Origin of the sequence: Lentibacillus salinarum (assembly GCF_042679865.1) — a bacterium.
Lineage (GTDB): Bacteria > Bacillota > Bacilli > Bacillales > Amphibacillaceae > Lentibacillus > Lentibacillus salinarum.
In genome coordinates, this window is the sequence record NZ_JBHTNH010000007.1 from 1 (window position 1) to 56078 (window position 56078).

The 56078-nt window shown below is 45.2% G+C and carries 62 protein-coding genes, 2 tRNA genes and 2 other annotated features (1 of these 66 running past the window's edge); of the genes, 31 read left to right on the forward strand and 33 right to left on the reverse strand.

Features of this window, described 5'->3' with window-relative positions; genetic code table 11:
* The first annotated feature begins 259 nt into the window (after nucleotides 1-259).
* The 5 genes from ACFQ4A_RS05440 to ACFQ4A_RS05460 all read left to right on the forward strand — a co-directional run bounded on the left by ACFQ4A_RS05440 (nucleotide 260) and on the right by ACFQ4A_RS05460 (nucleotide 4576).
* On the forward strand, nucleotides 260-493 hold the full coding sequence (locus ACFQ4A_RS05440; protein WP_382398387.1) for a hypothetical protein: 234 nt from the start codon (nucleotides 260-262) through the stop codon (nucleotides 491-493).
* Between the two features lie 5 nt (nucleotides 494-498).
* Entirely contained in the window at nucleotides 499-1851 is a 1353-nt protein-coding gene (locus tag ACFQ4A_RS05445; protein ID WP_382398389.1) for a tripartite tricarboxylate transporter permease, read from the forward strand.
* Between the two features lie 72 nt (nucleotides 1852-1923).
* Nucleotides 1924-3216 (forward strand): alpha/beta hydrolase, encoded by a 1293-nt coding sequence (locus ACFQ4A_RS05450; RefSeq protein ID WP_382398391.1) that lies wholly within the window; start codon nucleotides 1924-1926, stop codon nucleotides 3214-3216.
* Between the two features lie 169 nt (nucleotides 3217-3385).
* Entirely contained in the window at nucleotides 3386-3601 is a 216-nt protein-coding gene (locus ACFQ4A_RS05455; protein ID WP_382398393.1) for a hypothetical protein, read from the forward strand.
* Between the two features lie 27 nt (nucleotides 3602-3628).
* The gene (locus ACFQ4A_RS05460) at nucleotides 3629-4576 is read left to right on the forward strand and encodes an MBL fold metallo-hydrolase (protein WP_382398395.1); all 948 of its coding nucleotides are present in this window, start codon (nucleotides 3629-3631) and stop codon (nucleotides 4574-4576) included.
* A 31-nt stretch (nucleotides 4577-4607) separates the two neighbouring features.
* Here ACFQ4A_RS05460 and ACFQ4A_RS05465 read toward each other — a convergent pair whose 3' ends face one another.
* The 6 genes from ACFQ4A_RS05465 to selD all read right to left on the reverse strand — a co-directional run bounded on the left by ACFQ4A_RS05465 (nucleotide 4608) and on the right by selD (nucleotide 8165).
* On the reverse strand, nucleotides 4608-4850 hold the full coding sequence (locus ACFQ4A_RS05465; RefSeq protein ID WP_382398397.1) for a hypothetical protein: 243 nt from the start codon (nucleotides 4848-4850) through the stop codon (nucleotides 4608-4610).
* 150 nt (nucleotides 4851-5000) lie between these two features.
* On the reverse strand, nucleotides 5001-5141 hold the full coding sequence (locus ACFQ4A_RS05470) for a hypothetical protein (RefSeq protein ID WP_382398399.1): 141 nt from the start codon (nucleotides 5139-5141) through the stop codon (nucleotides 5001-5003).
* Nucleotides 5125-5364, reverse strand: a complete 240-nt coding sequence (locus ACFQ4A_RS05475; protein WP_382398401.1) for a hypothetical protein — start codon at nucleotides 5362-5364, stop codon at nucleotides 5125-5127. The genes ACFQ4A_RS05470 and ACFQ4A_RS05475 overlap by 17 nt, the downstream gene beginning before the upstream one ends.
* Nucleotides 5365-5544: 180 nt before the next feature.
* Complete coding sequence (locus ACFQ4A_RS05480) at nucleotides 5545-5937, reverse strand: hypothetical protein (protein ID WP_382398403.1); 393 nt, start codon at nucleotides 5935-5937, stop codon at nucleotides 5545-5547.
* 107 nt (nucleotides 5938-6044) lie between these two features.
* Nucleotides 6045-7100 (reverse strand): tRNA 2-selenouridine(34) synthase MnmH, encoded by a 1056-nt coding sequence (mnmH, locus tag ACFQ4A_RS05485; RefSeq protein WP_382398405.1) that lies wholly within the window; start codon nucleotides 7098-7100, stop codon nucleotides 6045-6047.
* Nucleotides 7101-7118: 18 nt separating this feature from the next.
* Nucleotides 7119-8165: a selenide, water dikinase SelD gene (gene selD, locus ACFQ4A_RS05490; protein ID WP_382398407.1), complete on the reverse strand. Its 1047-nt coding sequence runs from the start codon at nucleotides 8163-8165 to the stop codon at nucleotides 7119-7121.
* 221 nt (nucleotides 8166-8386) lie between these two features.
* Here selD and ACFQ4A_RS05495 point away from each other — a divergent pair, with 221 nt between their 5' ends.
* The 5 genes from ACFQ4A_RS05495 to ACFQ4A_RS05515 all read left to right on the forward strand — a co-directional run bounded on the left by ACFQ4A_RS05495 (nucleotide 8387) and on the right by ACFQ4A_RS05515 (nucleotide 13198).
* Nucleotides 8387-8776, forward strand: a complete 390-nt coding sequence (locus tag ACFQ4A_RS05495; RefSeq protein ID WP_382398409.1) for a GntR family transcriptional regulator — start codon at nucleotides 8387-8389, stop codon at nucleotides 8774-8776.
* Nucleotides 8773-9462 carry an ABC transporter ATP-binding protein gene (locus tag ACFQ4A_RS05500; RefSeq protein ID WP_382398411.1) on the forward strand — a complete coding sequence of 230 codons (690 nt, stop codon included), beginning with the start codon at nucleotides 8773-8775 and terminating at the stop codon, nucleotides 9460-9462. Before ACFQ4A_RS05495 ends, ACFQ4A_RS05500 begins: the two co-directional genes overlap by 4 nt.
* On the forward strand, nucleotides 9459-10295 hold the full coding sequence (locus ACFQ4A_RS05505; RefSeq protein ID WP_382398413.1) for a hypothetical protein: 837 nt from the start codon (nucleotides 9459-9461) through the stop codon (nucleotides 10293-10295). The genes ACFQ4A_RS05500 and ACFQ4A_RS05505 overlap by 4 nt, the downstream gene beginning before the upstream one ends.
* A gap of 13 nt (nucleotides 10296-10308) precedes the next feature.
* On the forward strand, nucleotides 10309-11505 hold the full coding sequence (locus ACFQ4A_RS05510) for a hypothetical protein (protein ID WP_382398415.1): 1197 nt from the start codon (nucleotides 10309-10311) through the stop codon (nucleotides 11503-11505).
* 412 nt (nucleotides 11506-11917) lie between these two features.
* Nucleotides 11918-13198: a glycosyltransferase family 2 protein gene (locus tag ACFQ4A_RS05515; protein ID WP_382398417.1), complete on the forward strand. Its 1281-nt coding sequence runs from the start codon at nucleotides 11918-11920 to the stop codon at nucleotides 13196-13198.
* A gap of 19 nt (nucleotides 13199-13217) precedes the next feature.
* Here the strand turns inward: ACFQ4A_RS05515 and ACFQ4A_RS05520 are convergent, their stop codons facing one another.
* The 3 genes from ACFQ4A_RS05520 to ACFQ4A_RS05530 form a co-directional block, all read right to left on the reverse strand.
* A complete protein-coding gene (locus ACFQ4A_RS05520) occupies nucleotides 13218-14342 on the reverse strand; it encodes a DegT/DnrJ/EryC1/StrS family aminotransferase (RefSeq protein WP_382398419.1) in 1125 nt (374 codons plus the stop codon).
* Nucleotides 14329-15657 (reverse strand): nucleotide sugar dehydrogenase, encoded by a 1329-nt coding sequence (locus ACFQ4A_RS05525; RefSeq protein ID WP_382398421.1) that lies wholly within the window; start codon nucleotides 15655-15657, stop codon nucleotides 14329-14331. The genes ACFQ4A_RS05520 and ACFQ4A_RS05525 overlap by 14 nt, the downstream gene beginning before the upstream one ends.
* 110 nt (nucleotides 15658-15767) lie before the next feature.
* Complete coding sequence (locus ACFQ4A_RS05530; RefSeq protein ID WP_382398423.1) at nucleotides 15768-16997, reverse strand: glycosyltransferase; 1230 nt, start codon at nucleotides 16995-16997, stop codon at nucleotides 15768-15770.
* 149 nt (nucleotides 16998-17146) lie between these two features.
* Here ACFQ4A_RS05530 and wecB point away from each other — a divergent pair, with 149 nt between their 5' ends.
* Entirely contained in the window at nucleotides 17147-18226 is a 1080-nt protein-coding gene (wecB, locus tag ACFQ4A_RS05535; RefSeq protein WP_382398425.1) for a non-hydrolyzing UDP-N-acetylglucosamine 2-epimerase, read from the forward strand.
* A 77-nt stretch (nucleotides 18227-18303) separates the two neighbouring features.
* Here wecB and ACFQ4A_RS05540 read toward each other — a convergent pair whose 3' ends face one another.
* The 4 genes from ACFQ4A_RS05540 to ACFQ4A_RS05555 form a co-directional block, all read right to left on the reverse strand.
* Nucleotides 18304-19317 carry a glycosyltransferase family 4 protein gene (locus tag ACFQ4A_RS05540; protein ID WP_382398427.1) on the reverse strand — a complete coding sequence of 338 codons (1014 nt, stop codon included), beginning with the start codon at nucleotides 19315-19317 and terminating at the stop codon, nucleotides 18304-18306.
* 28 nt (nucleotides 19318-19345) lie between these two features.
* The gene (locus ACFQ4A_RS05545) at nucleotides 19346-20569 is read right to left on the reverse strand and encodes a glycosyltransferase (protein ID WP_382398429.1); all 1224 of its coding nucleotides are present in this window, start codon (nucleotides 20567-20569) and stop codon (nucleotides 19346-19348) included.
* 99 nt (nucleotides 20570-20668) lie between these two features.
* A complete protein-coding gene (locus tag ACFQ4A_RS05550) occupies nucleotides 20669-21349 on the reverse strand; it encodes a DapH/DapD/GlmU-related protein (protein WP_382398431.1) in 681 nt (226 codons plus the stop codon).
* A 12-nt stretch (nucleotides 21350-21361) separates the two neighbouring features.
* Nucleotides 21362-22285: a glycosyltransferase gene (locus ACFQ4A_RS05555; protein WP_382398433.1), complete on the reverse strand. Its 924-nt coding sequence runs from the start codon at nucleotides 22283-22285 to the stop codon at nucleotides 21362-21364.
* Between the two features lie 286 nt (nucleotides 22286-22571).
* Between ACFQ4A_RS05555 and ACFQ4A_RS05560 the strand changes: the two genes are divergently transcribed.
* A complete protein-coding gene (locus ACFQ4A_RS05560) occupies nucleotides 22572-23522 on the forward strand; it encodes a Gfo/Idh/MocA family protein (RefSeq protein WP_382398435.1) in 951 nt (316 codons plus the stop codon).
* 258 nt (nucleotides 23523-23780) lie between these two features.
* On the opposite strand, the gene ACFQ4A_RS05565 is transcribed toward ACFQ4A_RS05560, so the two are convergent.
* The 8 genes from ACFQ4A_RS05565 to ACFQ4A_RS05600 all read right to left on the reverse strand — a co-directional run bounded on the left by ACFQ4A_RS05565 (nucleotide 23781) and on the right by ACFQ4A_RS05600 (nucleotide 27012).
* Entirely contained in the window at nucleotides 23781-23993 is a 213-nt protein-coding gene (locus ACFQ4A_RS05565; RefSeq protein WP_382398437.1) for a hypothetical protein, read from the reverse strand.
* A 12-nt stretch (nucleotides 23994-24005) separates the two neighbouring features.
* Nucleotides 24006-24392, reverse strand: a complete 387-nt coding sequence (locus tag ACFQ4A_RS05570; RefSeq protein ID WP_382398439.1) for a DUF2642 domain-containing protein — start codon at nucleotides 24390-24392, stop codon at nucleotides 24006-24008.
* Nucleotides 24393-24525: 133 nt separating this feature from the next.
* Nucleotides 24526-24969 (reverse strand): spore coat protein, encoded by a 444-nt coding sequence (locus ACFQ4A_RS05575; protein WP_382398441.1) that lies wholly within the window; start codon nucleotides 24967-24969, stop codon nucleotides 24526-24528.
* Nucleotides 24970-24994: 25 nt separating this feature from the next.
* Nucleotides 24995-25693, reverse strand: coding sequence for a spore coat protein (locus ACFQ4A_RS05580; RefSeq protein ID WP_382398443.1), 699 nt, complete (start codon nucleotides 25691-25693; stop codon nucleotides 24995-24997).
* A 137-nt stretch (nucleotides 25694-25830) separates the two neighbouring features.
* On the reverse strand, nucleotides 25831-26049 hold the full coding sequence (locus ACFQ4A_RS05585; protein WP_382398445.1) for a spore coat protein: 219 nt from the start codon (nucleotides 26047-26049) through the stop codon (nucleotides 25831-25833).
* 373 nt (nucleotides 26050-26422) lie between these two features.
* Nucleotides 26423-26758: a thioredoxin family protein gene (locus ACFQ4A_RS05590; protein WP_382398446.1), complete on the reverse strand. Its 336-nt coding sequence runs from the start codon at nucleotides 26756-26758 to the stop codon at nucleotides 26423-26425.
* Nucleotides 26759-26843: 85 nt separating this feature from the next.
* Nucleotides 26844-26933 (reverse strand) — tRNA-Ser (locus tag ACFQ4A_RS05595).
* Nucleotides 26934-26936: 3 nt separating this feature from the next.
* Nucleotides 26937-27012, reverse strand: a tRNA-Thr gene (locus ACFQ4A_RS05600).
* Nucleotides 27013-27971: 959 nt separating this feature from the next.
* On the opposite strand from ACFQ4A_RS05600, the gene ACFQ4A_RS05605 reads away from it, so the two are divergent.
* Entirely contained in the window at nucleotides 27972-28166 is a 195-nt protein-coding gene (locus ACFQ4A_RS05605) for an SHOCT domain-containing protein (protein ID WP_382398448.1), read from the forward strand.
* Between the two features lie 48 nt (nucleotides 28167-28214).
* Here ACFQ4A_RS05605 and trpA read toward each other — a convergent pair whose 3' ends face one another.
* Genes trpA through trpE form a run of 6 tightly spaced genes read right to left on the reverse strand, consistent with a single transcriptional unit; the run spans nucleotide 28215 to nucleotide 34075 of the window.
* Nucleotides 28215-28988: a tryptophan synthase subunit alpha gene (gene trpA / locus ACFQ4A_RS05610; RefSeq protein ID WP_382398450.1), complete on the reverse strand. Its 774-nt coding sequence runs from the start codon at nucleotides 28986-28988 to the stop codon at nucleotides 28215-28217.
* Nucleotides 28981-30186, reverse strand: coding sequence for a tryptophan synthase subunit beta (gene trpB, locus ACFQ4A_RS05615; protein WP_382398452.1), 1206 nt, complete (start codon nucleotides 30184-30186; stop codon nucleotides 28981-28983). Before trpB ends, trpA begins: the two co-directional genes overlap by 8 nt.
* Before the next feature lie 5 nt (nucleotides 30187-30191).
* Complete coding sequence (locus ACFQ4A_RS05620) at nucleotides 30192-30797, reverse strand: phosphoribosylanthranilate isomerase (protein ID WP_382398454.1); 606 nt, start codon at nucleotides 30795-30797, stop codon at nucleotides 30192-30194.
* On the reverse strand, nucleotides 30787-31587 hold the full coding sequence (gene trpC / locus ACFQ4A_RS05625) for an indole-3-glycerol phosphate synthase TrpC (RefSeq protein WP_382398456.1): 801 nt from the start codon (nucleotides 31585-31587) through the stop codon (nucleotides 30787-30789). Before trpC ends, ACFQ4A_RS05620 begins: the two co-directional genes overlap by 11 nt.
* Before the next feature lies 1 nt (nucleotide 31588).
* Nucleotides 31589-32614, reverse strand: a complete 1026-nt coding sequence (gene trpD / locus ACFQ4A_RS05630) for an anthranilate phosphoribosyltransferase (RefSeq protein WP_382398458.1) — start codon at nucleotides 32612-32614, stop codon at nucleotides 31589-31591.
* 54 nt (nucleotides 32615-32668) lie between these two features.
* Complete coding sequence (gene trpE / locus ACFQ4A_RS05635; RefSeq protein WP_382398460.1) at nucleotides 32669-34075, reverse strand: anthranilate synthase component I; 1407 nt, start codon at nucleotides 34073-34075, stop codon at nucleotides 32669-32671.
* A gap of 67 nt (nucleotides 34076-34142) precedes the next feature.
* Nucleotides 34143-34435 (reverse strand) — a binding site (T-box leader).
* Nucleotides 34436-34602: 167 nt separating this feature from the next.
* Nucleotides 34603-34848, reverse strand: a binding site (T-box leader).
* A 145-nt stretch (nucleotides 34849-34993) separates the two neighbouring features.
* Between trpE and ddlA the strand changes: the two genes are divergently transcribed.
* The 5 genes from ddlA to ACFQ4A_RS05660 all read left to right on the forward strand — a co-directional run bounded on the left by ddlA (nucleotide 34994) and on the right by ACFQ4A_RS05660 (nucleotide 38799).
* Entirely contained in the window at nucleotides 34994-36100 is a 1107-nt protein-coding gene (gene ddlA, locus ACFQ4A_RS05640) for a D-alanine--D-alanine ligase (RefSeq protein ID WP_382398462.1), read from the forward strand.
* 558 nt (nucleotides 36101-36658) lie between these two features.
* Nucleotides 36659-36874: a DUF6366 family protein gene (locus ACFQ4A_RS05645; RefSeq protein WP_382398464.1), complete on the forward strand. Its 216-nt coding sequence runs from the start codon at nucleotides 36659-36661 to the stop codon at nucleotides 36872-36874.
* A gap of 139 nt (nucleotides 36875-37013) precedes the next feature.
* On the forward strand, nucleotides 37014-37706 hold the full coding sequence (locus ACFQ4A_RS05650; RefSeq protein ID WP_382398466.1) for a hypothetical protein: 693 nt from the start codon (nucleotides 37014-37016) through the stop codon (nucleotides 37704-37706).
* Between the two features lie 113 nt (nucleotides 37707-37819).
* Nucleotides 37820-38263 (forward strand): GNAT family N-acetyltransferase, encoded by a 444-nt coding sequence (locus ACFQ4A_RS05655; RefSeq protein ID WP_382398468.1) that lies wholly within the window; start codon nucleotides 37820-37822, stop codon nucleotides 38261-38263.
* A 407-nt stretch (nucleotides 38264-38670) separates the two neighbouring features.
* Nucleotides 38671-38799, forward strand: a complete 129-nt coding sequence (locus tag ACFQ4A_RS05660; RefSeq protein ID WP_382398470.1) for a hypothetical protein — start codon at nucleotides 38671-38673, stop codon at nucleotides 38797-38799.
* Nucleotides 38800-39250: 451 nt separating this feature from the next.
* Here the strand turns inward: ACFQ4A_RS05660 and ACFQ4A_RS05665 are convergent, their stop codons facing one another.
* On the reverse strand, nucleotides 39251-39811 hold the full coding sequence (locus ACFQ4A_RS05665) for a nitroreductase family protein (RefSeq protein WP_382398472.1): 561 nt from the start codon (nucleotides 39809-39811) through the stop codon (nucleotides 39251-39253).
* Between the two features lie 222 nt (nucleotides 39812-40033).
* On the opposite strand from ACFQ4A_RS05665, the gene ACFQ4A_RS05670 reads away from it, so the two are divergent.
* From ACFQ4A_RS05670 to ACFQ4A_RS05685, 4 genes are all read left to right on the forward strand, one after another.
* On the forward strand, nucleotides 40034-41068 hold the full coding sequence (locus ACFQ4A_RS05670) for a PTS transporter subunit IIC (protein WP_382398474.1): 1035 nt from the start codon (nucleotides 40034-40036) through the stop codon (nucleotides 41066-41068).
* A 101-nt stretch (nucleotides 41069-41169) separates the two neighbouring features.
* Nucleotides 41170-41622, forward strand: coding sequence for a nucleoside deaminase (locus ACFQ4A_RS05675; protein WP_382398476.1), 453 nt, complete (start codon nucleotides 41170-41172; stop codon nucleotides 41620-41622).
* A gap of 58 nt (nucleotides 41623-41680) precedes the next feature.
* The gene (locus ACFQ4A_RS05680; protein WP_382398478.1) at nucleotides 41681-42544 is read left to right on the forward strand and encodes a fructosamine kinase family protein; all 864 of its coding nucleotides are present in this window, start codon (nucleotides 41681-41683) and stop codon (nucleotides 42542-42544) included.
* 115 nt (nucleotides 42545-42659) lie between these two features.
* Nucleotides 42660-43112 (forward strand): DUF2269 domain-containing protein, encoded by a 453-nt coding sequence (locus tag ACFQ4A_RS05685; RefSeq protein ID WP_382398480.1) that lies wholly within the window; start codon nucleotides 42660-42662, stop codon nucleotides 43110-43112.
* A 53-nt stretch (nucleotides 43113-43165) separates the two neighbouring features.
* On the opposite strand, the gene ACFQ4A_RS05690 is transcribed toward ACFQ4A_RS05685, so the two are convergent.
* Both ACFQ4A_RS05690 and pepT read right to left on the reverse strand, forming a co-directional pair.
* The gene (locus ACFQ4A_RS05690; RefSeq protein WP_382398482.1) at nucleotides 43166-44173 is read right to left on the reverse strand and encodes a D-alanyl-D-alanine carboxypeptidase family protein; all 1008 of its coding nucleotides are present in this window, start codon (nucleotides 44171-44173) and stop codon (nucleotides 43166-43168) included.
* A 184-nt stretch (nucleotides 44174-44357) separates the two neighbouring features.
* A complete protein-coding gene (pepT, locus tag ACFQ4A_RS05695) occupies nucleotides 44358-45587 on the reverse strand; it encodes a peptidase T (protein WP_382398484.1) in 1230 nt (409 codons plus the stop codon).
* Nucleotides 45588-45789: 202 nt separating this feature from the next.
* Between pepT and ACFQ4A_RS05700 the strand changes: the two genes are divergently transcribed.
* The 3 genes from ACFQ4A_RS05700 to ACFQ4A_RS05710 all read left to right on the forward strand — a co-directional run bounded on the left by ACFQ4A_RS05700 (nucleotide 45790) and on the right by ACFQ4A_RS05710 (nucleotide 47791).
* Nucleotides 45790-46632: a sulfurtransferase gene (locus ACFQ4A_RS05700; RefSeq protein WP_382398486.1), complete on the forward strand. Its 843-nt coding sequence runs from the start codon at nucleotides 45790-45792 to the stop codon at nucleotides 46630-46632.
* An 8-nt stretch (nucleotides 46633-46640) separates the two neighbouring features.
* On the forward strand, nucleotides 46641-47204 hold the full coding sequence (locus ACFQ4A_RS05705; RefSeq protein ID WP_382398556.1) for a DNA-3-methyladenine glycosylase I: 564 nt from the start codon (nucleotides 46641-46643) through the stop codon (nucleotides 47202-47204).
* Between the two features lie 74 nt (nucleotides 47205-47278).
* Nucleotides 47279-47791, forward strand: a complete 513-nt coding sequence (locus ACFQ4A_RS05710) for a hypothetical protein (RefSeq protein ID WP_382398488.1) — start codon at nucleotides 47279-47281, stop codon at nucleotides 47789-47791.
* 120 nt (nucleotides 47792-47911) lie between these two features.
* Here ACFQ4A_RS05710 and ACFQ4A_RS05715 read toward each other — a convergent pair whose 3' ends face one another.
* Together ACFQ4A_RS05715 and ACFQ4A_RS05720 are read right to left on the reverse strand one after the other, a co-directional pair.
* On the reverse strand, nucleotides 47912-48322 hold the full coding sequence (locus ACFQ4A_RS05715; RefSeq protein WP_382398490.1) for a type II toxin-antitoxin system HicB family antitoxin: 411 nt from the start codon (nucleotides 48320-48322) through the stop codon (nucleotides 47912-47914).
* Nucleotides 48323-48347: 25 nt separating this feature from the next.
* Nucleotides 48348-48530 carry a type II toxin-antitoxin system HicA family toxin gene (locus ACFQ4A_RS05720; RefSeq protein WP_382398492.1) on the reverse strand — a complete coding sequence of 61 codons (183 nt, stop codon included), beginning with the start codon at nucleotides 48528-48530 and terminating at the stop codon, nucleotides 48348-48350.
* A 181-nt stretch (nucleotides 48531-48711) separates the two neighbouring features.
* Here ACFQ4A_RS05720 and ACFQ4A_RS05725 point away from each other — a divergent pair, with 181 nt between their 5' ends.
* A complete protein-coding gene (locus ACFQ4A_RS05725) occupies nucleotides 48712-49536 on the forward strand; it encodes an aldo/keto reductase (RefSeq protein ID WP_382398494.1) in 825 nt (274 codons plus the stop codon).
* A gap of 991 nt (nucleotides 49537-50527) precedes the next feature.
* Here the strand turns inward: ACFQ4A_RS05725 and ACFQ4A_RS05730 are convergent.
* Complete coding sequence (locus tag ACFQ4A_RS05730) at nucleotides 50528-51079, reverse strand: HD domain-containing protein (RefSeq protein WP_382398496.1); 552 nt, start codon at nucleotides 51077-51079, stop codon at nucleotides 50528-50530.
* 172 nt (nucleotides 51080-51251) lie between these two features.
* Between ACFQ4A_RS05730 and fni the strand changes: the two genes are divergently transcribed.
* The 5 genes from fni to ACFQ4A_RS05755 all read left to right on the forward strand — a co-directional run.
* A complete protein-coding gene (gene fni, locus ACFQ4A_RS05735) occupies nucleotides 51252-52301 on the forward strand; it encodes a type 2 isopentenyl-diphosphate Delta-isomerase (protein ID WP_382398498.1) in 1050 nt (349 codons plus the stop codon).
* A gap of 277 nt (nucleotides 52302-52578) precedes the next feature.
* On the forward strand, nucleotides 52579-53439 hold the full coding sequence (locus tag ACFQ4A_RS05740; RefSeq protein ID WP_382398500.1) for an MBL fold metallo-hydrolase: 861 nt from the start codon (nucleotides 52579-52581) through the stop codon (nucleotides 53437-53439).
* Nucleotides 53440-53582: 143 nt separating this feature from the next.
* A complete protein-coding gene (locus tag ACFQ4A_RS05745; RefSeq protein WP_382398502.1) occupies nucleotides 53583-54308 on the forward strand; it encodes a DsbA family oxidoreductase in 726 nt (241 codons plus the stop codon).
* A 299-nt stretch (nucleotides 54309-54607) separates the two neighbouring features.
* Nucleotides 54608-55561 (forward strand): ABC transporter permease, encoded by a 954-nt coding sequence (locus tag ACFQ4A_RS05750; protein ID WP_382398504.1) that lies wholly within the window; start codon nucleotides 54608-54610, stop codon nucleotides 55559-55561.
* A protein-coding gene (locus tag ACFQ4A_RS05755) for an iron chelate uptake ABC transporter family permease subunit (RefSeq protein WP_382398506.1) crosses the window boundary here: on the forward strand, nucleotides 55551-56078 show its 5' portion. 423 nt of this gene lie beyond the right edge of the window; the window shows 528 of its 951 coding nt (coding positions 1-528); it begins with the start codon at nucleotides 55551-55553; its stop codon lies off the right edge, out of view. The genes ACFQ4A_RS05750 and ACFQ4A_RS05755 overlap by 11 nt, the downstream gene beginning before the upstream one ends.

A 56078-nucleotide genomic window follows, 5' to 3' on the forward strand; every position in this document is an offset into this window, starting at 1 on the left:
ACCAAAAAAGAGGCGACCTCTGACCTGCATTAACATAATGTACAGGATTCTTTACAATTAAACCGCTAACCCCCATTTTCATTTATTGCGGTGTCTGACAAGACATGGGGGTTTTGAACAACCTCTAGAAGAAATATTAATTTGGCTTCGTATAATTTTTTATAAATGGACTTCCTTAAACAATGTTGAATAGGTATAATTTTAAACCATGGAGGGGCATTTCCATTAGCTATATACGATTCTTAAGGAGTTGTTTAGCGTGTCTACGGAAAGTAAAAAAGAGAATGTTGAAGTATGGGAAGACTTTGTCAATATTAAAGACCTGGTGTGGAGCCTCTTGATTTGTAGTATCACATCACTTGGGGGATATCTGGTAGCGCCGGAGGATCAGCAGCCACTGCTATTCGGACTGGTTGGTGCCGTTTTAGGCTTCATTATCAGCACAATCATCATTAAACCAAAACGGCAATTCAGTTATACAGATGAGGAGTAGGCATTATGGATATCGTTTTAATTTTGCAAATGGTTGTGGTGGCCATACTTGGAGCAGGTTTATATACGATTATTGGCATTGCGCCGGGGACGGATGAAACAGCCGTCCTTGCGCCTGTGACACTGGTTCTGGTCATTTCCGGTATGGAACCGATTCTCATTTTGACATTTTTTATCGCGGCCATTGTCGCGAAAAAATTGACCGACTCTATCCCGGTAGCGGTCGCAGGTATTCCGGGCGGTGTCATGTCAGCACCGATGGTTGATCATGCGATGGTTTTGAAAAAACATGGCAAACCTGATGTCAGTATCCGCAAAATGGCTTCCGGTTCGGTTATTGGGACGATCGTTTCCATTCCGCTTAGCTTGCTGTTGGCAACAGCATTGGTCCCATTGGCCGATGTGATTGAACAGTATTCCAGTCAGGTCTTCTTCTTCGGGGCGATTTTTCTGGCATTGATGGCCAAAAATCGCTGGTTCGCGGTATTGTCGATTGTGCCGTTTGCTTTTATCATTCAAGGTCTTCGCAACTTATACTGGGAGCTTGAGATTGTACCAGAGGACACGACTGTTTTTACATCATTTTTCCTCGGGATCACAATCGGACCGGTCATCTTAAAATTATTTGAATTGCTGAATGGCCGAATCAGAAGAAACCTACCGCGTTACGGCACTAAAAAGATTGTCATGCGCAAAGCAAAGGCGGAAAAAGGATTTCCGAATCCATTTAAAATTTTGGATAAAAATGAAACCATATCAAGTGCTGTCAGTTCAGTTTTTGGCGTGTTCACTTTTTTCATGAGTCCGGTCGGCATGACGATCTTTCTGGGTGAAACGATCGCCAGCCGCATCAAGGATCCAGTGAAGCGGGCATCCCGGGCGATTTCCAGCATGGACGGGCTGACAAATGCAGGTTATCTCGCTGGTACACTGGTTCCGCTGATTGCAATTGGCTATCCGCTCTCGCCGACGGCACTGGGACCGGGACACGCCTTGTTTAATGCGCCGCCAGTTTTCACATATGACCACAATCTGCATCATATTCTGTCGATGAATGATTTTGTCATTGCCACATTGATCGGAGCGGTTATTGCAATCAGTATCACCTTTTTTATAACCATCAAATATGCTCAGCCGATATGTGCCTTTGTATTCAAGCGCATCCCGCATGAGGCGATGCTTGGCTTGTTCTTCGGTCTTGTTTTGATGCTGGCGTATATGGATGCCGGTGCACTGAATATTGCGGGTGTTCTCATGATTGGTCTGATTGCCGGTTTTCTGCATCGAAAAGGTGTCAATTATGGTGTGCAATTCATGACATTGTATGCAGCTCCATGGCTGGTGGGCTTGATGTTTTAAAAGCTTTGTCATCAATGTGTTTGAAACCTTTGCACAGGATCATCGTATTACTGGCAGACAAGGAGGATATCCGTGCAAAAATTAGTCATTGGTTTTTGTCTGCTGGTTACGTGTTTAATGGCTGCCGGTTGTAGTGATGACGGTGTAGAAAACAAGGATGATGCTGATGTCAATGGTAAATGGACAGGGACCATTGAAATCCCGAATCAGCCGCTTGACATCATCGTAAACTTCAGCAAAAACGACGACTGGATCGGAACCATCAGTATTCCGGCTCAGGGCGTCAAGGAGTATCCGCTTTCCTCGGTGACGGTCGATGGAAGTGATGTTGCTTTTTTCATGGAAATACAGGGGCAGCAGATTGCGTTTGACGGTGAATTCAGCAACGCTGCCATTAAAGGCGACTTCAGCCAGCACGGACAGACCTTTCCATTTAATTTAACAAAAGGTGACCCAAAGGAAGAAAATGACGGGAATTTTCTTAGTGTGGAAACAGATGATGGAACACTTTATGGTGAACTGGAAAAACCTGATGGCGAAGATCCAACTCCGATTATGCTTATAATTCCTGGATCAGGGCAGACTGATCGCAATGGTAATTCGAGTGGCGTCCAGGGAGAGAACAATAGCCTTAAGCTTCTGGCTGAAGGATTGGCCGAACAGGGGATAGCCAGTGTGCGCTATGATAAGCGCGGTGTCGGAAAAAATTTGGAGGCGGCTATTCCGGAAAATGAGCTGGATTTCGATCAGTTTGTTGATGATGCGGCCAAATGGACTAAACTGTTGGCACAGGATGAAGGCTTTTCCAAAGTTGGTATCGTCGGCCATAGTCAAGGCTCATTGGTTGGTATGCTGGCTGCGCAAGGTAATCATGTGGATGCTTATATCTCACTTGCCGGAGCCGGTCGTTCGATTGATCACGTGCTCTATGAACAGCTGGAAGCCCAATTGTCCGGGGATTTGCTACAGGAAGCCGAAAGTATTCTGGAAAAACTGAAGCAGGGTGAAGAGGTGCAAGACGTGAGCCAGGAACTGCAAAGCGTCTTCCGGCCATCTGTTCAGGCGTTTACGTCCTCGTGGATGGCGTATGATCCCAGTGACGAAATCGCCAAATTGGATGTGCCTGTCTTGTTAGTCAATGGTGGCCATGATTTGCAGGTTCCGGTCAGCGAGGCGGAACTGCTGCATGAGGCTCGTCCAATAGCTGATCTGCTGATTCTTAAGGAAATGAATCATGTGTTAAAAGACGAACCGGCAGATGAACAGGGAAACATGGCGGCTTACAGCAATCCGGATCTTCCATTGGCAGAAGGGCTGTTGAAGGGGATAATGGAATTCCTAAGGGGAAAAGATTTTTTGGAATAAATGATAAATTATCGTTTCGGGTGTGTTATGGGGTACTAAATCAATGTTTTCACCTTAAGGAAATCAGGTTTTAGCTGCCTTAAATGAATAAATAATTTACTTTTGTTTATTCGTATTACCACTGGATTTCAGGTATAATTTATGAAAATACAAATGGTGGTGATGAAAAATGGGCTTTGTCGGTTATTATGGGGAAGATGGACCTTGGGACGAAGAAAAATTCGAATGGGAAATGAAAGAACTTGAGAAAGAAGAAGAACGATTAGCCAGGATAAGAAAATCTGAAGAGTTGCAGGAAATATACTTCCCGTTATTCAAAAAATGCGTTGATTATTTTTTCGAGCGAATGGAAAAATCAGATCGTATAGAGTTGGAGCGGGAATAAATTTTAAGGCAGAGGGGAGTGCAGACAATGGAGGATAAAAAGCCGATTCAACTGGATGATCGCATTCATTTAATCGATGGGTTTGATTTAGGTGTCGCAGAACGTACTGGCACATATGTGATTAATGAAAACGAATTAACATTAGTTGAAACCGGCCCCAGCCCGTCAGTGAAGTATATCAAAAAAGGGCTGGATGAATTGGGCCTTTCCCTTGATCAGGTGAAATACATCATTGTGACACACGTTCATCTTGATCATGCAGGTGGGGCGGGACTGTTATTGCAGGACTGTCCTAACGCGACAGTGGTTGTACATCCGCGCGGGGCCAGACATTTGGTGAACCCGGAAAAATTAGCAGCAGGAGCACGCGGTGTTTATGGTGACAGTTTCAGCGACCTGTTTGATCCGATTGTTCCGGTTCCTGAAGACCGCCTGATGGTTAAGGATGAGGGTGAAACGCTTAAGATTGGTAAGGGTTGCACATTGGAATTTTTGGATACACCTGGGCACGCTCGGCATCATTTCAGCATTTATGACCCAATCAGCAATGGCCTGTTCACCGGTGACACAGTAGGGGTCCGATATCAGCAGCTGATTGATGAAGGGATTGACTTCTTTCTGCCGTCCACATCACCAAACCACTTCGATCCGAATGCTATGTATGCGTCTATTAATCGCATTCGCCAAATGAATCTGGACAAAATTTATTACGGGCATTTTGGTATGACCGAGAATGTTAATCAAGCGCTTGATCAAGTATCGGAATGGCTGGATATTTTCGTTAGCATCGGGGAAGAAGCTGTGTCGGAAGGTAAAGGCTATGATGTGCTGGCTTCACGCATGCTGGAGCAAATCAAAGGTGATTTATCGATTAAAGGGCTGCGGACCAACCATGATGTCTACATCGTGCTGAATCTCGATATGCAAGTATGCGCCCTTGGTATGATTGATTACTTTAAAAAATTGAAGCAATAATAAAATGCCTGTCATGTGAAGTGGCAGGCATTTATGGTTTCAGCCAATTTTTGATGATGTCATTAACTTGTGCTTTATTGGCTGCGTTCAACAGGTAATCCAAATCCATTATTTCGGGATCATTTTGATGAATTTGAAACATTCGCTGTGCCCAGTGGTAATCGTCCGTCCAATCCGGATTTTTGGGGTGCGATACAACGGCGGACTCAAGTCTGTGAATAATCAGGTCTTCTACACCTATGACATTGATGTGGAGCCCGTTATCCAAATTCACGTCAATAACTTTTTCCCTATTCCCTTCCAAGTCGTTATCCGGTATTTTAATGGAAATCTCTAATTCCTGGTGATACCAGTTTCGTCCTTCCTTGATAAATCCAAGTTCATTGGTGAGTAGTTTATCGAATTTATCCCGCCCATCACTTATTTAGCCGCCAACGATTATCGGCTGAATGTTATCTTGCTGGAAGTACGCTGTTAATAAACCGCAAACTTGCACCATTCTTTCATGTTTGGAAAGATGTTTGAGATCCTGAAATGATGCTTTAAGATCACTCAGACGGATCATAGTACACCCTCCGATTACCAATTATTTTCATTTTCCCTTCCCGTTTTGCCCGCTTGACACTAGCCTTTGTGATTTCGGTTAAAGCTTTTTGTTCATCTTCTGATCGTGGTCTTGACCGTCTGATTCTTGGTTTTGCAGCTCGTTTTTCGTTTAGTCGAGCGTTAACTTTTTTGCGATTTTCAGCGATGTTTTTGTTAATTTGCGTTATGTTGACTGACCGCATTGGAGGTACCACCTCTTCGTTTATTATAAACATTATAACCAAAATTTTGGTATAATGTTCGATATAAAATGAAAATCGTGCAAATAAAAAAGTCAGGTCTTGCCTGACTTATCTGCTTCTTGTGTTTAACTCATGAAGCGTTACTTTAATGGTAGCCCGCACTTGTAATGAGTTGAATGTCTATTTCCGGTCTTCTGTCTTCATAAACGTCAGCACGGCAAAAAATACAAAACTCAGCAGCAAAATCGTGCCGCCGACGATAAAGAAGACGGTCACAAACCCATCAGCAAGGTCAAACGGACGGACATAATAAAGCCACATGCCGGTAGTCAAGCCGATAGCCCCGATAATCGCTGTCCAGACGTGCAGTGTGGCAATGATTGTTTTGGCGGGGGTGAAGATTTTGTAATAAACCGCCCAGGCAAATAAGGTCAGCCAGCCGACAACAAGAATGTGAGCGTGTACTGTCTTGAATGCCAGGCTGCCAGCACCGGCCATGTGTGAGCCTAAAAAGGCGCCGATCAAAGCGAATATGGCAGAAAATCTAAGTAAAACCTTACTATAATTTCTCAATTTAAACTCTCCTTTTGCGAGGATAAAAAGCGTTAATTGAACACCTACCCTTAAGTGTATGGCCTTTATATGAACAGAAGATGAACACCCTATTTCAATTCATGCATCTATAGAGAATTTACGCTTTGCGGATACATTTTCACGAGCTGGTTTTCAATCTTCACCAAAGCACCCTCCATTTCAGCTGCCTTGATTGCTTTGATTTTTTCTTTCGGATATTGACCGGCCATATGCTCATAACGCGGGTCATAGTAGTACTCGAGCAATAGCTGGACTGCTTGAGTGTAGTTTTCCTCCCTCAGATCTTCATCAATTTGTTTGGCAATTGGTGTATGGATCCGTTTTTTGATGCGGTCGAATGCTTCGAAGAATTGGTTGGGATGGTTCCAGGGCTGATAATCATCCAAAATGTTCAGGACTCTCTGTTCCATTGGCAAATCAATAAACAGTTGTGTACTTTGTTCCTTTTTATCATACAAAAACGCGGGTATGGTGACTTTACCGATTCGCCTGCTTTCACCTTCCATCAAAATAAACGGTGCATCGTGAAATTGACGCATTGCTTGTACGAGCTGCGATTCAAATTCTTTTTGGCTATTAGGACCAACACCAATATGACCGAAAATGGATCCTCTGTGCCCGGCCATTCCTTCGAGGTCGATGACCGGGTAGCCCTTTTCAGCCAGTTGATGCAGAAGCTTGGTTTTGCCTGTGCCGGTATTGCCGTTCATGACAACGATATCCGGTGGAAAATCTTCCTTTTCCAGTTCACTGATAACCCACTGCCGGTATGCACGAACCCCGCCCTGCAGTCGGTTCACTTCAATCCCCATCAAGTCGACGACTGTTGCGGCGGTTTTACTGCGCATACCACCGCGCCAGCAGAAGACGGTTATTGGTGTGTTAATCTGCTGAAATTTGCCGACGAATTCTGGCAATTTGGCCGACATAATCGCCAGTCCGCGTTCTTTGGCTGCCTCTTTGCCAACTTGCTTATACAGCGTGCCGACTTCCGCGCGTTCTTCATCGGTGAACACCGGTATGTTGACACTGCCGGGGATGGTCGTTTCGTTATATTCTTTCGGTGAACGCACATCAATGATGGTATGGTTTTCGCTATGCTGTTTTTCCAGCAACACCTGTAACGTTATATCGTGAAACATATTATCATCACTTTCTAATTAGTCAACTGTGATATGGCCATTGTTGCCATCTGCTACGTCGCCTATAATTGCTGCTTCGACACCTTTTTGTTGTAAGTCCGCCAAAAATGCTTCGGCATCACGGCTGTCCACTGATAGGAGCAGTCCGCCCGAGGTGACCGCATCACACAGAATATATTTGTCCAGCTGGCCGAGGTTCTCGGAAAATGTCACGCTATCTTTTACGTGGTCAAAGTTATTTTTGGTGCCCCCTGGTACAGAGCCTGCTTCAGCCAGTTCCTTCACCCTTGGCAGGACAGGGACCGCTTTTGAATCAATCCGAACTTCCACGTGACTGCCCGTAGCCATTTCCGATGCGTGGCCAAGCAGTCCGAATCCGGTCACGTCGGTACTGGCATTCACCTGGTAGTCTTTCATGGTTTCGGCAGCCGTTTTATTCAATGTGGTCATAACGTCTGTCACGCGATCAACTTCATCTTGTTCAAGCAGTCCGTTTTTCAGGGACGTGGTCATGATGCCGACCCCGATCGGTTTGGTCAAAATCAGCTTATCACCCGGTTTAGCGCTCGTATTTGCCCGGATGTTATCAGGATTTACAGTTCCCGTCACGGCTAGTCCGAATTTTGGTTCCTGATCATCGATTGAATGGCCGCCGACAAGCGATACGCCGGCCTCTTCCAGTTTATCACCGGCACCGCGCAGGATGTTTGCGAGAATGCCTTCGTCCAATGTGGAAATCGGAAACGCCACGATATTTAAAGCCGTGATTGGTGTTCCGCCCATGGCATACACATCACTGATGGCATTGGCGGCTGCTACCTGTCCAAATGCATATGGGTCATCGACAATCGGGGTGAAAAAGTCGGTTGTTTGAACAAGGGCCAGGTCATCAGTTAGTTGGTAGACACCCGCATCATCACTTGTATCCAGTCCGACAAGCAAATTCGGGTTTGGAGCGGTTTGTTTTGGAAGTGAGCGGAGGACATTTTCCAGATCGGCCGGGCCGATTTTGCAGCCGCAGCCACCTTTCGAGGAGAAAGACGTCAGTTTAACGGCATTTGCCATATCGATCATCCTTTCAACGAATTTATGATAATGTCCATTTTAGCATATACAAATGAGATATGCTTTTTAACGCGTATATAAATCGGCTGTTGACTTGTTAGTGTATTAATTATATAATACACCACATAGGATGTATTAGACACTTAATACACATTTTTTGCCCTGGGTGTATTAATCGGTTAACACAGATACATTCATCTGAAGAAACGGGAGCTGTGATTATGAATGTAAATTTTAATAAACGAGATCCGGTCTATGTGCAGGTCATTCGCCATTTTAAGGAGCAGATTGCGACTAGTGTATTTGAGCCGGGTCAGGAGATTCCCTCACGGCGTGAGCTGGCCAACCGATTGAAAATAAATCCGAATACCGCACAGCGGGCTTATAAAGAAATGGAGGAAGCGGGTTTGATTTATACGGAGCGGAATTTACCGAGTAAGATTACGAAGGACGAGAATATACTCAAATCGGTGAGGGAGGAATTGATCGTGGAAGCGGTCGATGATTTTGTGCGGTCAGTCCGTTCAATCGATGTTCCGGTTGAGGAAGTGCTGAATCTGGTAAAAGAAAAATATGAAAACGAAGGCGAAGTACAGGGGGATGAGACATGATTGAAGTAAACGATATCCGTAAAAAATTTGGCCGTAAACACGTGTTAAAAGGTGTATCCTTCACCGCGGAAAAGGGTGAAATCACATGCATTATCGGAATAAACGGTGTTGGCAAAACGACGATCATGAATGCGATTATGAACCTGACACCGCTCAATAGCGGTCAAATATTGATTAACGGTGAAACGATCAGTAAACAGGGTTATGAACAAATCACCTTCATTCCAGATGCCATTATTATGCAGCCAAATATGACAATAGCTGAAGCGATGCAGTTCATGGCTGATTTTTATGACAGCTGGAATCAGCAGCGTGCAACCGAATTACTCGATTTTTTTAAGCTGAAGGAACGTGAGAAAATCAATAACTTATCAAAAGGGAATCGGGCGAAAGTGAACCTGCTACTTGGCCTGGCCCTAGATGTTGACTATTTATTAATGGATGAGCCGTTTTCCGGGATCGATATCTTCAGCCGGGAACAGATTGCCGAGGTGTTCACGAGTCATCTGGTGGAAGACCGCGGCGTGATTATTACGACCCACGAATTTAACGATATTGAGCACTTGATAGATCAAGCGGTGATTCTCGATGACGGGAAAGTGTTAAAACAATTCAATAGTGAAGAAGTGAGAGAGACAGAAGGAAAGTCAGTGGTTGATGTGATGCGGGAGGTGTATCAGCAATGAATCGTTTTGTGAAACTCACAAACTTTGAGTTAAGCCGGTTTATGAAACTATATCTTGTGCTGGTTGCACTGACAATTATCGTCCAGATGGCAGGGGTGATTGTGACCGCTAATTCGTACATGGCGGAAGCAAATAAAATGATTTTTGAGGAAGGGTTATTATCACAGGCGCAATTTATCGAGCAATATGGTCCGATGTCCTTCCTGAATGTTGTTCACAGTCTATGGTTCATGGGCCCAATTGCTTTTTGTGCAGCCGCCTTATTATTTTATATTTTCATGATCTGGTATCGTGACTGGTTTGGTAAAAATACGTTTATTTATCGGCTGCTGATGCTGCCGACAGCCCGGCTGAATGTCTATCTGGCCAAAGCCGTATCGATTGTATTGATGGTGCTGGGACTCGTGTCGGTGCAGCTTATCATTCTGCCATTGGAAAATAGTGTCTTAAAGTGGCTGGTGCCGATTGATTTCCGAGCAGATATGACGGTTGGCCAGATTGTTAATTTGGATAATTACTTATCCATCCTTATACCGCAGACCTTTACGGAATTTATTCTGTATTATGGTGCCGGCTTTATGGCGGTATCCGTGCTGTTCACAGCTCTTTTAATCGAGCGCAGTTTTGGGTGGAAAGGGATAGTGCTCGGGATCGGATATACGGCACTTTCGGTTATCATTATGATCTCACCTCTTCTGGCCATTGCTTTTATGGATCATTACTACTTGTATCCGCTGGAAACGCTTGGTATGGAAATTGGACTGGGATTGTTGGTAACAGTCGGGTCCCTTTGGATGGGTCATTATTTACTGACGAGAAAAATAACGGTATGAGAGGAGTGATCGAATGAAACGGTATTGGCGATTAATTGCAGTTATATTGGTTGTTGTGTTGACGATCGGGACATTTTACGTCCAGTCAGCTATCACAGCGAATGGTCTGCCAGATATAACGGTAGAAAAAGTGAGTGGAAATGAAGACGAAATGAAGTCGGTCACGATAAGTGGCAGCTATAACCTGGGACGTCGCATCGGGGATCCCGTCCAAGTTGATAGCGACGGGTCAACATACAGCAGTGAACAGTCCCTTTTCGAACATTTTCGGAACAGATTTTTTAATGAAAGAGTCAATCAGATGCAGGAAGAATACCGTAGCTTCATGCGTGGTAAAGGTGGAAATGATGCTTCTTACCTTGAAACAGAAGATACACTAGCTTATGCGGATGTGATCAATCAGACGGTGCCCGGCCGGGATGAAATGGAATTGGACATTGCTGTTCTGGATAAAGCAAGTGATGAAGAAGCAGCATCATTTACGGTCCCATTGCCGAACAGGGCCAAGTATCGGCAAGTATACGTTGAAGATGTACAAATGACAGATAATGAATTGCGCGTTATAACGCGCAATTACCCAAGGGATGGCGGAGAAGAAGCAGCACACCTTTACCGCATCAATATCCCGGATGGGGAGATAACCGGTGAGGATAGGATAGCGTTGGTTGAAACTGGGGAAAATCAACAAACGTATGTTAACGTGGTATCCGCTTCGGATAGAACAACAGCACATGATACCATCATCTTCAAAAAAATGACCCGGTCGATTAGTGACGATCCTAATCGGGAGGCCGCTTCGGAGCAGCCGGCTGAAGAAAGTGTGGAATATATCGTTTACAAGCCGGAAACAGAAGAGACGAGATCCCTGGACCTTCCGGGAGCGTTAGCGGATCAAGAAATTTTAGACCGCGACAACACAGCGCTTTACTTCATAGACGAACAACAAATCGTGCAGTATGATTTGGAAACAGAACAAATCAGCAGCGAAACAGAGGTGCCGTCGTTTGATAAGGAAGCGGAAAAGCGGGGAGGCGCTATACGCATCTGGGATGATAAGGCCTATATGCTGACACGTAACGAGCAAGCCCCTGAGCGTGTCGTTGTGCTTGATTTAAAATCCGGCGATACCCTGTATGAAGGAAAGATTAAGCTTGATAAGCCTGTCGATGAGAATGCTTCCCTAGATCTTTATGAATTATCGATTGAGTAATATGAGCGCCTGCTTCATCCGGTTGAAGCAGGCGCTCATATTTTTGGTTAGGAGGTTTGCGAAATGACTCTATCAGGAGCTGACATGACAACGAATGTGATGTAAGCCGGTGGTCAGCCGGCTTTCAAAGGGTAAAATTCATGGGTGTGTGCTCTCAACAAGGCCTTGTATCGATTACTATATGTTATGTCGAGCGTATCAAGTTGAATCGGCATTTCTACTAAGAGATTTGCGTATTTTCATAGTATTACGGGCAGATGACATATTTCTTCAGGAAAGGCGATAATGGTACAAATAGTGGGTAAACGCTGAATAAGATTCAGTGCATATTTATGTGTACTGCTTCATACATATGTACATAGTGTTATTGTGCGTTCTCCAGAAATATGTCATATGAATGGAGGGGACCGTGGTGAACGATATAACCGCCATCTTTATCCATTATTCTGATCCAACGGCACTGTCTAAAGCGCTCATGTCGTTAAATTCGATTCGCTCCAGGATGAAAGGAGTTATCGTCTTTCAACAAGGAAAGGGCGGTATTAAACGGGTGCCTGAGGTTGATTGGTCTGATCGGATTCGATTGATACCGATTGAAGATCAGGACGAAGGGGACCTATTGCAGGATACCATCAACATGATCGATACGCCTTATGTGCTATGGCTGAGCGGCACGGATTATCTTTCATCTGCCCTAACACCTGACTTTTTGCAGCTTGCCGGGGATCAGTCTGTTTTAGGTACTGTTAAACATCATCGCAACATCACCATCCAGCAACCTTTACTTGTTTGCACGTCATTTTTAAAACAGCATCCCTTGCTCTCATCTTCCGAGCTGCCATTCAAGGAAGCACGACTCCCTGCCTGGCTTTCCCGGGTGCCAGATTCTGAGAAATTTTTTAAGGATGGTTTGGTCAAGGAGGCGAGGATAAGCAACGCCAAAAGCACAATCGAAAAGCAAATGTTTATCGAAAAGTATCAGCTGAGAAAAGCGGATACTAAACATCCCAGCCTTTCAATTATTATGTCAGCTTACAATATGGAAGCCTATGTCCAAACGGCTGTTAGCTCTTGCCTGATGCAAAACGAACAAGTGGAGCAGTTATTGATCATCGATGATGGCTCAACGGACAATACGTGGCAGCGTCTCAAGCGTTATCGTGATCATCCACGGGTGTACATGTTCAGCAAAGGAAATGGCGGGAAAGCAAGAGCCTTGAACGCTCTGCTGCCGCATGCCACGTCTGATTTCATATTGGAGCTTGATGTGGATGATTGGCTCGATCCCGATGCGGTTTCCACTATCAAACAACAGCTGGCTGGTCTACCGGATGATGTAGCGGTCGTGTACGGCAATTTCAGAAAGTGGAAGCAACTGCAAGATGATGTCCTGTTTAAAGGGATTGCCAAAGGGACGGCTGTCAGGGGACGGAAAGATCTGCTTGCTTACCGTTTTCCGCTCGGACCGCGAATCTACCGCACATCTGTGTTAAAAAAGGACGGTGGCTTCCCGGTTATTGACTTTGCAGAAGGCAGGCTTTATGAAGATATCAGTGTGTTGAACCGGTTAATAAAACATCACCGGTTTCAGTATCGCGATTTCACTGTATACAATATCCGTGAACACACGGAAAGTATTACCAGACAATACCACGCCAGCTGGCAGGACTTTTTAGAAACCCTCGAAGAATAAAGAGAACAATGGCCGTTTCCTAACCATTGTTCGCCAGAAAATTGTTTATCGTGTTAATGATATAGTCCTGTTTTTGGAACGAGAGCATCGGGTAAATCGGCAGCCCCAAAATTCGTTTAGCTGCTCTTTCAGCAATCGGGAAGTCACCTTTCTGATAACCAAGATAATCGAAAGCTGGCTGCAAATGTAGTGGAACGGGATAATAAATCGCTGAGTCAATCCCACTTTGGTCTAATACTGAAGCCAGTTCATCCCGTTCAGCCAGTTCAACACAATATTGATGAAAGGTGTGTTCCTGTTCCTGAGCCACTGCGGGTGTTTTCAGTAGACGGTGCAGGTTTTCGGTATACCTGTTGGCGGATTCCTTTCGTTTATGCAGGAAAATATCCAAATAATATAATTTAACAAGTAAAACAGCTGCCTGCATTTCATCAAGTCTGCTGTTCATACCGATGGCTGAATGATGGTATTTTTTCGTACTACCATGGTTACGGAGCCCGCGAATTTTTTCATAAAGTTCTGGTTGATTGGTTGTTACTAATCCGGCATCTCCAAACGCGCCGAGATTTTTTGACGGAAAGAAGGAGAAACAGCCAATATCACCGATTGATCCGACCCGTTTGCCGTTATATTCCGTTCCGATGGCTTGGCAGGCGTCTTCGATCACCCGTAAATCATAATTGTCGGCAATTCGCATTATTTCCTGCATGTTAGCAGCCTTGCCATACAGATGAACAACCATGATGGCCTTCGTGTTTTGGGTGATGGCTTTCTCAATGCTAGCCGGATCAATATTGTACGTGTCTTTTTCGATATCAGCAAACACCGGCCTGGCACCGACTTGTGCAATCGCCCCGGCCGTAGCAAAAAACGTGAACGGTGTTGTGATGACATCATCGCCCGGCCCAATAGCCAATGCCTTCAGGGAGAGCTCCAAAGCGTCCGTGCCGCTCGCTGTGCCGATTCCGTAGGTGCTTCCGATATAGTCGGCTACTTGTTTTTCCAGTTGTTCACCCTTCTCACCTAATATATATTGGCCGCTGTCAACCACATCAGTCATTTTGTCTAAAATCGGTTCCCTGATGAATGTCAACTCTTCCGTTAAATCAACCATCGGGATTCGGTCCCATTCAATTTGAGTCAAGACGGCCACCTCCTTTATTGCCGATCTCTGCATACTTGATGCCCAGCCGGGAAATGGCGTTTTTATTCAATTGATTCCGTCCGTCCAAAACAAGCTGACAATTGGTAAACTGGCTGAAGTCGAGATCACGATATGCCTCATGAAAAGCCTGCAGAATGACAACATCCATTTCCGAACAGCGCCGATCATTTAATGATAGCGGTGTGGCGTCGTACTGCCTGATGTCACGATCAGAAAATAAGGGATCATTGACAAATGGGTGTGCTCCCTTTTCTTTAAGCTGGTCGATCAGCATCAGGGCCGTTGATTTGGTTGGCTCTTTTACATTTCCCCGATAGGATAACCCCAAAATAAGAATCGTTTTGTCGCTTAATGATCCGATCTGCTGTTCAATTCTGGTAATGGCATAGCCCGCCATGCTGTCATTGATTTTTCTGGATAAAGGGGTCAGGCCCTCACTTAAGCCTTTGTTTATGAAAAAATACGGATAGATTGGAATGCAGTGTCCTCCAACACCAATGCCGGGAGAATGGATGTTGGAATAAGGCTGACTGTTGCTGGCACTTAACACTTCCGCCATATTGACACCTTTTTTTTCTGCAAACATGGCCAATTCATTGGCTAGTGCAATATTGACGTCACGATAGACACACTCGGCTACCTTGGAGAATTCGGCTGTTTGCAGTGAACTCACTTCAATTAATTCGCAGCCAAGGGTCTTTTGATAAAAGGTCGAAGCATGTTTAAGGCTCTTTTCGTTAATTCCGCCGATGACTTTCGGATAATGCTTTAAATCGTGGATAATCCGATTGGAATAGACCCGTTCAGGGCTATAGGCAAGAAAGAAGTCTTGGCCGGGACGCAACCCCGAAATGTCTTCTATCTTTTTACCGAATCGATTTTCAGAATCTCCGGGGGGAAGCGTTGTTTCAAAAATCACCAACGAATCTTCTTTAATGCCTTTAGCTATATCCGCGACGGCATGATCGATCATGTGATAATCTGTCTGGTTTTGGTCATCTGTTAAAACCGGGACAATCACAACGATTGTGTCCGCTTCAGCAACGGCCTCGGCAGTGGCTGTTGTAGCGGACAATGTATTATTTTTATGGGCCGTTGCAATAAGCTCATCTAATCCCGGTTCGTTGTTAATATGCGTTTTTCCCTGATTAACGGATGCGACGACATCGTGGTTGATGTCCGCGCCGACAACATGATAGCCGTTATTGGCAAAAATAGCTGCTAGGGGTAAACCGATTTTTCCGAGTCCTACAACGGCTACAGTTGATGTGGGTGGGTTTTGATCAATGCGCATATGATAACCTCATTTCTTTATAAACTCAAAACGATATACCCAATTTTATGCTGATAAAATGGCTCATGACTGTGCTTGTGCTTGATACGGCCGTATTTTGATTAAACCGCTTATGACCTGTCTTTGGCTAAACGGTCATAAACTGCGTACAGTCGTTTCGCCATGTGCTCCCAGCTGAAATGAGCTTCCATCGCCTGCCGGGCATTGAGGCTCATGGTGCGGATTTTGTCGCGGTTGGCATCAAGAAAATGAAGCGCCTGAACATAATCGTCGGCCGTTGCTTGTTGCTTGGGAACAACATGGCCGCATTGATACGTTTCAACAAATGTTTGCATATCTTTGCTTTGATTGGCTAAAACGGGCACACCATTGTTTAAATAACTGAAAAACTTGTTAGGCATTGCAAACCGCTGATTAAGTGAATGGGCTGTGTCCAGGTCGATCCAGCCCAAATCGGCCCCCTTCATCACGGAAGGAATCGCGTCATAACCTATCCACCCGGTGAAATGGACGTTTTCCTGTAAGTGGGGCGGAATCAGGTGTTTTAGGTCCTGATCGGCAGCTTTTTCACCTCCGATGATGATGAGGTTGAGTCGAAGTGTTTTGTGGCACTGTTCCAGAATGTCAATCAATTTATGAAAGCTGCCTCTGTTTTGATTCATTACCCCTTCGTAGGCGATGGTGAGTCCTTTTTTGTATCCTTGTCCCGGATGGTGGTCAGGTGTTAAAGGCGGCGCGTTATAAATAACTTCAGTTGGCAGATAGGGATTGATTGAACGGTACCATGATTTGATGGATGATGAGACGGTGATCACATAGTCCAACTCGTTCAGCATAAGCTTAAGCATTTGTTTCTTGGTGTTATAAATGTTTTGCGGTTGCTCGATTAGGGGGTCCGGATCCAATTCATGGCTGTCATAGATCAGTTTGGTTTGCTTTCCTTCTACAGCTAGGGCACGTTTGATGCCAATGCCTGAATAAAGGGAAAAAAACTCATGCGCATGGTAGTAATCAGCCTTTTGTTCAATGCCCAATTGTGTCAGCTGGTCGGTAAAACGATGATGGTGACCGGATTGAAGGTTGTGGTTGAGTTCTTTGATCCGTTTCTCAGGATGACGTTGCTCATAGGTTATGACGTTAATGCCTTCATGACCAAATACCGATGACCTGAATTGCTCATAAAAAATGCTGCCATCCACATCAAATAAATACCCCTTTTTCCTCGGGACGATCATGGTGACCTGATAGCCTTGTTGGTGTAAACTTTTCGCTTCCTTTTTAAAAATGCGCGCATCTAAAAACGGGTGCTCAGATACTAAAAAACAGACATTGTGATCCATTATTTTCCTCCTGCTGCAAGTTATCACGGTTTTTTAGTTTTATTCCATGGTATTGAGCATGGTGAGAAAACGTGTGTGTCAACGTCGGATCATCCTTTTGGCATGACGAATAGAATAGATTAATCGCATTGTCAGAAAGGGGAAAGGCTATGAAACTAATAACGATTACCGGTACAAGGCCTCAATTTATAAAAGCTGGCATGTTATCCAAGTTGTTTAGAGCCATGTCAGCGATTGACGAAATCATCGTGAACACCGGCCAGCATTATGATGACAATATGTCCACCGTGTTTATTGATCAATTGCAGCTGCCGGCACCAGACTATGATCTGGGGATAGGCTCCGGTTCTCACGGAAAACAAACGGCCGGCATGCTGACGAAACTGGAGGATGTCATGATGGCTGTGAAACCGGATATGGTGTTGGTGTATGGCGATACAAATTCGACACTCGCCGGAAGTCTGGCAGCATCAAAGCTTCATATTCCGGTTGCGCATGTGGAAGCTGGGCTGCGCAGTTTTAATAAAAAGATGCCTGAAGAAATTAACCGTATCGTGGCGGATCACGTATCTGATTGGCTGTTTTGCCCTTCGGAAACGGCTGTCAGTAATTTAAGACGGGAAGGTATTGAAAAGGGGGTCTATCGAACAGGTGATATCATGTATGATGCTGTCGTCCATTTTAAACCAGTGGCACTCGACTATTCCTCGATACGAAGGGACCTATCACTCCGGGAAAATGATTACTATTTGGCAACCGTTCACCGCGCGGAAAACACAGACGATCCCCAACGCTTACGATCTATTCTGGAAGCCTTAAACCAATTACACAAAAAGGTTGTCATTCCCATGCATCCCAGGACGAGACGCAAAATGGATGAATACCAGCTAATGGGCAATATAGCGCGTTCGTCGATAACCATCGTGAATCCACTCAATTATTTCGACATGCTAGCCCTTACTTCCGGTGCACGTGCGATTTTAACGGACTCCGGCGGGCTGCAGAAGGAGGCTTATATGCTCAGAGTACCTTGTATAACGCTGAGAGATGAAACGGAGTGGCCAGAAACGGTGCATGCCGGTTGGAATCAACTAACGGGTGCTGATACACAAAAGATTGCGGATACGCTTCAAGCGCTCCAGGTTCCCAACGAGCATCCACCACTTTTTGGAGATGGCAAAGCCGCACGAACCATAGCTGAAATTCTGATAAAAGAATGCAGTACTTAATAAGATGCCTATCATGCTAGAATGATGAAATGTACCATGCTGTCAGATTAAAAGAGGTGCCCTGCCTGGCACCTCTTCTATAATTGGTGATAAAGATCAATATACCGGTTCACCACGTTAGCGGTACTATGATGCTGTTTGACATATGCCCTTCCTTTAACCCCCAGCTCCTTCCATTGATCCGGCCGGCTGATTAAATCATGTAAAACAGCCGTGATGGTATGCGGTGTGGCGTTCACAATCGGCATTCCGGCCGGGTATTGATTGACCAGATCCTCTCTTATATAGCAGATAACCGGTTTACCCAAAGCCATCGCTTCAGTACTAAGATAACCGGGTGAGCCAATCCGCAATTGATCGATCACGATATCCGCCCTTGCCAACAGGTCCATTGTTTCTTGATGGTCCATCCCTTCAATTAGCCGGAAGTCAAATGCAACGCCAGCATTTTCCAACTGTTCAACGGCTTCCTGGATGAATTCAGTCCCCTTTAACTGACGTTTAGTCGGGGCATGCACGATGAGCGGTTTTGTCTTTCCCTTGGGGTAGCGGGGCTGAAGACTGCCAATATCGACAATATGAGGGATAACATGTGTTTCGTGATAGTAATCTTTAATATAGGATTCGATTTCATAGTCGAGTGCAATCGCATGGTCAATGTAATGGGATAGGGTGGTTAAATTTTCTCTGATCTTTTCCTCGCTCCATTCCGGTTTAACCCGGACAAACGGATTTTTGGTTTTCGCCGCGGATAATAGACGTGCATCAGACCCACGGTGGTGGGCCACCAGTTTCTTACCCGCTTTTTTCAATATTTCCAGATCACGTTTGTCCGGAAAAAATGTGCCTCCGAAGTGAAAGTGAAAGATATCATATTCCTTTATTGCGTTGTTCATATATTTCTTGATTTTTCCTTCCCGCAAATGGTTTGGCACTTTCTCTAGGTTCAGGCAAACATCTGATTCAAAGTTGTACCGATTACCATAGAAATGACAGGCTGTTGCTTTAATGCCTTTCGAACGGAGTGCCCGGCATAAGTTGATCATGGGTAATCCGCCTTCAGGAATATGCAATACGCGCAACGTTTTCACCCTTTCTGTTTAATACGTGTCATGTCTGTTAATTGACAGAGAGCCAATGGTAAATATTAAACAATCGTTTCTCCATTTTTTCCCACGAATAAATTTTCTCCATTGCTTTACGGCCGTTTTGACTCATCTCCTGTAACGTATTCCGATGTTGATGCAAATAGAGAAACACGTCCGCATAGTCTTGCGGTGTGGGTTCTGTTTTATCAATCACATAACCACACTTGTGTTGACGGATAAAGCGTTCCATTTCCTGACATTTATTGGTGACAACGGGGACGCCGCTATTAAGATAACTGAAAAATTTATTCGGCAGTGAGTAATCTTGATTAAGAGAACGTTCGACATCACTTAAGTCAATCCATCCGATATCAACATCCTGCATATGCTGTGGAATGGTGTGGTAATCGACCCACCCGGTTAACGTGATCGTCCGCCTAAGATGATTTGGTATCACCACCGAACTGCCATGTTGTTTTCCGCCGATAATTTTGAATTGAAAATCAGTTTTCGCCGCACATATTTCTGAAATGTGAATGATTTTGTTCTGACTTCCTTTCCGGTCGTCGATGTTTCCTTCATAACCAACGCTTAACCTGTCGGAATGAAACGATTTAGGCTGCTGGTTTTTGTTGAGCGGCGGGGAATTATAAATGACTTCCACCGGCAATCCGGGCATATGGGACTGATACCAGGCCTTAATCGACTCGGAAACCGCTATGACATAATCCACGTCCTGCAGCATGACCAAGAGTTGTTGCTTCAACAGCTTTCTTTTTTCCTCCGAGTTTCTTGGGTGCAAAGGATCAGGCGTCAGCTCATGGCTATCGTAAATTAATTTGACATCTTTTCCTTTCTTTTTCTTCATCAACCGTTTGATGCCAACACCCGCAAACAGTGACAGGTACTCATGGGTATGATAGATGTCAGCATCTTCCTGGATGGCAAGTTGTGTTAAAGGGTTATGAAAACCTTGACGTTCCCACATCTGTTCGTCATTCAGTACTTTATTCAAGGGCCGTCTGCTGTTTTCCGCATTGTAGGTGACAATTTTGATGCCTTCATGGGTAAACACTTTACTCCGGAATTGTTTTTTAAAAGGGGTACCATCAATGTCAAATAAATGTCCGTTTTTCTTTGGGACAATCATCGTGACACGGTATCCTTTTTTCTGCAGGCTTTTTGCTTCTTTCTTAAAAATTCTGGCGTCCAAAAATGGATGATAGGCAACGACCATACAAATTTTTTTAGCCATGACAATCCACCTTTCCTGCTTGTTCATTCCTTGTTGGGATTGTGAGGTATCTTTTCGACAAAACAGCGACAGACTGATGTCCATCGCTTTTTATTTCCATTAAGGGTTAAGTTTTTTCGCAGGAACGCCTGCAACCGTGACGGCATCACTTATATCTTTCGTTACGGCAGCCCCGGCGCCGATGATACTGTTGCGGCCAATTGTCACACCGGGCAGCAATGACGCATTATTACCGATTTTCGCTCCCGTTTTAATATAGGGACCATTCAGGGTAACGCTTTGAGCTCCCATATATTTATCATTCGCCATGGATACACACGGCCCGATAAAAACATCGTCCTCCAATGTTGTATCCCCGGTTACATAGGCTTGTGTCTGAATGGTGCAGGATTTTCCGATTCTGGTATTTAATTCGACAATCGCTGCTCTCCCGACCACTGACGCATCACCAATCGAGACATTCTCCCGGATACTTGCGTGATCACCGACAAAGACGTTTTTACCGATACGTGTCCCGGCGTAGACAGACGCCAAGTGCCCAATCGTCGTACCCGTCTGAATCGTTAGCTGATCTCCTCTGTCAGCGACGTTTCGCATTCGCTGGTTGACCGCTGGTTTAATGCCAAGGACACAATTGCTGCCAATGGTGACATCATCACCAATCTGAGTGCCTTTTAGAATGGTCGTATTATGGCCGATCGTCACATTCTCCCCTATGACAACGTCTTTCTCAATGACGACATGCTTTCCGATTTGTGCTGTTTCGGGAACAGAAGACAACGGAATCCCTCCTTATTGATCAACAATCTGTTCGATGCGTTTAATAAGCTGCTCTGACCGCTGCTCTAAGGTATGCCGTTCATGAACAAAACGATAGCCCTGATCAGCTATTTTCTGTCTTTCTGTTTCATGTGCTAAATAATATGCGGCTTTGTCTTGAAAGTTGTGTTCGTTTATCGGAACGAAGTGAAAATCGGGAATAAAGCCTAAATCCTCCAGTTCCTTGAAGGTTGGTGCCAGGAGGAGTGTTCGGCAGGCGAGTGCCTCAAAGTATTTAATAACTGGGTAATTCAATCGTGATGGACTGGTGAAAAAGATCCGCGCTCGGTTGAGTTCCTTTGCATACGTTTGGCCCATAACATGCCGGCCTTCGTCTTCTTTGGAAAAATTCCGATAGCCCGGATGGCGATGATAGACAAAACGCGCGTCACCCTGATAGGCATCGAGAATCCGTTGCCGTAATGGATAAACCTCGTTCACAGCCCCCATCATTAATAGACGGATGTCTTTTTTGAGCCCATAGTCTTTATAGAGCGTTGTGTTGACAAAGTGGGGGAGCCACTCCATTTTCGCTTTAAATGACGGATAGGTGGTTAAAAATGGGTCCCGGACGGCGGTGAACAGATGTGTGATGTTATTTTGTTCAATGTAGTTTTTTCGGAGTTTCGTAAGCCGATGGACATCATTGACAAATAAGCCAGTTGGAATATCAATATGGGCAAGCCCTTTGATCAGGGGATACAGTTTCCGGTCCAGATCATTCAGTAGTAGTATAAAATCCGGCCGACCTGGAAGCTGTTTCGTAATATGGCTGATATGGCCTGGTTTTCGCCATAACGTTAACTGGACCTTTTTCGCCATTTCCTGTTCCAAATAATAAAAGTTTTTATTCAACTGTCGGGACGTATCTTCGGCAATCAGCAAAATATGCAGCATATCGTCACCTCCTTGTTTCTTATCATCAGCAGGACACAGGCCAATTTTAGTTTGATTGGTATGATAGTCTACCTCGTGTAAAAGCTGGCGCATAAGATAAAGTAGTATTCTTTCCGCATCTAACGGGCAGCAAGATCCCCACGACAAAACACGAGGTAATCCTCAGAAGAATAAGTGGGCGAACATGCTTCCCGTAAATGCCCGATTCATTCAACTATCAATCAGTGGCGGCTTATACCCACCTGCTGATTGAAGTTTTATTTTATCAAGAGTGAGGCGATTCGCTATGAAAGTCGGTGTGATTGGAACTGGCAATATGGGAGAAAATCATGTGCGAACGTATTTATCGATGAATGACCATTGCCAGCTTATAGGGATATACGATGATGATGAACAAAAAAGGCGTCAGGTTGCTAAAAAATATAACGTTGAACCGTTTCAATCCGTCGATGACCTTCTTGCGTCGGTTGATGCTGTCAGTATAGCGGTGCCGACAGAATTCCATTATGAAACCGGATTGGCCTGTATCCGACACAACGTTCATATGCTGATGGAGAAGCCGTTGACCAGTACAATTGCAGAGGCTGATGATTTAATCTCGAAGGCCATGGAAGCAGGTGTCAAACTTCAAGCAGGCCATATTGAGCTTTACAATCCGTTCATCCAGGTGCTCAAAGAAATGCTGAAACACGAGTCCGTTATCGGGTTGGCTTTCCACAGAATAAGCCCTGCTGATGTCACGCTTAAGCAAGTTGACGTGGTCAAAGATTTAATGATTCATGATATTTATATGCTAAATGAATGGCTTCAGGATGACACGCCGGAACTAAATGCTTTCGGTAAAGTCATCGGGAATACCCCGACACACGCGGCAGCTGTGATTCGGACGTCACAAGGGATAACTGCCCAGCTGACGGCAAGTTTTATGTCAGAAAGAAAAGTCCGGACTATGCAAATCCTGACAGAGGACGCCTTTATTGAGGCAGATATATTGAACAGGACAATCAATGTAACGCGTGTGTTTGCCGAGAAAACGGGTCATCATCCGATCCCGGTCTCACAAACGATTCGGATCGGGGATTCAGTACAGCCATTATATCTTCAGTTAATGGATTTTATCGCGTGTATTAAGTTCGGTTCAGAGCCTTCCATTACCGGTAAGGAGGGAAGGCAGGCACTTAGGATGGCCAATCGGATTACGGATGCGATTGTTCATGCTGGTGATTCGTATTATTAGCTATTTGTATGCCGTCCGAATCGATTTTATCCCGCATGTAACTGACAGGTCGACAAAAACTCGCGCGTCCTGTTGCATTGTCGACACTAGCACATCCTGTGTGTCTATTTAACGTTTCGCTTTATTTTAAAAAGCGTTAATCATATCGATCGTTTCCGCTGGATTTACCAGTGGAATAAGTATGGCAAGTAAAAATCCCCCGGCAGGTTAGTGCCGGGGGATTTGTCATGGAAGGTGTGTGTTCATTTAGTCTGGTGTTTATGCCGCAGCAGGGAAGCGAACAAAATTGATAGCGCCGACTGACAGGTATAGTGTGTTATTATCCCCATAGCCACTGTCAATTTCAACAACAAGCACCAAATTCGCAGTAACGGTTGAGAGGACACCTTCTATTAAATTGTTATCCGTAGCGACTTCGACCCTTGAGCCGATTCGTCTGGCCAGTTCAGCAGCAAACGTATCTTGAAACATGTGAATCCCTCCTTATAATTCACTGACCAATTCAATGTCTTCCATCGGTACAAGTACTTGCGCACCATCAGCTTCTACCAGTACAACATAGTCATTCTGCACTGAAATCAGCGTACCGGTGACCGGTCCAAAAGGCGTGGTAACTTCTACTTGTTCATTCTGTAAATCCAGTAGTACATCTCGCATTGTTGTCGGAGTGGAAGGGGCAGGGTCAGTGGGTGTGTCTGTTCCACCATCCGAACCGAAACCTACATTCAGCCCGGCATTGAGATCGATGCCTGGTAGGTCAATTGACACATTATTATTCAAACTGCTATCTGTGCTGTCATCAACTAAATTTTGCGATAATTGATTGGCCAGTTGTAATAGACGTCGTTGACGATTTGTCAGATTAGCCACAGCTCATCATTCCTTTCTTAATGACAGATTTTTAATGGTCTCACCCATTAAAGGATTTTTTTAAGACCGGGGAAGTGGAAATCGTAAATGTTTTTTCGTTTGACCGGCTTCCCCGGACGGTTGATTTGGTCTATTAAAGGATATCCAGGGAGGCGACAATGGCAGCTAAGACCTGGAATAACAATTGGATGTTGATGGCGATATCGGTATCGGTTGTGGTGATTTCAACATCTTTGGACTGTTCAACAATCGTCTTTTGGCGGTTACCCTGTCTTGTGTTGACCACTTGTCTGAAGTCCTGTGTGAGGTCTCTTGATTGTGTCCCATCGCCAATCGCAATATTAATCACGGCTGCAATGGCTGCTTCAATACCGAGCTGTAGAGAGACAGCCGCCTGTCTGTCAGTTGTTGTGACGTCAATATTTTCGGAGTCTTTAATGATAATCCATTCATCTGATATTTGTTGGCTGGATGCAGATTCGCCCGCATCCTGCACGACAGTTGCATCACTTTGGTCCCTTGTATGATCATCACAATGATCCAGAGCACGCCATTCCGTCTTCGTCATATGACTCATGTTTTCCAACTCCTTTCGTTAATGGTTACAAGACGTCGACCATGACAACCAGGGTTATCAGCAATTGCAGCAGAACCTGAATATTAATGGCGACATCTGTGTCTCTCGTGGTTACCGTGGCGTCTTTGGTATTATAGATATAGATTTTTTGTTTATTGATTTGTTCGGCATTAAATTGCTGGAAGAGGTCTTGCGATATCGCTTCACTCCGTCCTGAATCAGCAATCGCAATATTCAGTACTAACGCTATGGCCAGCTGTAAACTGGCTTGAAGTGAAACCCCAATTTGTGTGTCTCTTGAATCAACTGTGATATTACAGGATTCCTTCACCCAAATCATTTCAGCTGATTCCTGATCCATAAAGGAATATTGGCCTTCATCTTGTGAGACGGTTGCATGGGGATCGACTTCGACCATTTCAAACCGGCCATGCTGGTCATGGTGGTCATGTTTTTTATATTTTTCCCTGCATTTGCCGCATTGGTTGTAACCAGGTTCACAGTCGGTGGATCCGCAGTCCTGGCAGCAGTGTTGATTGTGTTGATGTCTGTATTGGTGTTTATCCCTGCATTTGTCGCATAAATGACGGTCAGGGGCACAATGGGTGGTTCTACATTCGTGACAGTGGTGTTGATGGCCGTATTTGCGTTTATCCCTGAGGTAAAAGTACTTACTCTTGTTGCCATAAGGGTTCATAGTACTGTGCCGCTTATCTGATCTCATATTAACACTCCTTTCTTTTGTTAATATTACTCTATGGTTGTTCCTACTAATCAGATTGCACGGATTCACTAGATTATCGTTTTTTAGCAAAAATTAAAGAAAACACCTATGAAATGGGTGTTTTCTTTAATAGACTCCTATTTATCTGTTTCTGTTTTATTTTTTTCCCCTTGATTGAATTGCTCCACCTGTGTCCTCAAGTCTTCAACCATATCCTTCAGCATTTGTTTCTGATCATTTGACATATTGTTTTTGACTTCTTCAGGTTTTACATTGTTTTTGCGGAATATATCATCAATCATGACTTTGACAACTTTTTCGGGGATGGCATTGTGATTGGCTGATTTATTGTCCATATGCATATCACCTGCTTTCCTTAAGCTTTGGTTTATCCTATGGCTCACAGCCGATTTTGATTGGATTGTTGTCTATGATTTTGCGGGAAATGGTCAATTGGCGATAGACTATTATCCTATGAGAGATATATGAGAGACAGATATCCGTGGTTGAGGGTCATAGGAAGCGTAAAGTGGATTGGTCTGCCTGATCAAAGGTTGAATGGCCTGTCACGAGAGGTGAATAGCCAGAAATTGGAGAAAGTGGCCAGATTATCGTTAAAGGTGGTCAGGTTGTTTTCAACGTGGCTGATTGATGGCTTAAACCGGTCGAAATATAACAAAAAGCGGCCGTCTGACACTTAGAAAACATCACTGGTCCGATCAACCCATCTTATTCCAGGAATCCTTCATAAATTTTGCTTAATTTTTCTTCAAACAAATCCATATGGACGATACGGGCTTCACGCAAATATTCCTTGCCATCGCCAAATAGCAGTATGACCGGCACTGTGAAGATTGAAAAATGTCCAGCAATGGCTTCCAGTTCATCAGCATTGACATGGCCCATTTGCACTTCCGGGTAGTCTTCCAGGAGCTCTTGCACCTGGGGCAGCAATCCGTGACAGACGCTGCAGCCGGTACGGGAAATGAACAGGAGAGCCAATGGATGATTGGCGATGAAATGATCAACATGTTCCAGTGTGTTTACGTCTGTGTACTTCTTCATGACCATGTCTCCTTTCCGGCGAGCCCTTGCCCAAAAATGAACTGCCGCCAAGCAGGGCGACAGTTTTGGATTAATCTATATCAAACGGAGGAGGTGGGATTCGAACCCACGCGGCGCTTACACGCCCTAACGCATTTCGAGTGCGTCCCCTTCAGCCGGGCTTGGGTACTCCTCCAAATGGTGCTGGTGAGAGGACTTGAACCTCCAACCTCATCATTACGAGTGATGCGCACTGCCGATTGTGCTACACCAGCATGTAGATGACAACTTTTAAGTCCATTGAAAATAATAATATAAATGTTTTATTTGTGCAATGGATTTGACTGGAAATTGTAGAATTGAATTTTGCGGAAATTTTTTTATAAGCCTAAATTCCCTCGATCATCCGCCAAACCGTCGAATAGCGCTTCTAACCGCCCGAATGGCCCTGAGATTCCGCCAAACCGTCGAATAGAAGGCTTCTAATCGCCCGAATGGCCTTGGGATTCCGCCAAACCGTCGAATAGCGCGCTTCTAACTGCCCGAATACCCCTGGGATTCCGCTGAACGGTCGAATAGAACGCTTCTAACCGCCCGAATGGCCCTGAGATTCCGCCAAACCGTCGAATAGCGCGCTTCTAACTGCCCGAATACCCCTGGGATTCCGCTGAACGGTCGAATAGAACGCTTCTAACCGCCCGAATGGCCCTGAGATTCCGCCAAACCGTCGAATAGCGCGCTTCTAACTGCCCGAATGACCCTGAGATTCCGCCAAACCGTCGAATAGCGCGCTTCTAACTGCCCGAATACCCCTGGGATTCCGCTGAACGGTCGAATAGAACGCTTCTAACCGCCCGAATGGCCCTGAGATTCCGCCGAACGGTCGAATAGCGCGCTTCTAACTGCCCGAATGACCCTGAGATTCCGCCGAACGGTCGAATAGAAGGCTTCTAACTGCCCGAATGGCCCTGAGATTCCGCCGAACGGTCGAATAGAACGCTTCTAACCGCCCGAAAGACCTTGGAATTCCGCCGAACGGTCGAATAGAAGGCTTCCATTAGCCAAAATCGACTCAATGGTCAGCCAAAAGACATAATTATTCTGGTAAAAAACGCATTAATATAGAAGAGGGTAATGCCAAGCGTAAAGTGCACTGCCAGCAATGGATTTGACTGGAAATGTTTCTGCGCTTAAATTGATAAGTACAGGGAACAGTAACAGTGGAGGTGATCTCGTGACAGTTGAAGGTTATATCAGGTTAGGTCTCGCACTCGTTGTTTTGGTTATGATTGTGATCATTCTCTACCGCTTTAATGCTGGCAAAAGTACCCGGCGGAAAAGTTCACTGGAAATCATGCAAGAGCGCTATGAAAAAGGTGAGATCACGAAGGAAGAATATGAAGAGGCTAGAAAAAGGCAAGGAAAATAAAGCAAGCTGTCACTTGCCACAATATTTTCCGGCAAGTAACAGCACAATTTAAATACTTTTCTGGAGCAGATGTTTGATATCGTCCGTTTGACCTTTATGAAACCAATCGACGATCCTGCTTCCGATAACGACACCATCGCAGTTGGAACCCAGTTCATGCGCCTGTTCCGGTGTGGCGACACCGAACCCGGCCAAAACCGGTGTATCGGTCATTTGTTTCAGATTCTGTAAATATGTCTTAACGCTGTTTTCATGTGACGTCCGTGCGCCGGTCGTTCCTTTGACCGAAACGGCATAAAGGAAACCTTCTGATCGCCCGGCAATTTCAGTAAGCCGCTCGTCCGGACTGGTCACAGCGGCCAGGCGGATATTGGCGATCGCATATTGTTTAAGAAAGTCAGTGATTAGGGCTTCTTCTTCCAATGGCAAATCAGGTATGATGACGCCATTTACCCCTGCGCTTGCACACGTTGCCGCAAACGTTTCTGGCCCGAACGTGAAGATCGGATTCAAATACGTCATCAAAATAACGGGAATGGACCGCTCTTCCTTGAAACTTTCCAATGTTTCCAGAACACCTTGCAACGTTGTGCCGTTTTCCAGTGCCCGCTGTCCGGCGTCTTGAATCGTCGGCCCGTCTGCTGTCGGATCGGAAAAGGGAATTCCCAGTTCAACAGCTGCTGCACCGCAATCTTCAAGAAACCTAAGCCGTTCCGCTAGTACATCAAGGCCGCCATCACCGGCCATGATATAGGGGACGACAATGTTCTCGCCTGCTGTACGTTTTGCCTCCAATGCTTTAGCCAAAAATTGATTACGCATCTACACGACCTCCCAGTACATCTTTAACCGATTCAACATCTTTGTCGCCACGGCCGGATAAACAGATCACAAGGGATTCTGTCTCATCCATTTCGCTTGCCTGTTTCATCGCGAACGCTACCGCATGGGCACTTTCCAAAGCCGGGATGATCCCTTCCGTTTGGGAGAGGAACTTAAAGGCGTCGATAGCTTCCTGGTCTGTGACAGATGTGTAGGTTACCCGGCCCTTTTCATGAAGGTGGCTGTGTTCAGGGCCAACCCCGGGATAATCAAGGCCTGCTGAAATGGAATGGGCTTCTTTAATCTGGCCGTGTGTATCCTGGAGCAGATGTGTCATCGTGCCATGCAAAACACCAACGCTTCCAGCTGTTAACGTTGCGGCGTGTTGATGGGTCTCAATGCCACTCCCACCGGCTTCCACGCCATAAATGCCGACATTTTCATCCTGAATGAACGGATAGAACATCCCCATGGCATTACTACCGCCGCCGACACAAGCGATAACAGCATCCGGCAATTGTCCCGCGGCTTCTTGATGCTGCTGTTTGGCTTCTTCACCAATCACCGACTGAAAATCCCGCACCATTTGTGGAAAAGGATGGGGCCCGACAACAGAGCCGATGATATAGTGGGTATCTTCCACATGACTGACCCAGTAACGCAATGCTTCATTGACCGCATCTTTCAGAGTACCGCTGCCCTGTGAGACACTTTCAACCTTGGCGCCAAGCAGTTCCATCCGGAAAACATTCAGTTTTTGTCGGCGAATGTCCGCCTCACCCATGAAAACAACGCATTCCAACCCAAGCAGCGCACAAACCGTCGCGGTTGCCACACCATGCTGGCCGGCCCCGGTCTCAGCAACAACTTTCTTCTTGCCCATCCGGCGTGTCAAGAGGGCTTGACCGATCGTATTGTTGATTTTGTGGGCACCGGTATGGTTCAAGTCTTCACGTTTCAAATAAATCTTCGGGCCGCCCAGTTTTTCCGACAGGTTTTTGGCATGATAGAGCGGTGTTTCCCTTCCGACATAGTTTTTTAAATAATCGTCCAGTTCCCCCCGAAAAGCTGGATCGTTCATCGCTTCCGTGTAAGCTTCTTCCAGTTCAAGCAGAGCCGGCATCAGCAATTCGGGAACAAACCGCCCGCCGAAATGGCCATATTTGCCTTTTGTGTCAGGAAATGTATAGGCTGTCATGTCAATCATCCTTTCCTCTTGGCGTTGTTGATAAATTGATTGATTTTTTCAAGGTCTTTCGTACCGTTTGTTTCCACGCCGCTCGATACGTCCACTCCGGCTGGTCTGCTGGTCGCAATCGCTGTTTGCACATTTTCCGGTGTCAATCCGCCGGCGAGAATCGTTTTTTGCGGATCAAGGTCACTGTTTGCCAGCTGTGTCCAGTCAAAGGTTGTGCCATTGCCGCCTCGATTAGGACCTTTAGGACTGTCAACTAGGTAATAATCACACGGATAAGCCTTTATCGCTGCCGTGTCATGTTTGCCCATCCGGAAGGCCTTGATAATAGGATAAGGAAGCTCTTCGGCAAATGACGGCGATTCGTCCCCGTGAAGCTGAATGATATCCAACCCGGCTTGTTCGGCAGTCTGTATGATGGTGTCGTATGATGCGTTGACGAACACACCGACTTTTTGCATGGTGGATGGCAGGGCAGCGCTTATATCCCCTGCCTGTTCCGGTGTCAGCTGGCGTTTGCTCGGTGCGAAAACAAACCCGATAAAATCGGCTCCATCCCTAACAGCCGCTTGTGCCGCTTCAATTGTCGTAATACCACAAATTTTAACGCGCATTTGATCGTCCTCCTTTCGAGAGCGGAATTTGTAAGTCGCTGATCGTTCCCGGCAAGTCACCGGCACGCATCAAGGTTTCCCCGACAAGGACAGCGCTGGCACCATGTTGGGCTGCCTGTTCGACATCCTGGCGTGATTGAATGCCGCTTTCGCTGATGAGAATGGTGTCCGGATTCGTCACCATCGATGCCAGCCGACCGGTCGTGCCTAAATCAACCGCAAATGTTTTTAAATTCCGGTTGTTGATGCCGATAATGCCAGCCCCTAATTCAATGGCTGTGGTCATCTCTTGTTCGTCGTGCACTTCACAAAGGACATCCAGCCCCTGTTCTTTAGCATACGTGTTAAGCACCTGTAATTTGGACGGGGACATGGCCGCGACGATTAAGAGAATGATGGATGCGCCCGCCGCTTTGGCATGATCAATCTGGATCTTATCAATAAAAAAATCCTTGCAAAGCAGCGGGAGATTGACGGCTTTACGGACGGCACGCAAATCATCCATCGACCCCTGGAAAAATGTTTTATCGGTCAAAACCGATATGGCACCAACACCACTGGCTTCATATAATGACGCTTGTTTGACCGGATCTACTTCCAGATCAATCGACCCTTTGGAAGGTGAGGCCCGTTTGATTTCAGCAATGATGCGCATACGTTCTGTGTTATGAAAAGACTTGGCGATGGATGGTACCTGATTGGCTTCTGCTGGCATATCAGCTAATGATTGTTTTTTTAATTGTTCAATTTCCATTTCTTTTTGCTGGAGAATTTTATCCAAAATCGTCATGTCAGATCACCTCACTTGTCACGTTATGACTGAATTCGGCCAGACGCTCCAATTTTTCCAATGCAGCGCCACTTTGAATGCTTTCGGATGCTTTTTGGATACCGTCCGTGATGGATGAGGCAGCCCCGTTGGCGAACAGGCCGAGTCCGGCGTTCAGCAGGACTGTATCGAGGTGTGGGCCTGGTTCTCCATTCAGGACACGGCGTAAAATACGTGCATTGTCCCGGGCATCACCACCCCGGATTTTCTCGTTTGAATAAACAGGTAAGTTAACGTCGGACGGATGGAGTGTAAATGACGTCACGTTCCCATTCTCCAGGAGTGTCAGATGGTTCTCGCCGGCAAGTGATGCTTCATCCATATAACCCGCGCCGTTAACAACCAGTGCGCGTTTGCGCCCCAGCTGATTGAGTGCTTCAGCCAAAAGCGGCAGCATATCCCGGCGATACACACCTAAAAGCTGGGTGTCGAGACGGACCGGATTGGTCAGCGGACCGATCAGGTTAAAGATCGTCGGGATGCCTAAGTTTTTCCGGACGGTCGCGAATCGTTTCATACCGGGAAGAACATTGGGCGCAAACAAAAAGGCGATGTTGTTTTCGTCAAGCATTTTCTCCACATGTTCCTTGGAAAACGACAGGGAAATGCCGAGATGCTCCAATACATCAGCACTTCCTGTTTTACTCGTAATGCTGCGGTTGCCGTGTTTGGCCACTTTAACCCCGGCGCCGGCAATCACAAATGCCGCGGTTGTACTGATATTGAAACTGTGTGAACCATCGCCGCCCGTACCACAGTTATCCATCACATTCGTGAAGGCAGCGGTCGTTTGACTGGACTGTGAGCGAATCACCTCCACAAGCCCGGCAATTTCTTCAGGTGTCTCCCCTTTAGCACGTAAGGCGGTCAGAAACGAGGCGAGCTCACTCTCGGTCATATGATCGGCAAATGACGCTGTGGCGGCCTCTTTCATTTCCTGCAAGGTTAGATTTTCCTTGTTCAACAGTTTTTCAAGATATTGTTTCATGTTAAAACCCCTTTTCAATCAGATTGGTAGATGCTGGAATCAGCCATATCACGGTCAGCCTGATGTCACATTATAGTTGGTCACTTCCATCAAGGCTTTTGCCTTGTTTAATGTTTCATAGTATTCAGTCTCCGGATCAGAATCGGCCACAATACCAGCACCGGCTTGTAAATAGGCCAGACGATCTTTGATGACGAGGGATCGGATGGCCAGTGTCATGTTTAAGTCGTGATTGAAGTTGATATAGCCGACACCACCACCATAAAAGCCGCGTCGTTTATCTTCCAGCTGATTGATGATTTGCATGGAACGCACTTTTGGTGTACCGGAAACGGTGCCGGCGGGTAAACACGTGATGAGTGCATCAAGACTGGTAAAATGTTCGGACAGCTTTCCGCGCACTTCGGAAACCATATGCATCACGTGCTGATAGTTTTCCACTTTCATATAACTGGGGACTGTCACACTATCTTGTTCACAAATATGACTGAAATCATCCCGGCTTAAATCGACCAGCATTTCATGTTCAGCTATTTCCTTTTTGTCTGTCACGAGATCCCTCATCAGGGCGCCATCTTCCGCTTTCGTTCTCCCACGGGGCCGTGTGCCGGCAATTGGATTCGTGATCACATCCCGGCCGTGTATTTGCACCAGGCTTTCCGGTGAAGCTCCCAATACGATGTAATCATCAAAGTCGATATAAAACATGTAAGGTGATGGGTTGGCTTTACGCAGTTTTCGGTAAAACGCAAATGGATCACTCTTGATCGGTGCTTTCATCCGCTGCGACAGCACAACCTGAAAGACCTCACCCTGGTTGATATGGTCTTTCGCTGTTTGGACATTTTCCATAAACTGTGCTTTATCCATCTCCGGCTGAAACGCAATTGATTCGTCTGTTGTCAGGTCAGCTGTCGGAAACGGGATCAATGCTTTTTTCAACAATGCCAGCCGTTCGTCAAGTACGTGTTCCGACTGCTGATCCAGATTCACCGCGATAAGGAAAACCGACTCATCGCTGTGGTCATAAACGATAGCGTTTTGGTAAAGCATGAAATGAGTCTCCGGCATGTTAATCTCGTCCGGCAAGTCGCCACCAATGTTCTCGTAATTCCGGATGGCGTCATAGCCAATATAACCGATAGCACCGCCAAAAAATGGGAAAGGCAGATCCACATCCAACTTGGGCATTTTGTTTTGTAAAACCGTTAAAACAGGTTCATTCCGGTGTTCTGTGGTTTCCTCTCTATGATGCAAAATGGTCGTGGCATCGTGACTGCCTTTGAGCTCCTGATAGGGGTTCGCCCCGATAAAGGAATACTTGCCTTTATCCTCATGCTGCAGTGAACTTTCCAGTAAAAATTTTTTTGTGCCGTAAAGGTTTTCGTATATCCCGATTGGGGTCAATGTATCGGCATTCAGCTTGATGTACTTATAGGGAAGAATTTTGGTTTCACTCATTTTGGCAAAACTCCTTTCACGGAAATAATAATAAAAAAATCCTCTGCAACCACACAGACGTGTGATTGCAGAGGACGGTTGTGACCGTGGTGCCACCTCTTGTTGGAGACAATGTATCTCCATCTCTGTTCGGATACGGGAGATAAAGCAGATTTTAATACGCCAGCTTTCATGAACGGCTGACCGCACTTTTCTTCCTATATCCTATCCGTGTAACGGCGGAACTCCGTGTTTCCATACTGTCATTTCAGGAAACCTCTCGTAAGTCCATTCAGCCATGATTCACGTACCGGTATCCCACCGTCACCGGCTCTCTTAAACGCTTCACGAAAGCTTACTCCTCTTACTCGGCGATTTAAAAGCTTTGCAGTTTTTTTAAAAAGATAAAAAAGTATAATATTTCAGGTGACGTTTTCAATCGTGAAATCGGCTGGTTCGCCGATTTCTTCAAGTTTGACTTCCGGCCTCTGACCTCTGAATAGACGCACCAGCATTTGAAACCAAATAAAAAAGGGTCCTCATCTCAAAAAAAGGACGAGGACCCCGTGGTGCCACCTTTGTTAGCTGCCGTCAGCTCACTTTGCCATACTAAACAAGCGCGTGTTTAATATGTGTCCCGTATAACGATGGGATCAAGTCGCCAAAGCCTACTGCAAATATGATTCGGTTTGGAGCTCGGAAGTCCATTCATCTGTTGTCCACATCGGTTCACACCAGCCACCGACTCTCTTGTGTAAGACGGACAGATTACTACTCTTCGTCATAGCTTGCGTTCGATTGATTTATTATTTTCCATCATAGAGCTGTTTTCTTCTGCTGTCAAGTGGTTTTTGAAAAAAATAATAATGCTGTTTCAAACAGGCCGTCATGTGCTATTTTAGATATAGACATTTTTTCATAAAAAGGGAGTTCTGAGACATGCCAAAGAAAAAAGTAGGCATTATTTTTGGTGGTAAATCGGCTGAGCATGAGGTGTCATTGCAATCAGCTAAAAATATTGTTGATGCGATTGATCAGGATAAATATGAGGTTGTATTAATTGGAATTGATAAGCAGGGGAAGTGGCACATCAACGACCAATCAACCTACCTGCTTAATGCGGAAAATCCGAAATTGATTCAATTAAACAAATCCAATGAAGCAGTCGCTATCGTACCTGGTGAGACTGATCACCAACTAGTAAGGGCAACCGATGCAGGCTTGCTTGATCAATTGGACGCGGTGTTTCCGATTGTCCATGGCACATTGGGTGAAGACGGTAGTTTGCAGGGGATGATGCGGATTGCGAATCTGCCGTTTGTCGGAACCAGTGTGCTCGGTTCGGCCATTTGTATGGATAAAGATATCGCCAAGCGGCTGCTGGCGAGTGCCGGAATAAACGTGGCGAATGGCTTGGCTTATTCGCGTGCGCGGCGTGACCAGATTGATTTTGCGGACGCTAAAGCGCAGCTGGGTGTGCCCATGTTCGTCAAGCCGGCGAACCAGGGGTCGTCTGTCGGCGTCAGCAAAGTATCAACGGAAGCGGCATTTAATCAAGCGATCGATGAGGCCTTTCAGTATGATCAAAAAGTGGTCATCGAAGAAACGCTGGTAGGCCGGGAAATCGAGTGTGCCGTATTGGGTAATGAAAATCCAAAAGCTTCGATCCCCGGCGAAATTTTGCCGCAAACGGAATTTTATTCATATGAATCGAAATATATCGATGAAACCGGCGCGATCTTGGAAATGCCGGCTGATTTGACGGAGGAGGAAGTGAACAGACTGCAGCATGTTGCTGTTGAGGCTTTCAGGACGCTTGAATGTGAAGGCCTAGCCCGCGTGGACTTCTTTTTGACTGAGGATGGCGATGTTTATGTCAATGAGGTTAACACGCTGCCCGGATTCACCCGAATTAGCATGTATCCGAAATTATGGGAAATCAGCGGTGTCTCCTATCCGGACTTGATTGATAAGCTGATTGAACTGGCCATTGAACGCCATCAGCGGAATCGTACGCTGAAAAGCGCTGTATGGGATGAGGAATAGCGGCAGAAGTGCAGTATGTTCCGGATAAGGTTGGTAGAAGCTTTAGACGGGCAGAAATATCATTAGAAGCGTGAGATTATCAGCAGAAGAGCGGAAATATCGACAGGAGCGGATAAGAATCTGCAGAGGATCCTCGTCCTCAACCAAAAAAAGGCTGCCCCTTTGTGGTAAGTAGTTCACTTACGGTGGAGAAAAAATAAAAACACAATACATTTAGCGTACTAAATCACATAACATTTAGTACGCTATTTTTTACTGGTATGACAACGTTTGAATGAATTATTCAACATTTTATCATCCTTATTAGCACCATAAATAACAAAGTGACAATAAATATTGTCATTGTCCTAAACGTATTGATAAAACGGGTCGTAATTGCTTTGCTAAAATATCCTTTAAAATAAGTGCTAATTTAGCGTATAGTTTGTAAAGAGAGAGATGCATTTTTGAAATTTAACCAGGTATTCTGAATCTTTATGTTAAAATAAATCTAAATCTTATGAGAAAAATATATTCAAAGAAACGAATCAGGATTGTTTATAAAAGGGGTTTGATGAAATGGGCAAAGACAAAGAAACGCCTGAAGAAAGAAGAGAGAGGCTGAGGCAACAAGAGTGGGAAAACAACCCATCTGGCAGCTTGAAGGATTCACTGAATAGAGGTGCTAATGGAAGTCTTGTTGATTTAGTAGGAAGTTTAGGTTGGAAGGGCACTGGAATACTTATTCTTATAATGATATTTGGGTTTATAATTTATGCCGTGTTCTTTCGTTAAAGATGAGTTAGCATAATAACAAAAAGTGAAATTGATCTTCCGCAAAAGGGCCAATGGTTGAGTAATTTGGAAGCCTTTAGTAGGTTGGGTACGTTTAAAATTATGATTACTATCAAACTAGAGAGGGATTGTAAAAACCGTGAATAAAAAGAATCTAATCGTCTTACTAACAGTATTTTTAATGGCGGTGTTTATATCCGCCTGTGGGGGTTCGTCTGATCAAAATGATAATGCGGACAATAATAATAAAGATAAAGTTGCCGATGAAGAAAATAACTCCGATAACGAATCAAATAAAAACAGCGACGATAATGATGCAGATAAAAACAGTGAAGAAGCATATGACAAAAATGATTATAGCAACAACGATGATGAAGCATTAGGGGAGAATTCCAATCAAGCTGAAAACACAAGCGAGGATTCCAGCGATGACGAGGGAAGTGATGCTTTAGCTGAATATTCTCCTAAAGAAATCGAATATGCACGTATTTGGTTGCAGCTTGGAGACACCCAAAATATTGATGAATTAAATGTTCAACACATTTCATCTGGTGAACCTCTGAATCCTGACGATGAAACAAGTATTGATTATCCAGAAGATGTCGTTCAATTAACAGGATCCCGTTTAGTAGAGGGTTCTATAACTTACAGTAGCAACGGTGACGGAACGATTAAACTATATAATAAAGTTCCCCAACGTTGGGACGGGAAAAATCCCGCTGGTGAGGATGCTTACAAGCAGATCATAGAAGATACTAAACAGGAATCCATTGACACAGGCGATGGTAAAAAGGTTGTAGAATTAATTAAAAAACTTAATATTCATTCTTAAACTAACAGGCGCTAATCAGGAATAAGTATTAGCGCCCATACTGAATTAAAGGATCGTTCCTTTATAGAAAGTTGAACAGGACAATAAGTTGTAAAATTAAAAGGAGCTTAGCAATGAATACTTTAACTGTCAATGAACTTCAATCCCAGAAGGAAATCCTTAAGGCATTTCCGATAATGAACCAATTACGCACTCATCTTGATGAGGCTACTTATCTTAATTTGGTGACTGAGGCCAAAGAAAAAGATATGTATAGATTATTTGCTTTGTATGATCAAGAAGAAATTGTTGCAGTCACTGGGTTTAAGCCTATGATAACTCTTTATTACGGGCGTTTTGTTTGGGTATGTGATTTAGTTACTAATAGCAGTAAACGTTCAAACGGATATGGTGAGCGAATTCTTTCTTATGTACATAAATGGGCTAAAGAAAATGGCTATGAAAGTGTTGCCTTATCATCAGGATTAAAACGTATAGATGCTCACCGTTTTTATGAAGAAAGAATGGATTATGACAAGGTAAGTTATGTGTTTAAGAAACCTTTGGATTCATATTAGTTCTAACGGGTGCAAGAATGGAATAAATATTGTGCTCTTTCTTGGTTTGTTGGGACATTTTGTAGAATGATTATTTTGAGGTGATGTAGTTGTTTGTAAATGGACTCAATCATTTTTTATTTTCTGTTTCTGATTTGGACAGATCCAATTGCTATAATTTATACTGTAATGAATGAGGAATTTTTCGAACCCTTTCAAACTGGTCATTAAATTAACAAAAAATCGTTAAAATCATTGCTCAGTAAATGGACACGTTAACTTATGCGCCTTGATCTGACTATACAGCAGTCGGGTGCCGTTGTCCTCACGAAAGGGAACTGACAAACTTCCGAATGGACGGGTCTAAAGATTAAACATAGGGAAACTTATGTGTCATCCAACGATAGCGTGAGTGGTGTAGCGTAAAAATGCGCCCTCTGAAATACGCTATACCGGACAATGGCGGTATCCAGCTCACAGGCTTAAAGGAAGCACGTACGTTCAGTACGGATAGCTACGTTGCAAGGGACTTGGAAAGCAAGGAACCGATCGGGTAGGAAATTGGGAACATCACTCAGACAAGGAGAGATGCCACAGTGCAAGCTTTCGGGCAAGAGGTTTTCCGTCATAGACTTCTTTGCTTGAAGGTAACGAGGAACTTATCATCACAGTACATGTCGGTAGATGGAGCGCGGAGTGCGAGGAAACTTGCACGCTTAGTTGGAGCAGGGGGAAAAGCTGGAGATAACCTCAAAGGTTTACCTATTGCTAACGATTGTTTTAAAGTGAAAATAAATAAATAAAACAGCTCAGTTCAATGTGAACTGAGCTGTTTTATTTTTAATGACGAAGATCTAATCACAAAGCAATGTTATTTAATGTGTCAATTTCAAAGTTAATAACGGTTTAAAAACGTTGCTTTTTGATAAGGTAATCATATCAATATTTTAAGTTTTCTCCACGGTAAGTGAACTACTTACCTTTGTGGACAGCCTCTTTATTCGATGATTATCCTTTGAACGTGGTGAATTTGTCGGCAGCAGAAATGCGCTCTTTTTTCGCCGGCTTATCATCAAAATAGCCCATGTGCAGGAAGCCGACGATTTTTTCATGTTCCCCGACACCCAGAATGTTTTTGACTTGCGGATCATAAATGTGTGAATTGGTTTTCCAGACAACGCCAAGCTTCTGTTCCCAGGCAAGCAGCCAAAAGTTTTGAATCATGCAGGCCGTTGCACCGAAGTTTTCATCCCACTGTTTTTGACTCTCAGGTTCATCCATCACGACAATGAGAAAGGCGGTTGGTTCGCTGAGATACTCAAAGCGATTTTGCTGCCGTTCTGATGGGTAAGTGGCAGCCACTTGTTCGGCAAAGCTTCCGGTCTGATCAGGTCCAATGAAAATGAAACGCCAAGGCTGACGGACGCCATGTGTGGGTGCCCAGACAGCATCTTCCAACAGGCCCATCACCGTTTCTTCAGTCACCGGCTTATCATTATAATGCTTTTTGACGGCGCGCCGGTCCCGAATCACCTCCTGTAGTGCAGTTGGTTGTTTTGTCAGTTCCATATGATGCCCTCCCGGATTTCATTTATTTCTAACCTAATAATTGATAACTATTTTCAATTGATTGTAGCTGATTGGTTATAAAAAAGCAAAACTTAACATATTTTCGCGAAGCCCCTTGATATGTGAAGTGAATCACGTAATAATGTGGGGAGATGATAATCAATCCATGACTTATCACCCCATTTAGTGTGAAATATTTCACAAAAATAAGGGAGGAGAAAAATGAAAGCGTTTTTGCAACAAAAAGGGGTTTCGTTATCTGTTAGAGAGTATGTCATCACGGCACTAAGCTACATGGCGCTGGGCTTATTCGCGTCGTTAATCATCGGTCTGATCATTCAAACAATAGGGGAGCAGGCGGTAGCGCTTGGATTTGAAAAGCTCGCATTTATGGTTGAAATGGGCGGGTATGCCATGGAAACCAAAATTATGGGCGGGGCCATTGGGGTGGCGATTGCTTATGGCTTGAAGGCGCCGCCGCTCGTTCTGTTTTCAGCACTGTTTGCCGGTGCATTCGGTGCGGAGTTGGGCGGGCCTGCCGGGAGTTATGTGACGGCACTCGCGGCAACCGAGTTTGGAAAAATGGTCTATCAAACGACACGTGTTGATATTATCGTGACACCTTTTGTGACCATCTTTATCGGATTTGTCGTCGGGACGTTTATTGGACCGCCCATTAATACATTTATGGCCTGGTTTGGCGGCATCATTAATTGGTCGACCGCACAGCAGCCGTTTATCATGGGAGTCCTTGTGGCCGTTTTGATGGGCTGGGCTTTAACAGCACCTATTTCCAGTCTTGCCATTGCCATTATGCTTTCAATTGATGGCCTGGCTGCAGGAGCAGCAACAATCGGCTGTGCCGCGCAAATGGTCGGGTTTGCAACCGCCAGTTACCGTGACAATGGGATTGGTGGCTTCCTCGCTCAAAGTATTGGCACATCGATGCTGCAAATCGGCAACGTGTTAAAAAAGCCGATCATTATCGTGCCTCCAACGATTGCCGGGGCTGTTTTGGCACCATTTGCAACCGTCTGGCTCGGGTTAATGAATAACGACCTTGGTGCTGGCATGGGAACGAGCGGATTCGTCGGCCAAATCATGACCTTTGAAGCGATGGGCTTTACATGGGGCGTTTTTTGGGCAATGGTCGTGCTGCATGTTATCGCACCGGCCGTGATCAGTCTGGTGGTCGCTGAATGGTTCCGGAAAAAAGGCTGGATCAAACCGGGGGACATGACCATTACATATGAGTAAACAAGCCTGCAAACGTTGTTTCTCATATGATCTGTGCGTTTATTTTGCTATACTAAGGGCAAAAGTTCTTACATCATCTTAACCAGAAAGGAAGATGTGCGATGGATCAATTTATGGAGCGTGCCGTTGAACTAGCGGCAGAGAACGTCCGCAATGGTGGTGAGCCATTTGGAGCTGTCTTAGTGAAAAACGACAAACAAGTGGCAGAAGGTGTCAATGAGCTGCACCAGCGGTTTGATATGACAGCCCATGCGGAAATTCAGGCAATGCGCAAGGCACAGAAAATGATGCATTCACATGAACTGAAGGGTTACACCATGTATGCCAGCGGCGAACCATGCCCGATGTGTCTGACAGCGATGTATTTTGCGGGTGTTGACACGATTTATTATGGCGCTTCGTCTGAGGATGCACTTGACGCCGGGTTAGGTAAGGCAAAAGCTATTTATGAAGAACTTCAGAAACCAAAATCCGAACGCACGATGGAAATGGTTCACATGCCACTCAGGGACGGCCAGGAGGATCCGATGCAATTGTGGAAGGAACGGTCTTAACCGTCGTTGACACGTTAGCAGCATGTTTCAATGAATCACGTTTCAAAGGAGCATCCTGATGAATCAGTTAATCAAACAAGCACTACAGCAGGCGGGCGATCATTCCGGTCTACAAACGATCAGGTGTCTGGCTGGCGGATCAATCAATGAAAGCTATTATGTGGAAACGGAGAGCCGTCAATATTTTATCAAATATCATACGGATGCACCGGATCGTTTTTTTGCACTGGAAGCAAAGGGGCTGGAGCTGATCAGGGAAACGCATTCGATCAGTGTTCCTCACGTATTTGCCCTTTCTGATGAAAAACATCGTGCCTATTTGGTAATGGAATGGGTGGAAGGAGCACCTGCGGCAGATACCGATTGGAAATTGGGCGACCGGATCGCGGCGATGCATCAGACAATCGGTGAGCAGCACGGGTTTACCGACGACACGTTTATCGGAACGCTTCCACAGCCGAACAGGTTATGTTCCAGCTGGCTTGCTTATTACCGGGACAAGCGGCTTAATAGGCAGTTACAGCTGGGCATTGACAGTGGCATAATGACAGGTAAGCGGCGTGAACGAATGGAAAAGCTGCTCGAAAAACTGGATAAGTGGGTGCCGGATGATGTGGCACCTTCTTATTTACATGGTGATCTGTGGGGCGGCAATTGGCTGACTGGACCAGGCGGGGAGCCTTATGTCATTGATCCGTCATTTCTTTATGGGGACCGGCACTTTGAACTGGCGTTTACTGAGGTGTTCGGCGGCTACAGCAGCGATTTTTACCGGGGCTACGAGGAGCGCTTCCCACTGTCACCGGCCTACGACGATGTCAAACCACTGTATCAGCTGTATTATTTACTCGTACATTTGAACATGTTCGGTGAAGCTTATGGCCGGTCAGTGGATATGATTTTGAAACGATATGTCGGATGAGGGTCCCGACACAATTTTGTCAAAAAATTCCCGGTAGATGTGCTGCATGTCACAATTCCTCCCGGTGTCCAATCGTGTATGATAGCTATACACGATAAGAATGGTGGGGTAAGCGATGACGTTTTATGAACTGCTCATTTTCATACATGTTTTTTCAGCCATCCTCGGTCTTGGTCCGGGGTTCGTGATGATTTATATCGTCACGAAGGCGGAAACGATGACCGAGCTGAGACATGCTTATATTATCCGAAACCGGCTGCATATCTTTGTCATGGTTGGCGGCACACTGCTCTTGATCACAGGTCTATGGATGGGAGCGCTGAACCCGTCCTTATTCAATCAGGGCTGGTATGTGTTGAGTCTTGTGCTGTTCCTAATCGGCCTTGCTTTCGGCCCGATTGTTTTATCGCCAAGGTCCAAACCGGTTAAAAATCTGCTGACAGAGCATCAAGGGGATGACATACCTGATGCGTATTATGTGCTGGCCAAACGGCTCTTTTTCTATGAACGGATCGAAAACGTCATTTTTTTAATTGTTATTGCGTTAATGATCTTGAAACCTTTTTAAAAAAAGATAAAAAGAAAGGCGCACATAACCGGTGGTGCACCTTTTTCAATCGTTTAAACTTCGCCCAGGTATTCTTCCAGTGTGATTCCCTGCTCCGCTATATCGGTCGCAGCTGCTTTTCCGACATACCGCAAATGCCACGGTTCATATTGGTATTGGGTGATCTCTTCTTTCCCTTCAGGGTAGCGGATGATGAAGCCATATTCCGCGGCATGCTGCTTGAGCCACTTGCCTTCATCGGTTTCGCCAAATTCCTCGATTAACTGATGGTTGACATCCGGGCTGGTCACGTCCATCGTCAGACCGGTCTGATGCTCGCTTTCGCCTGGTTTTGCACTGAAATTATTGGCAGCCTCCTCACCATGTTCCGCGACATTGGAAGCGAAAATGGCATCCTGTCTGTCAAAGGAGCGGTAGCCGGATTGGGCAAATAGGTCAAGGCCTGCGTCATCCGCTGCCGCAAACATATCTTCAAGGGCGGCGGCAGCCACCTCGCGCATTTGTTTTTTCGGCAAAAATTCCTCAAACGGGAAGCGGACATCAGGTTCAACCAGCTTCAGCGGCTCAAACCCATCAGGTAACACGTAGTCCTTATTGACGAGTGCCAGAATTTCATGTGGGTTACTGATGGCAGTGGCGTCCTTATCAGGCTCGTCAAGGCCTTTGCCCGGGTTAACCGGTGTATTGTCATCCAGTGACGTCTGCAGTGCCTGTTTGGTATCGTCGTCATATATGCCGGTGACAGCTAATGTTTCCTGCTGCATTTGGTAGTCCGTCACCGCCCATGTTGTCAAGGCATCGTAGTTTCCGCTTGAGCTGATATCATAGCCTGTTTTTTGCAGTGCTGCCTGCAATGCTTTAACCGCAGCACCTTCATCGTTTTTTTGTAGATGCTCATCGGGTAGTTGTATTGGTTTATCGGCCGCTTCTGTTTTATCGTTTTGAGTGGTTTGGTCTTTTTGAGCGGGTTCAGCTGTCTGTTGCTCCCCGGCATTACAAGCTGTGATTAGAAGCAGTATGGCCAACAGTGCTGAAACGGTCGTCAGGCTTTTCTTACGCATTCAATTCTCTCCCTGTCATCCGTTTATCTTTCACGCTTTATCATAACACGTCACGTTTTGAATGGTCTATGCCGAGAATCAGACAGCAGATAGATTGATCAAATGTTTGATTAACATAAACTAGCAGACGTCACGCCAATTAAAAGCCAACGTCCCTTTTGCAGGAACCTGGCTTTAACAATGGTTAGCGCGACTCAAGCAGCCGACAGATTTCAATGATGACGTTGGTGGCTTTTTCCATATTATCCACGGAAACATATTCAAATTTTCCATGAAAATTTTCCCCACCCGCAAAAATATTCGGTGTCGGCAGTCCCTTATACGACAGTTGTGACCCGTCAGTCCCGCCGCGAACAGGTTTAATGAGTGGCGTGATGTCCAGGTTTTCCATTGCTTGATATGCGACGTCCACGATTTCCCGGACAGGTTCGATTTTTTCGCGCATGTTGTAATACTGATCGTTCATGTCAATGTCGGCCGACCCATCACCATATTTGGCGTTGATTTCACGGGTGAATTGCCTGATGGTTTCTTTCCGTGCGGCGAAATTATCTGTGTCAAAGTCCCGTATAATATAAGAGACGACGGCTTCTTCCACGTCACCATTTACCGACAGCAGATGGTAAAACCCTTCATATTTCGTCGTATGTTCGGGAGCTTCTTTCTCAGGAACTTTGCTAATGAATTCGGCGGCCATTTTGCCGGCGTTAACCATCTTATGTTTGGCTGTGCCGGGATGGACGCTATTGCCGTGAAACGTGATTTTGGCAGCAGCAGCGTTAAAGCTTTCATACTGCAGTTCTCCCAATGGCCCGCCATCCATCGTATAGGCATAATCGGCCCCGAATGTTTCCACATCAAACTTATGGGGGCCACGCCCGATTTCTTCATCAGGGGTGAACGCCACACGTACTTTGCCGTGCTTGATTTCCGGGTGATCAAGCAGGTACGTCATCGCCGTCATAATTTCCGTGACGCCTGCTTTGTCATCGGCTCCGAGCAAAGTGGTGCCGTCAGTTGTGATTAGTGTATGCCCTTTATAGCCCGGCAGTTCCGGAAAGTCGTCGGCGGATAAAACAATCCCCTTATCGTCATTTAATGTCGGGTCATCACCGTCAAAGTTTTCCACAATTTGCGGGTTCACATTTTGGCCGGTGAAGTCAGTTGCCGTATCGACGTGTGCCAAAAAGCCGATGGTTGACACGTCTTTGTCCGTATTGGACGGCAATGTGGCCATGACGTAACCGTTCCCATCGATGGTGACATCATCCATGCCGATTGCCTTTAATTCATCAACGAGCAGGTTGGCTAATTCAAGCTGGCCTGGTGTTGACGGTGTGGACGTACTGGCTTCATCTGACTGGGTATCAATCTTGACATAGCGTGTGAAACGTTCGATTAATGTATCTTTCATTATGTGTCAGCTCCTTTAGGGGTTGTTCAAAAGGGCAGTTTATCCCTTTTGAACATACATTTGATCCATCTATTTTACCACTTTTATTCTGAAGATGAAGAATAAGAGGGCTGTTCATCGGCTTTTCCATCAGGTAGAATGAAACGTGAAACCAATGATCGCCATTTGATTGAGGATAAAGAATTGAACAGGAGGGAGTTAAATGTCTGTTATCGTAAGTGAGGAATGGCTGGCGGATAGATTGAAAAATCAACCTGATCAAACAGTTGTTGTGGATACACGTTTTCAATTGCAGGATGAGGATGCCGGCAGGAAAGCCTATTTGGAGGGCCATATTCCGCAGGCGGTTTATTTGGACCTGAACAAGGATTTGTCCGGAAAACCGGCTAAACACGGCGGCAGTCATCCATTACCGGATATGGATATGTTCACGGCCAAGATTGGGAATATCGGCATTGACCCTAATAAAACGGTTGTGATTTATGATCAGGCCAATGATATGTTCGCTGCGCGGCTCTGGTGGCTTCTGCACTATGTGGGGCATGATGATGTCCATTTACTGGATGGCGGTTTCGACCAATGGGTAAAAGCAGGGCACCCTGTGACAACAGAGATACCGGTGCTTGAAGCGACAGAATTTAAGCCCACGTTCCGGGAAAACAACGTTGCCGACATTGAAGACGTCCAGGAAAAACTGGCGGACCAATCTGCCACATTAATTGATTCACGGTCCAGAGAAAGATACCTCGGCCGGACTGAACCACTCTATCGTAAAACAGGCCATATTCCCGGAGCGAAGAACTTCTTCTGGAAAAATGTTCTTGATGCGGATGGTAAGTGGAAAACGGGGGCGGAACTTGAAAAAAATTTCGCTTCATTGGCCAAAGATGAGGAGATTATTGTCTCGTGTGGTTCCGGTGTTTCCGCATGTCCCAACGTTTTGGCATTGAAATCAGCCGGCTATGAAAATGTGAAACTTTATCCCGGCAGCTTCAGTGATTGGATCTCCTATGATGAAAACGAAGTGGAAACAAAGGAAGAATGAGAATGGACGTGAAACGCTGTGGCTGGGTGACGAATGACCTGATCTATATTGATTATCATGATCACGAATGGGGGAGACCAACCCATGACGACCAGACCTTGTTTGAGATGCTTTCGCTGGAGGGAGCGCAGGCCGGACTGAGCTGGATTACCATACTGAAACGACGGGAAAACTACCGGGCAGCTTTTGACAACTTTGTTCCGGAAAAAGTCGCGCAGTATGATGATGAAAAAGTTGACGAACTGCTGCATAACGATGGCATCATCCGCAACAGACGCAAGATTGAGTCGGTCATCACCAATGCCAGGGTATTTTTGGATATTCAGCGGGAAGTTGGCAGCTTTAACGATTATATCTGGCAATTTGTCGGCGGTGAGCCGGTTTTGAATAATTGGGCTGAGCATGCTGACGTACCCTCATCAACTAAGGCGTCAGAGCAAATGAGCAAAGGTCTAAAAAAACATGGCTTCAAATTCGTCGGTCCAACCATTTGCTATGCCTTTATGCAGGCGACGGGAATGGTGAATGATCATACGCAAGACTGTTTTTTAGGCGGCAAAAGCTATGGTTGATTGCGTCTTGAACACGATCCCTTCTTTCTAGTACAATACGACATTGTGCGCGTTTTTTAGGAAGGAGGGCCATGATGGCTCAGATTGCGTTTTTGGAAGATACCAGAAGCAAAGATGAAATAAAAAATGAGCTGGATACACTGGAAATCCAGCTGTTCCGGATGCAGGATAACATCAAACGGATAGCCGGGAATGCACAGGTCATTGGCATTGATCAAACCTGCCATAACGAGTGGGTTATTGTTTACGCACATAAAAATGGTCATACGTGTCAGATCATGCTGCATAATTGTTCGCGGCCATACCGCGGTGACTGGCATTCGGCCATCCAAGCGGAATATAAAGGTCATCAAAAATTGCATATTGCTGATATCAAGGGTGAAGAAAATAAAGGCTATGGATCAGTTCTTATGAAGCACTTAAAAGATGAAGCACGTAAGGATAATGTGCCGTGCATTACGGGTCACATTGTCAAGCGCGATTTTGATCATGTTGAACGGCTGAAGCATTTCTACAGTAAGCATTACTTTGATGTAAAAATTGATCATGAGACACAATGTGGTGCAATTAGTTGGAATGATGTGTGAGAAAGGCTATTTCTGTTGGGGAATAGCTTTTTTTGTGTTTGTCCTTTTGCGGACGATGATCTATAACAAAAAGAGGCAACTATTCCGTGCAGGTACTGAAAGTTTGCCTCTAATGAACCATCATTTTGTTTTGTAGATTCCAAGATGTTCCCGAATAGCTTCTTGTAAAAGATGTGAATAATTAATCTTGTGCTCTTTAGCTGCATCATCAAGCCATCTAGGAATCGTAAGTGTTTTCTTGACGGCTTGATTGTCCATTTCATATCGAAAAGGCGGCATCCATACTTCAATTAACACTATTGTTTGATTGTCACTTATATTGATTTCCTTAGATGACGTTACAGCAGGTATCGTTTCCTGGTCTTCCTCAATACCGTATAAATGTAGGGCCAATGCTTCCTTTGCCATGGACACTGTTTCATCTTCGTTCATTCCAAATGTTATACAACCGGGTAGATCGGGAAATGTGACAGAAATTCCATCATCATTATAGTCAAAAATAGCCGGATACAGATAACGGTCCTTTTTCAACTTATGTCCTCCTTATATTTGTATTTTATTCAAGCCCGGCTTGTTTAAGAATAGATTTAATAGTCTTCCTCGGAAAATCTTTTTTCGGATGTGGTATGGTCACGGTTCCAGGCTTTGTTGGGTGTTTAAACTGATGATGGCTTCCACGAACTCTGACTATATACCAGCCATCCTGTTTAATTATTCTGATTAGTGATTTTGAATTCATGGCAGGATACCATCTTCCACTATTTTATCTTTATTATAATACGTGCTATAATACGTGTAAAGTGTTAAGTCTGTTTATATTAAAAAATGAGAAATGAAAAAAAGCGCAAACGTAGAAATTTTCCCTGATTGTCGGGATATGATAAACTTGCACCTATCATGCCAAGAAAGGATGCGGTTGAATGAACTATGTAACATTAAATAATGGCCTTGAAATGCCACAGCTCGGATTTGGTGTCTGGCAGGTGCCGGATGAAGAAGCGGAGCCGGCCGTTACGAAGGCGCTTGAAACAGGCTATCGTTCCATTGATACGGCCAAGGTGTATGAAAATGAACAGGGTGTTGGCCGGGCGATTGTGAAAAGCGGCGTTTCCCGTGATGACCTGTTTATTACGACAAAAGTCTGGAACAGCGATCAGGGTTATGAAGAGACATTGAAGGCATTTGATGCGAGCCTTGAACGCCTGGGGCTTGACTACGTTGATTTATATTTAATTCACTGGCCAATGCCTGAAGTGGACAACTATGTAGAAACGTATAAAGCGATGGAAAAGCTGTATCACGATGGCCGTGTTAAAGCAATTGGCGTCTGCAACTTTAACATCGAGCACTTGCAGCGTCTACTGGATGAATGTGATGTTGTGCCGGTGCTGAATCAGGTAGAATGTCACCCATACCTGCAGCAAAAGGATCTCAAAGCATTTTGTGAAAAACATAATATCTATGTTGAAGCCTGGAGCCCATTGATGAATGGCGGTGACGTTTTGAAGCATGACGTGACTACAGGGATGGCGGAAAAATACAGTAAAACACCTGCGCAAGTCATCATCCGCTGGCACCTGCAATCTGAGGCAATCGTCATTCCAAAATCTGTGACACCATCACGTATTGAGGAAAACTTCAACGTGTTTGATTTTGAATTGAGCCCAGATGAGATGAACCAAATGGCCGAACTCGACCGTAACCAGCGTAAAGGGCCTGAACCCAATGATGTGAATAAGGGATAAGAAATGAGACGGACGTGGAGAACTCTACGTCCGGTTCTTTTGTTTACGTTAAGGCGTATAGAAGCGTTCTAATGGACGAATTGGCGCTTAATCCAGGTCGTTAGGGCGTATAGAAGCGTTCTAATGGACGAATTGGCGCTTAATCCATGTCGTTAAGGCGTATAGAAGTGGTCTAACGGACGAATTGGCACTCAATCCATGTCGTTAAGGCGTATAGAAGTGTTCTAACGGACGAATTGGCACTCAATCCATGTCGTTAAGGCTTATAGAAGTGGTCTAACGGACGAATTGGCACTCAATCGACTCCGTTAGGGCGTATAGAAGCGTTCTAATGGACGAATTGGCGCTTAATCCATGTCGTTAGGGCGTATAGAAGCGTTCTAATGGACGAATTGGCGCTTAATCCATGTCGTTAAGGCGTATAGAAGTGGTCTAATGGACGAATTGGCGCTTAATCCATGTCGTTAGGGCGTATAGAAGCGTTCTAATGGACGAATTGGCGCTTAATCCAGGTCGTTAGGGCGTATAGAAGCGTTCTAATGGACGAATTGGCGCTTAATCCATGTCGTTAGGGCGTATAGAAGCGTTCTAATGGACGAATTGGCGCTTAATCCATGTCGTTAAGGCGTATAGAAGCGGTCTAACGGACGAATTGGTACTTAATCCATGTCGTTAAGGCGTATAGAAGTGGTCTAACGGACGAATTGGCACTCAATCCATGTCGTTAAGGCGTATAGAAGTGGTCTAACGGACGAATCGGCACTCAATCCATGTCGTTAAGGCGTATAGAAGTGTTCTAATGGACGAATTGGCGCTTAATCCATGTCGTTAGGGCGTATAGAAGCGTTCTAATGGACGAATTGGCACTCAATCGACTCCGTTAAGGCGTATAGAGGCGTTCTAATGGACGACTAACGAACGTTTTAACGACAATCTGAGCCAGCTTCGGCCCTAAGTCATCGTTTTTTCATCACCATAAGTCTGGAAACAGTCAAAAAGATCGTCGCCCAAACACCCGCGCCACTGCTTCTTCAAATTCCCAAAAATAACTAGGTACCTCATCCGCCGCCAATCCGGTGTACATATTCTCAGCAATCGATTCATTGTACCATTTCTGCAAATCGTAACCGGCATTAAAGTTATCCCACAGTAAATCACCTTGAAGTTCATATTCCTTTTCCATCGACAGAAGGTTATCCAATTTATCGGCGACAATCAAATATTTCTCACCTTTGGGAGCATACTTAACGGTATCAATGGCGTGCTGCTTCCGTTCACGCCATGATTTTGATTTATCTTCTGTATGGGCAAAAACCAGTCTGGCAACCTGGATGCCAAACACCTCTTTAATATCCTCGATTTCATAAGATGTATCTTCCACGACGTCGTGCAAATAGCCCGCACAAACCAATTCGTCACTGAACCCGGACGTTTCCAGTCGTTTTGCTACCCGGATGGGATGGGTAATGTACGGCTCATTGGAACTTTTGCGTGTCTGACCTTCATGGGCTTTTTCGGCGAATGCCTTTGCTTTCTGTTTCATGGACTGGCCTCCCGACAGGTTTGGCTGGCGTTAGTATAACAGCCGGGCGAAGCGTCTTCAATTGTCAATGATAGGCTTTCATTTTGTTTTATTCCTGATCATTTATTGGTATGATGAGGATAATGATAACAGAAGGACATTGGTTTAAAATAAATGGTTAGGATGAGTAGCGATGAATGAAGGGATCAACAAGCGGAAAACGGAACATATCCGGCTTTGTTTAAACGATAATGTGGAAGGTGTGAACAAGTCAACTGGGCTTGAGGGGATCTCGTTTATACATAATGCGTTGCCGGAAATAAACTTTGCCGATATCGAGATGGATACCCGTTTCCTCGATAAACCGATTAATGCCCCTTTCCTTGTCAGTTCCATGACGGGTGGCTCGGAACTGGCGGAAAAAATCAATCAGAATCTCGCCAAAGCAGCAGAAGAAAAAGGATGGGCTGTGGCGCTGGGCTCAACCAGAGCTCTCCTCGAAAGTGATGCGCACCAGGAATCATTTTTAATCCGTAAGCATGCGCCGACTGTTCCCTTGATCGCCAATATTGGCGCGGTCCAGTTAAATTACGGCTATGGCGCGGAGGAATGCCAACGGATTGTTGATATGACCGGCGCTGACTCGATTGTGCTGCACTTTAATCCGTTGCAAGAAGCGGTTCAGGATGAAGGCGACTTGAACTTTGAACATCTGCTGCCGAAAATTGAAGAAGTCTGTTCCACATTAGACGTTCCAGTTGGGGCGAAAGAAGTCGGTTTCGGTATCGACGGTACCATCGCCAAAAAACTGTATGATGCCGGTATTTCCTACATCGACGTTGCCGGAGCGGGCGGAACATCCTGGAGCCAGGTGGAAAAACTTCGCTCCAATGATCCGTTGAAAAAAGCTGCCGCGGAAGCCTTTAATAACTGGGGAATTCCGACGAAAGACTGTATTGTCTCGGTCAGGAGTGCATTGCCGGACGTTCCGGTCGTCTCCAGCGGTGGGATGAAGACCGGCATGGATGCGGCCAAAGCACTGACCATTGGTGCCGACGTCATCGGTTTTGCCAGAAAACTGCTGCAGGCGGCAACAGAATCGGCTCAAGCGGTCGTGGAAACGATGGACCAAATCGAACTCGAACTGAAAATGACGATGTTTGGTGTCGGCGCCAAAACACTTGATGAACTGAAAAACACCAAGCGCGTTTCCATCATGGGGCAATCGCTGCTGGAATATTAACCTCTTAAAGCTGTTTACCTGAATGGTAAACAGCTTTATTAATGTTTGGCCTCATCCGTAACGGGTAACATAATAAAAAAAGAAGGTAAGCGCGATGCCTTGGACATGAACGATTATCCATCCTCAATGAAACATTTAGACGATATTACCCGGAAAAAAGCGATTGATGGAACGGCGAGATTCTTGATGGCCAAAACGATGAGCCAAAGAATCGTGGCCAAATAACTGATTAAAATCGGCTAACCGTCGGATACTAACACGGAAAGGAGGGTTTTATATGGATCAGGAAATGCATGAGCCAAAAGACAATAAGTTTATCCCGATGACTTCCATCACAAGCGGTTCAGGCCGAGAAGTCATCAATGATGTGTATTACTATACGGACCAGATTGCCAATGTGATGTTTGTCGGGTATCCGAAACAAGGGGAGTGGGTGCTGATTGACGCCGGCCTTCCCGGAGCGGCAGATGAAATCCGCTCGGAGGCAGCGGAGCGTTTTGGTGAGAACAGCAGACCGTCTGCCATTATTTTGACGCACGGCCACTTTGATCATGTCGGCGGATTGGTGGAGCTTGTCAAGGCGTGGGATGTGCCGGTTTACTCGCACGAGTTGGAGATACCATATCTGACTGGTGAAAAAAGCTATCCGGAACCGGACATGAGTGTTGAAGGTGGCGTATTGGCCAAAATATCCGGTATGTATCCGAATGAGCCGGTTGATTTAGGTGATGCGGTCAAACCGTTACCGGAAGACCATACTGTTCCCGGAATGGCGGATTGGGAATGGATTCATACGCCCGGGCACTCACCAGGGCATGTATCGTTTTACCGTGAAAAAGACTCGCTGCTTCTTTCGGGTGACGCGTTTATTACGGTTCGGCAGGATTCTTTCTATAATGTCATGATGCAAAATGACGAAGTGAACGGACCGCCACGTTATTTGACAACAGATTGGGATGCCGCAAAAAAATCTGTTGAAAAATTGGAAGCATTAAAGCCCGGTCTCGTTGTACCAGGTCATGGAACGGCGATGGAAGGCGAAGAACTGACAGAAGGTTTGCGTCATCTTGTTCAAACGTTTGATCAAACAGCGGTGCCTGATTATGGCCGCTTTGTCGATGGGGAACACGAACATTAGGTTGTTGACTCACATAGGAACCGGCTTGGATGCCGGTTCCTTCTGTTTACCGGATTTTTTGAACACCCCCTTTTTTTAAGCACAACATTTACGATTGACGTTTTACATGTGCTAAAATAACAATCAGAAATGAGGTGTTTAGAATGAAGATAGACGTATGGTCAGACTTTGTGTGCCCGTTTTGTTATATAGGTAAACGCCGATTGGAAGCGGCAATCGAACAATTTGCGCATTGTGATGCGATTGAAGTAGGTTATAAAAGCTATGAACTGAATCCGGATGCTGACGTGAACCCCGGCCAGAACATCCATGAATACCTGGCCGATCAAAAAGGTATGTCGTTCGAGCAGGCGAAAAGCATGAATGAAAGTCTTGGTGAGCAGGCAGCCGAAGTCGGATTGACATACAATTTCGATACCATGCAGCATACGAACACATTTGATGCTCACCGCACAGCTAAATATGCTCATGAAAAAGGCAAAGGAAACGAAATGACCGAGCGCCTGTTAAAAGCTTATTTCACAGATGCTGAACTGATTAGTGATCATACAACGCTTATCAGGCTTGCCGGCGACGTTGGCCTTGATGAGGATGAGGTCACGGCCCTATTGAAAGTTGATGATTATGCGATCCATGTCCGGGCTGATGAGGAGCAGGCAAGACAACTTGGTGTTCAGGGTGTTCCATTCTATGTATTTAATGACAAATATGCTGTATCCGGAGCCCAGCCGCAGGAAGTCTTTGCTGAAGTACTTGAGAAAGTATGGGAAGAAGAAAAGGAACAACCGGTATTGCAATCATTAAATCCTAAAAAGTCCAAAACAACATACTGCACGGATGAAGGCTGCGAAATCGTGGATGATGACTAAGCAGTCGGCTGAAAGCCTTTGAAAAGTTCTTTACTTTTCAAAGGCTTTTTGCGTTTTCGGGATCGGCCAGCTGTCGCACCGAATTCTACTAATCTGATCCCGGCCCTTTAACACGATGTATCAGTACCTTTCCAACATGTCGGGTGTTCACGTAACTGTCGTAAATTTTGAATAAATAATGTTGCAGTTATCACAAAATCTGGTATAATTACTCGTAGCATCTAATTGATAATGATTTTCATTCTTATTTATAGTTTGTAAAAGGTAATAATCATTCTAATTGCATTCGAGGGTTTTTTATGAAGATTTGGCATCTGGTACTGGCAACGATTGTGTTATCCTTTACGTCCATTTTTATAGGTGTATCAGATGTGGCACCATGGGAGATTTTCAGTTTGTCGGAAGAACAGCTGGAAATTTTAATGATCAGTCGTTTGCCGAGATTGGCAAGCATCCTGATTGCCGGGATGAGCATGAGTATTTGTGGCCTGATCATGCAGCAGCTGAGCAAGAACAAATTCGTATCACCGACAACCTCGGGTACGTTGGATTCCGCCAGATTGGGCATATTGGTATCGTTGATGGTATTTACCTCGGCCAGTCCGCTGCAAAAGATGCTTATTTCATTTTTGTTTGCACTGCTGGGGACGTTCATCTTTATGAAAATTCTCGAGAAGATAAAGTTCAAGGATGCTATTTTTATCCCGTTAGTTGGCCTGATGTTTGGTAATATCATCAGCTCCATCGCGACATTCCTGGCTTACCGAAATGATTTGATCCAGAACATGGCATCGTGGATGCAGGGCGATTTCTCGATGATCATGAGCGGCAATTATGAGCTGATGTATGTCAGTCTCCCGATTTTGGTCGTTGCTTATGTGTTTGCTGACCGATTCACGATCGCAGGGCTAGGCGAGGATTTTGCCAAAAACCTCGGATTGAATTACCAGCAAGTTGTTAACATCGGACTGATTATTGTTGCACTGGTAACAGCATCCGTTGTGTTGTCGGTCGGGGTTATTCCGTTCCTTGGGCTGATTATTCCCAATATCGTAACCATTTATCAGGGTGATCATTTAAGAAAGAGTCTGTTACATACGGCGCTGCTGGGGGCCATTTTCGTCTTGGCGTGTGATGTCATTGGCAGGGTGATCATTTATCCGTATGAAATTCCGATCAGCTTGACAGTTGGTGTCATCGGAAGCGGTCTGTTTATTTATCTGTTGCTGAGGAGAAAGAAATATGGGTTATAAGAAAAAGACGATCACCCTCGCAATTATCGCAGCAGCCGTCACCCTGTTTTATATCTTGTATGATCTGACCGGCAATATCGGCTATATTTTACCGAGACGTCTTATAGAAGTCCTTGCCATTCTGTTGACCGGGTCAGCCATCGCATTTGCAACCACTGTCTTTATGACGATTACGAATAACCGGATTTTAACGCCGAATATTTTGGGGCTTGACTCGCTCTACCTATTGCTGCAAACGTTTATCATTTTTGTATTTGGTTCGCGGTCGCTCGTGATGATGAGCAGCAGCATTAATTATTTTGTATCCATTGGAGCAATGGTGTTATTTTCACTGGCACTGTACCGGTTTTTATTTAAAGGCGACGATAACAATATCTATTTTCTTCTTTTAGTTGGCATGATTCTAGGAACCTTTTTCGGCAGCTTCACTGATTTCATGCAGGTGCTTATCGACCCGAATGAGTTCATGATGGCGCAGGATCAGATGTTTGCCAGCATTAACAATGTCAATCAGGAC

Excerpts from the sequence above, each read along its gene's own strand:
- ACFQ4A_RS05460 (WP_382398395.1), top strand. The coding sequence starts at position 3,629 with ATGGAGGATAAAAAGCCGATTCAACTGGATGATCGCATTCATTTAATC.
- trpA (WP_382398450.1), bottom strand. The coding sequence starts at position 28,988 with ATGCGTAATCAATTTTTGGCTAAAGCATTGGAGGCAAAACGTACAGCA.
- ACFQ4A_RS05720 (WP_382398492.1), bottom strand. The coding sequence starts at position 48,530 with ATGAATTCAAAATCACTAATCAGAATAATTAAACAGGATGGCTGGTAT.
- ACFQ4A_RS05670 (WP_382398474.1), top strand. The coding sequence starts at position 40,034 with ATGAAAGCGTTTTTGCAACAAAAAGGGGTTTCGTTATCTGTTAGAGAG.
- ACFQ4A_RS05620 (WP_382398454.1), bottom strand. The coding sequence starts at position 30,797 with ATGCGCGTTAAAATTTGTGGTATTACGACAATTGAAGCGGCACAAGCG.
- trpC (WP_382398456.1), bottom strand. The coding sequence starts at position 31,587 with ATGACGATTTTGGATAAAATTCTCCAGCAAAAAGAAATGGAAATTGAA.
- selD (WP_382398407.1), bottom strand. The coding sequence starts at position 8,165 with ATGGCAAATGCCGTTAAACTGACGTCTTTCTCCTCGAAAGGTGGCTGC.
- ACFQ4A_RS05555 (WP_382398433.1), bottom strand. The coding sequence starts at position 22,285 with ATGCTGCATATTTTGCTGATTGCCGAAGATACGTCCCGACAGTTGAAT.
- ACFQ4A_RS05575 (WP_382398441.1), bottom strand. The coding sequence starts at position 24,969 with ATGAGTCATATGACGAAGACGGAATGGCGTGCTCTGGATCATTGTGAT.
- ACFQ4A_RS05740 (WP_382398500.1), top strand. The coding sequence starts at position 52,579 with ATGGATCAGGAAATGCATGAGCCAAAAGACAATAAGTTTATCCCGATG.
- ACFQ4A_RS05590 (WP_382398446.1), bottom strand. The coding sequence starts at position 26,758 with ATGAAGAAGTACACAGACGTAAACACACTGGAACATGTTGATCATTTC.
- ACFQ4A_RS05685 (WP_382398480.1), top strand. The coding sequence starts at position 42,660 with ATGACGTTTTATGAACTGCTCATTTTCATACATGTTTTTTCAGCCATC.
- ACFQ4A_RS05680 (WP_382398478.1), top strand. The coding sequence starts at position 41,681 with ATGAATCAGTTAATCAAACAAGCACTACAGCAGGCGGGCGATCATTCC.
- ACFQ4A_RS05455 (WP_382398393.1), top strand. The coding sequence starts at position 3,386 with ATGGGCTTTGTCGGTTATTATGGGGAAGATGGACCTTGGGACGAAGAA.
- ACFQ4A_RS05510 (WP_382398415.1), top strand. The coding sequence starts at position 10,309 with ATGAAACGGTATTGGCGATTAATTGCAGTTATATTGGTTGTTGTGTTG.
- ACFQ4A_RS05545 (WP_382398429.1), bottom strand. The coding sequence starts at position 20,569 with ATGGCTAAAAAAATTTGTATGGTCGTTGCCTATCATCCATTTTTGGAC.
- trpD (WP_382398458.1), bottom strand. The coding sequence starts at position 32,614 with ATGAAACAATATCTTGAAAAACTGTTGAACAAGGAAAATCTAACCTTG.
- ACFQ4A_RS05730 (WP_382398496.1), bottom strand. The coding sequence starts at position 51,079 with ATGAAACAGAAAGCAAAGGCATTCGCCGAAAAAGCCCATGAAGGTCAG.
- ACFQ4A_RS05700 (WP_382398486.1), top strand. The coding sequence starts at position 45,790 with ATGTCTGTTATCGTAAGTGAGGAATGGCTGGCGGATAGATTGAAAAAT.
- ACFQ4A_RS05750 (WP_382398504.1), top strand. The coding sequence starts at position 54,608 with ATGAAGATTTGGCATCTGGTACTGGCAACGATTGTGTTATCCTTTACG.
- ACFQ4A_RS05565 (WP_382398437.1), bottom strand. The coding sequence starts at position 23,993 with ATGTTTCAAGATACGTTTGCTGCTGAACTGGCCAGACGAATCGGCTCA.
- trpB (WP_382398452.1), bottom strand. The coding sequence starts at position 30,186 with ATGACAGCCTATACATTTCCTGACACAAAAGGCAAATATGGCCATTTC.
- ACFQ4A_RS05745 (WP_382398502.1), top strand. The coding sequence starts at position 53,583 with ATGAAGATAGACGTATGGTCAGACTTTGTGTGCCCGTTTTGTTATATA.
- ACFQ4A_RS05690 (WP_382398482.1), bottom strand. The coding sequence starts at position 44,173 with ATGCGTAAGAAAAGCCTGACGACCGTTTCAGCACTGTTGGCCATACTG.
- ACFQ4A_RS05525 (WP_382398421.1), bottom strand. The coding sequence starts at position 15,657 with ATGCGCATTGATCAAAACCCACCCACATCAACTGTAGCCGTTGTAGGA.
- wecB (WP_382398425.1), top strand. The coding sequence starts at position 17,147 with ATGAAACTAATAACGATTACCGGTACAAGGCCTCAATTTATAAAAGCT.
- ACFQ4A_RS05470 (WP_382398399.1), bottom strand. The coding sequence starts at position 5,141 with ATGATCCGTCTGAGTGATCTTAAAGCATCATTTCAGGATCTCAAACAT.
- ACFQ4A_RS05665 (WP_382398472.1), bottom strand. The coding sequence starts at position 39,811 with ATGGAACTGACAAAACAACCAACTGCACTACAGGAGGTGATTCGGGAC.
- mnmH (WP_382398405.1), bottom strand. The coding sequence starts at position 7,100 with ATGTTTCACGATATAACGTTACAGGTGTTGCTGGAAAAACAGCATAGC.
- fni (WP_382398498.1), top strand. The coding sequence starts at position 51,252 with ATGAATGAAGGGATCAACAAGCGGAAAACGGAACATATCCGGCTTTGT.
- ACFQ4A_RS05655 (WP_382398468.1), top strand. The coding sequence starts at position 37,820 with ATGAATACTTTAACTGTCAATGAACTTCAATCCCAGAAGGAAATCCTT.
- ACFQ4A_RS05560 (WP_382398435.1), top strand. The coding sequence starts at position 22,572 with ATGAAAGTCGGTGTGATTGGAACTGGCAATATGGGAGAAAATCATGTG.
- ACFQ4A_RS05580 (WP_382398443.1), bottom strand. The coding sequence starts at position 25,693 with ATGAGATCAGATAAGCGGCACAGTACTATGAACCCTTATGGCAACAAG.
- ACFQ4A_RS05710 (WP_382398488.1), top strand. The coding sequence starts at position 47,279 with ATGGCTCAGATTGCGTTTTTGGAAGATACCAGAAGCAAAGATGAAATA.
- ACFQ4A_RS05475 (WP_382398401.1), bottom strand. The coding sequence starts at position 5,364 with ATGCGGTCAGTCAACATAACGCAAATTAACAAAAACATCGCTGAAAAT.
- pepT (WP_382398484.1), bottom strand. The coding sequence starts at position 45,587 with ATGAAAGATACATTAATCGAACGTTTCACACGCTATGTCAAGATTGAT.
- ACFQ4A_RS05675 (WP_382398476.1), top strand. The coding sequence starts at position 41,170 with ATGGATCAATTTATGGAGCGTGCCGTTGAACTAGCGGCAGAGAACGTC.
- ACFQ4A_RS05645 (WP_382398464.1), top strand. The coding sequence starts at position 36,659 with ATGGGCAAAGACAAAGAAACGCCTGAAGAAAGAAGAGAGAGGCTGAGG.
- trpE (WP_382398460.1), bottom strand. The coding sequence starts at position 34,075 with ATGAGTGAAACCAAAATTCTTCCCTATAAGTACATCAAGCTGAATGCC.
- ACFQ4A_RS05500 (WP_382398411.1), top strand. The coding sequence starts at position 8,773 with ATGATTGAAGTAAACGATATCCGTAAAAAATTTGGCCGTAAACACGTG.
- ACFQ4A_RS05505 (WP_382398413.1), top strand. The coding sequence starts at position 9,459 with ATGAATCGTTTTGTGAAACTCACAAACTTTGAGTTAAGCCGGTTTATG.
- ddlA (WP_382398462.1), top strand. The coding sequence starts at position 34,994 with ATGCCAAAGAAAAAAGTAGGCATTATTTTTGGTGGTAAATCGGCTGAG.
- ACFQ4A_RS05585 (WP_382398445.1), bottom strand. The coding sequence starts at position 26,049 with ATGGACAATAAATCAGCCAATCACAATGCCATCCCCGAAAAAGTTGTC.
- ACFQ4A_RS05530 (WP_382398423.1), bottom strand. The coding sequence starts at position 16,997 with ATGGATCACAATGTCTGTTTTTTAGTATCTGAGCACCCGTTTTTAGAT.
- ACFQ4A_RS05660 (WP_382398470.1), top strand. The coding sequence starts at position 38,671 with ATGCGCCCTCTGAAATACGCTATACCGGACAATGGCGGTATCCAGCTC.
- ACFQ4A_RS05445 (WP_382398389.1), top strand. The coding sequence starts at position 499 with ATGGATATCGTTTTAATTTTGCAAATGGTTGTGGTGGCCATACTTGGA.
- ACFQ4A_RS05725 (WP_382398494.1), top strand. The coding sequence starts at position 48,712 with ATGAACTATGTAACATTAAATAATGGCCTTGAAATGCCACAGCTCGGA.
- ACFQ4A_RS05495 (WP_382398409.1), top strand. The coding sequence starts at position 8,387 with ATGAATGTAAATTTTAATAAACGAGATCCGGTCTATGTGCAGGTCATT.